This window comes from Caenibius sp. WL (assembly GCF_019803445.1).
Lineage (GTDB): Bacteria > Pseudomonadota > Alphaproteobacteria > Sphingomonadales > Sphingomonadaceae > Caenibius.
Window position 1 is genome coordinate 945,808 of the sequence record NZ_CP081844.1, and the last position, 57,158, is coordinate 1,002,965.

Genomic DNA, 57,158 nt, shown 5'->3' on the forward strand with positions numbered 1-57,158 from the left:
TCGGCGGCCTCGGCCTCGGCTATCTCGAACATGTGATCGCGCAGGAGGAAATCGCCCGGGCTTCGGCCTCCATCGGCCTCTCCTACGGTGCGCATTCCAATCTGTGCGTCAACCAGATCCGCCGCTGGGGCACGCCGGAGCAGAAAATGCAGTATCTGCCGGGGCTGATCGCGGGCGCGCAGGTCGGCAGCTTGGCGATGTCCGAAACCGGGGCCGGATCGGACGTGGTCTCGATGAAATTGCGGGCGGACAAGGTTGCGGGCGGATACCGCCTCAACGGCACCAAATTCTGGATCACCAATGCGCCTTATGCCGATACGCTGGTGGTTTATGCCAAGACCGCGCCGGACGCCGGGGCAGAGGGCATTACCGCATTTCTGATTGAAAAGCGCTTCACCGGGTTTTCCATTGGTCAGAAGATCGCGAAGATGGGCATGCGCGGTTCGCCCACCGCGGAACTGGTGTTCGACGATTGTTTCGTGCCGGATGAAAACATTCTCGGTCCACTCGGCGGCGGCGTGAAAGTTCTGATGAGCGGGCTGGACTACGAACGCGTGGTGCTTTCCGGCATCCAGACGGGTATCATGCAGGCCTGTCTGGATGCCGTTTTGCCCTATGTGCGTGAGCGTAGGCAATTCGGCGCGGCTATCGGCACATTCCAGCTCATGCAGGCGAAAGTGGCGGATATGGCCGTCGCGCTCAATTCCGCCCGCGCCTATGTCTATGCCGTAGCCCGCGCCTGCGATGCGGGGAAAGTCACCCGCTCTGACGCGGCGGGCGCGATCCTTCTGGCCAGCGAAAACGCGGTGAAAGTCGCGCTGGAAGCGGTGCAGGCGCTGGGCGGGGCCGGTTACACGAAGGAATGGCCGGTCGAACGCTATCTGCGCGATGCCAAGCTGCTCGATATCGGGGCGGGAACCAACGAAATCCGCCGAATGCTGATCGGCCGCGAACTGATCGGGGCCTGAGTATGAGCGCGCCTGTCCTGTCCACCAATCTCAATCCTGACAGCCCCGAAGCGCAAGCCCGTGCCGCCCACAACCGCGCCTTGGCTGAGGAACTGCGTACACGTGTGGCCGCAGCGGGGCTGGGCGGCAACGAACGGGCGCGGGCAAGGCATGTGGCGCGCGGCAAACTGCTCCCCCGCGAACGGGTGGAGCGGTTGCTCGACCCCGGATCACCGTTTCTGGAGATCGGCCAGCTTGCCGCCAACGGAATGTACGATGGCGAAGTGCCGGGTGCCGGAATCATTACTGGCCTGGGCCAGGTTTCCGGCCGCCGCTGCATGATTTTCGCCAACGATGCCACGGTGAAAGGCGGCACCTATTTCCCGATGACGGTGAAGAAGCATCTGCGCGCGCAGGAAATCGCGCAGGAAAACCGCTTGCCCTGCATCTATCTCGTCGACAGCGGCGGGGCGAACCTGCCCAATCAGGCAGAAGTCTTTCCCGACCGCGATCATTTCGGCCGGTTCTTCTACAATCAGGCAAACATGTCGGCGCGCGGCATTCCGCAGATCGCCAGTGTCATGGGCAGTTGCACCGCAGGCGGCGCCTATGTGCCCGCGATGTCGGACGAGACGGTGATCGTGAAGGAACAGGGCACGATTTTCCTGGCCGGGCCGCCGCTGGTGCAGGCGGCGACCGGCGAAGTGATTTCGGCGGAGGATCTGGGCGGGGGCGATCTCCATGCGCGCAAGTCCGGCGTGGCCGATCATCTGGCCGATAACGACGAGCATGCGCTGACTCTCGTCCGCGATATCGTCAGCCATCTCGGCGCGCCGGGGGATGCGGGCATTGCCCGCCGCGAACCGCGCCCGCCCAAGTACGATCCGCAAGACCTCTACGCGATTATCCCAAAGGATGTTCGCGCGCCCTACGATGTGCACGAAGTCATCGCCCGGTTTGTCGATGGCAGCGAGTTCCACGAATTCAAGCCGCTTTACGGCAACACGCTGGTGTGCGGTTTCGCGCATATCTGGGGCATTCCCGTGGCGATACTGGCCAACAACGGGGTGCTGTTTTCGGAAAGCGCGCTGAAAGGGGGGCATTTTATCGAACTGGCGTGCCAGCGCCGGGCTCCGCTGCTGTTCCTGCAGAATATTTCCGGTTTCATGGTCGGCGGCAAATACGAAGCCGAAGGGATCGCCAAGCACGGGGCCAAGCTGGTGACGGCGGTGGCGACGGCAACTGTGCCCAAAGTCACTGTGATTATCGGTGGCTCGTTCGGCGCGGGCAATTACGGGATGAGTGGCCGGGCCTATCAGCCGCGTTTCCTGTTCACCTGGCCCAATGCGCGCATTTCGGTGATGGGGGGCGAACAGGCGGCAGCGGTCCTCGCCGCCGTCCACCGCGATGCCGCAACCTGGACGCCGGAAGAAGCGGAAAACTTCAAGGCGGACATCCGCCAGAAGTACGAGGATGAAGGCAATCCCTACTACGCCACCGCGCGGCTGTGGGATGATGGGGTGATCGATCCGGCCCAGACGCGCGATGTGCTGGGTCTGGCGCTGGAAGCCTGCCTTGAAACGCCGATTCCCGAACGCCCCGCGTTCGGCGTGTTCCGGATGTGATGGCGATGATCCGTTCGCTTCTCATTGCCAATCGCGGCGAAATCGCTTGCCGCATCATCCGCACCGCCCGGCGCATGGGCATTCGCACCATTGCCGTCTATTCCGATGCGGATGCCGATGCGCTCCATGTCCGTTCGGCCGATGAGGCGGCATATATCGGCGCGTCACCGGTAAGCGAATCCTATCTCGCGGGCGCAAAGATCCTTGCTGCGGCAAAACGGGCCGGGGCGGAAGCGGTCCATCCCGGTTATGGCTTTCTCTCGGAAAACGCGGGCTTCGCTCAGGCTGTGCTCGACGCCGGTTTGATCTGGGTCGGCCCCAAACCTGCGGCGATCACTGCGATGGGGCTGAAGGATGCGGCCAAGCGGCTGATGCAGGATGCCGGGGTGCCGATCACGCCCGGCTACTTCGGCACAAATCAGGAGCCCGGCTTTCTCGCGAACGAAGCGGCGAAGCTGGGTTATCCGGTGCTGATAAAGGCGGTTGCCGGCGGCGGCGGCAAGGGCATGCGGTTGGTGGAACGGCCGGACGATTTCGCCGATGCGCTTGGCTCCTGCCAGCGGGAGGCGCTGGCCGCATTCGGCAATGCCGATGTGCTGATCGAGAAATACATCCTCTCGCCGCGCCACATCGAAGTGCAGATATTCGGCGATAGCCACGGCAATGTCGTCCACTTGTTCGAGCGCGATTGTTCGCTTCAGCGCCGCCATCAGAAAGTGATCGAGGAAGCCCCCGCACCGGGCATGGATGCGGCCACGCGCGAGGCGGTCTGTGCCGCGGCCGTGCGGGCGGCGAAAGCGGTGGGCTATCAGGATGCGGGGACGATCGAATTCATTGCCGACGGATCGGAAGGTCTGCGGTCCGATCGTATCTGGTTCATGGAAATGAACACCCGGCTTCAGGTCGAACACCCGGTGACGGAAGCCATCACTGGGCAGGATCTGGTGGAATGGCAGCTTCGCGTCGCCAGCGGCGAGCCTCTGCCGAAAGCGCTGGGCGATCTGACGATTGACGGCTGGGCGATGGAAGCGCGCCTCTATGCCGAAGATCCGGTCAAGGGCTTCCTGCCCAGCACCGGGCGGATCGATGTCCTGCGCTTCGGTTCCGCCGAAGGCGGGCGGATCGACACTGGTGTGGCCGAGAAGGCGACAGTCTCACCCTTCTACGATCCGATGATCGCCAAGGTCATCGCCCACGGCGCCACGCGGGAGCAGGCGAGGGTGCGGCTCAGCGCAATGCTGGAGGATACCGCCGTCTGGCCGGTCAGGACCAACGCGGCGTTTCTGGTGAATGCCCTGGCCCATCCCGATTTTGTTGCCGGGCAGATGGATACGGGTCTGATCGGCCGGGACGGTGATAGGCTGGCCCAGCCCCCGATTCCATCTGGCGCGGTGCTGGCCGATGCGGCGGCGAACCTTGTGGCCCGGAGCCTGGCTCCGGGCTTCCGCCTTAATGCGCAGCCGTGCCGTAGCGGGCGTTTCCTGCTGGACAACGAGGCGGTCGAGATCGCGTTGACCGTCGATGGCTTGGCTCATCCGCAGGACTTCACGCTTGTTGCCGAGAAAGGGCAGGTCTGGCTGTTGCAGCCGTGGCGTATGGACAGTGCGCATGGCGCGGCAGTGGGGGACGGAGCGATTCTCGCGCCGATGCCAGGCAGAGTGATCGCGGTCGATGTCCGCCAGGGGCAGGACGTGTCCAAGGGGCAGAAGCTGCTGACGCTGGAAGCGATGAAGATGGAACACACTTTGACTGCGCCGTTCGATGGTGTCGTAACCCAGCTCGAAGTTGCGGCGGGGGCGCAGGTGCAGGTGGAAACCTTGCTGGCGCGGATCGAAGAGAAGGAACGCTGAGATGGCCGGACGCTATTTCGACGAATGGACAGTGGGGGATACGATCACCCATCAGCCCAGCCGTACGGTCACCGAAACGGACAATCTGCTGTTTTCGGCGATGACTCACAACACCCAACCGCTCCACCTCGATGCCGAAGCGGCCAAGGCCAGCGAGTTCGGCCAGATTCTGGTCAATTCGACATTCACTTTCAGCCTCGCGGTCGGCCTGTCGATTGCCGACACCACGGTGGGCACGCTCGTCGCCAATCTCGGTTTCGACAAGGTGGTGACACCCAGGCCGACCTTTATCGGCGACACGCTGACCTGCACGACTACGGTCGTGGATATGCGCCAATCGCAGTCGCGGCCGGGGCAGGGAATTGTCGTGTTCCAGCATCAATTGACCAATCAGCGGGGCGAAGTGGCGCTTTCGATGCTGCGGACGGTGCTGTTGAAGCAGCGCCCGGCATGAGATTGCGGTCGCTGCTGTTCGTGCCGGGGGATCGCCCGGACCGGTTCGAAAAAGCCGCAGTCAGCGGCGCGGACGCGCTGATTGTCGATCTTGAGGATTCCGTCGCCCCCGAAGCGAAGCCCGCCGCGCGCCAAGCTGTCGCAGACTGGCTCAAGGCTCGGCCCGAAATCCCGGTGTTCGTCCGGATCAACCCGCTCGACAGCACGTTCGTGCGTGGCGATCTCGATGCGATCCTGCCGCATCGCCCCTATGGGATCGTTCTGCCCAAGGCGGAAGGGGCGGCGGATATCGCGCGGCTGGATACGCTGATGAGTGGGGCGGCCCTGCCGATCCTGCCGATCGCCACGGAAACCCCGGCCGCCGTGTTCGAGCTGGGCAGCTTTCGTGCTGTCGGCCCACGTCTTGCCGGGCTGACCTGGGGGGCGGAGGATTTGCCGGCCGCCATCGGCGCATCGTGCGCGCGGGAAGACGATGGCGGTTACACCGATCCTTACCGGATGGTCCGTTCGCTCGCGCTTTTTGCCGCGCATGCGGCGGGCGTACCGGCGATCGAAACGGTCTATCCGGATATTCGGGACGAAGCGGGGCTGGCCGCCTATGCCGCGCGCGGCAGGCGCGATGGTTTCGCGGGGATGATGGCGCTTCATCCGGCACAGGTGCCGATCATCAACGCGGGCTTCGCGCCCACGCCCGAGGAAATCGCCCATGCCCGGGCCGTGGTGGAGGCGTTTGCGGCCAATCCCGACGCGGGTGTGCTCCAAGTGGATGGCCGGATGGTCGACCGGCCGCATCTGGAAAGCGCCAGGGATATACTGGCAAGACAGACCTAAGATCAGGTGTTCGCAACCGCCTGCAATCCTGCCGGATCGCGCAGCAACAACCCACCATAGCGGATTTCGAGCAAGCCTTCGCGCGCAAAGGCGGCGAGGTGGGCATTCACCGTCTTGCGGGTCAGGCCGGTCATCTCGCCCAGCATCTGCTGGGACAACCGCAGCAGCGGCGTGGGGGCCCCGTTCATTCCGGCTGCGGCGACCAGCCGGGCCGCGATCTTCTGCCGGGGCGGGAGCGTGATCGCCTCGACCATCATCTGCATTGCCCGGCGTAAGTTGGCATAGGCGGAATTGGCGATCACGCGCCACACTTCCGGATAGCGTTCGGCCACCCGTTCCAGCATCGTTTCCGGGATATGCAGCAGCAGCGCCGGTTCCACACAGATTGCGGTGGCCAGCCGCGGGCCGCCGCTGAACCGGGTCGCATGGCCAAGCACCGCCCCTGTCCCGGCCTGGCCGATCATCACATCCCGGTCGCCGGGCGCGGTGCAATAAGTATGGAACAGCCCGTCCACCACGAGGAACAGCCCGCGTTGTTCGTCGCCTTCGCCCTGCGCCCATTCGCCCGCTTTCAACCGGGCAAGGCGGCCATGCGCGAGCAGGACCTCGGCCAGCGCGGGATCGAAGCCCTTGAGCCAGTCCGCATCGCGAAGCACTTGCAGGGCAAAAGCGTGAGCATCTCTTTTCATGTCTAGAATGTAACCAAAGTTACAATCATCCGCAAAGGGTTGGGATAAATTGCGCTGCACAGACAATCGGAGAGAGGAATAGGCGATGAGTGAAGGTCTTGGTGGCGACACCGCTCTTGCAACACGGCTGGATGCAGGATCGGCACGGGCCAACGGTCCGCTCGGCCTCGACCGGGAGGACGCCAGCCTCGACTGGCCCCGGCTTGCCCCGCTGATCCATCGGGAAGGCCGTTATCCCGTGCTGCCCCGCCTGACGCCGCGCCAGGAACTCGCACTGCTGTGCCGGACACTGTTCCGCGAAGGCTACAACGATCATATCGCGGGCCACATCACCTATCGCCAGCCCGATGGCACGCTGCTGGTCAATCCGTGGGAACTGGCCTGGGATGAAGTGACCGCCAGCGATATGGTCCGGCTCGATCACGATGGCCGGGTGCTCGAAGGCGACTGGAACATCACACCCGCGATCAACGTCCATCTCGACTTGCATCAGACGCGCGACGATATCGCGGTGGCGATCCACAACCATCCCGAATGGGGCTCGGTTTGGGCAGGCGCCCAGCGGATACCGCCGATCTATGATCAGACGTCCGCGATGGTCGATGGCGACCCGATCCTGTACGACGAATATCGGGGCACGGTGGAAGATCGCGCGGCAGGGCGCAGCGCGGTTGCGCGGCTGAGCGAAAGCAAGTGGGCTCTGCTGGCCAATCATGGCGTGCTCGTGGTCGCGCGGGATATTCGCCAGGCGCACCTGCGGGCAATCACGCTGGAATGGCGCTGCCGGCTCGCATGGCGGATCGAGGCGCTGGGCGGGGGTGTGCCAGTCGCGCCCGAAACGGCATACGGTATCGGCTCGCGCGCTGACAGCAGCGGGTTTCCGTTCATGTGGGAAGCGATGGCCCGCCGTGAAATCCGCCGTGACCCCGGCGTTCTGGATTGAGGAGCACACTTATGGAAAGCGAACGTCCCGCAGCCGCCACCCGCAATCGCATCACTCTGTTCCGCGCGGGCGAAGGAATCCCGCTCGATCACGAAACAATGCCATTTGCCGGGATGGACACGGAAACCATGGCCGGCCTTGCCCGCGTCATGGCGTCCGGCCCCAGGGCGGCCGATGGTTCGCACACCACGATCCTGTTCCAGTCGGGCGGCGAGCAGGGCGTCAGCCTCAGCCATGCGTGGTTCAAGAGTGGATTCATCTCCCCGCGCCACAGCCACAATGCGGATTGCATCTATTACATTCTGGCGGGGGAAGCGCATTTCGGCGCGGCCTGTCTTGCCAAAGGCGACGGTATCTTCGTTCCCGCCGATCATGGCTATGTCCTGACGGCGGGCGAGGAAGGGTGTGAACTGCTGGAATTCCGCAATGCGGCGCAGTTCAACATTCATTTCAAAGGCAACGACGATGCCCATTGGGAGAAGATCGCCCGGTCCTATGCCGACCATATGCCCGGCTGGGAAAGCGAAGTGCCGCCCTCGCGGCAATAGCTGCCTTAGTGGACGGAATCCGTCAGATGGCGCAGCTTTTCCGGGTTGCGCATAACATAGATCGCGCGGATCAGTCCGTCCTCGATCAGTAGGGCCGTGGTCTGCAGCATTCCGTCCGCTTCCCGGGTGACGAAGCCCGGCAGGCCGTTGACGAAAGCATAGCGTAGCAGTTGCGATGGGCCATGGCGCAGCCGCGCGATGGCCGCGTGAGCCCGCATGACTTCGCTTGCCCCCGCCATGATCCGGCCTGCGGCGGGGCGCTTGCCGCCGCCATCGGAATGAAACCGCACATCTTCGGCCAGCAGCGTGCCGAGATTGCCGAGCCCTTCGCCGCGCGAAGCTTCGAAGAACGCCGCGGCGATTTCCAACCCATGCTGCCGGTCGACGGTGTAGCGGGGCCGGTCCGTTCGCACATGCGCCCGCGCCCGGCTGGCGAGCTGGCGGCAGGCCGCGGCATCGCGGCCGATCGCAGCGGCGATATCCTCAAAGCTTTCACCGAAGACATCGTGGAGGATGAATGCAGCCCGCTCCAGCGGAGAAAGCCGTTCGAGCGCCAGCATCAGGGGCAAAGTCACGTCTTCCGCCGGTTCTTCCTCCACCACGGGTTCGGGCAGCCACGGGCCGCTGTAGCTTTCCCGCCGCACGCGTGCCGATTTCAGATGATCGAGGCACAGACGGGTGACGATCCGGCGCAGGAAAGCGGCGGGCACACGCACCGCCGCCCGGTCGCTCTCCGCCCATCGGAGGTACGCTTCCTGCACCACATCCTCCGCATCGCTCAACGAACCGAGCATGCGGTAGGCAACCCGGATCAGGTCCGGCCGGTGCGTGTTGAATGTGGCGGCGGTATCGATCATTTCCATCCCAGTTCCGGGGCATAGAGATTGAAGCCGACCGCCAACCGGTTCCAGCCGTTGATGACGTTGATCATCATAGTCAACTGTAGCTGTTCCTCCTTGCTGAACTGGGCATCCAGCGCTGCGTAGACGGCATCGGGTGCCCGCCTGGTGGCGATCTCTGTCAGATGTTCGGTCCAGGCCAGCGCCGCCCGCTCGCGATCACTATAGCACGGCGCTTCATGCCATGCGGCCAGCAGATGGAGCCGTTGTTCGGTCTCACCCAGCTTGCGGGCTTCGGCCGTGTGCATGTTGAGGCAATTGGCGCAACCGTTGATCTGTGAGGCGCGGATCTTGACCAGTTCGAGCAGCGATTTTTCCAGGCCGCACTCGCCGACTTGCGTTGCGAAGGCATACCAAGCTTTGAAAATGGCGGGTGACACGGTGTAGATATCGGCACGGGGTGTCATGGCAATAGTCCTTTCCTGTGGCGTGATGCCGACATGACGAGACAGCACAGGTTCGTGTGACATGGGGCGGGAACTTTTTTCCGAAGAGGCGGATGGAAACGGCGCGCCGTTTCCGCCGGAGTGAAGAAAACCGGCAACCAAAGTGTCGGTCACGCATTCCTTCAGCAACAGGGGCCATCGACCTGAGGAGAGAGAACGATGCCTCGCGGAGACAAATCGAGCTATACCGACAAGCAGAAGCGCATGGCCGAACATATCGAGGAAGGCTATGAAGATCGGGGTGTAAGCCACAAGGAAGCCGAACGCCGCGCCTGGGCGACCGTGAACAAGGAAACGGGCGGCGGCAAGAAGTCTGGTTCCGGCCGGGGAAAAGCGGAGAGCCACGCATCTGCGCGCAAAGGCGGGCGCAAGGGCGGCGCGAGCCAGACGCATGCCCAACGCTCCGCCGCGGCGAAGAAGGGGTGGGAAACCCGGCGCAAGCGCGGCAGCGCCTGATCGCTTGCTTGGATAAGGGCGCTTGTCGGGAACCCTGCCTCGGCTCGATCCTGCTTGATGGCCGCCCGCGCGCACTGTTGCCGTGGCCAGGTGTGCCAATCGGCGTGGAATTCGCCTTACCGGACTGGCGGCAAGGGGCTAAGCAGGGCAAAAGCAGCCGGAACCGGCCACGCCGGAATCCATCATAGGGGGATACGCGAATCCATGGACCTTCCCGAGGATATCTTCACTGAACCTGAAAACGTCGATCCCGATGCACTGGCCAATCTTGGCCCGCTGCGCCGCTTGGCCGGAATATGGGAGGGGAAAAGAGGCGTCGATCTCAATCCCAAGGCGGACGGTCCGGAACGGCGCGAATTCTACGAGCGGATCGAGATGCAGCCGATCGATCCGCAAACCAATGGCCCGCAATTGTTTTACGGCTTGCGCTACCACACGCATATCAATACGCTGGAGGAAGATATCACCTTCCACGATCAGGTCGGCTACTGGCTGTGGGAACCGGCCACCGGGCTGATTATCCAGACGTTGACGATTCCGCGTGGGCAGACGGCGATGGCCGCGGGCCATGCAAAACCGGACGATACCCGGCTGGTGCTGGAGGCGCAGCGCGGCCAGACCGAATATGGCATCTGTTCGACGGCGTTTCTCGAACAGGCTTTCCGCACCGATTCCTATAAGATCGAAGTGGAATTCCATGCCGATGGATCGTGGAGCTATGTCAGCGACACCACCCTGGTGGTGAAGGGGCAGGCGGAACCTTTCCTCCACCGTGACCGCAACACACTGGTTAAAGTGGGCGAGCCCGACATGAACCCCTGGCTGCGGATCGTTCGGACGCAGGGGAGCAAGGCCCCAGCCTGATATCGGGCATTGGCTGTGTGCCCATGCCGACCTTGCATTTCCCCGAACGGTATTTTACCGTTCGGGGAAATGCAAGGCAGCACACTAAGCGGGTTGTCGGCCATGGGCGAGATTGGTCTGATCTGACGGCGGCGCGCCTGCCGCGTTGCGATGGGCGCAGCTTTCGTCACTCGCATGGTAGGCTGCGCTTGCCCAAAGGATGGAGGCATTGGATGAATGATATTCCGTATCTGCTGCGCGGGGTAACGCCGGTAACGACCGAAAGCAGCGTCCTCGTCAGTTCGTCCAAGTACCTCAATCACCCGCGCATGCGGGACTGGATGTCGACCATTACGCTGAAGCGGAACGGGCCGGATCGCCCGGCGCAGGCGGAAATGTACGAGATTATTGCTATCCTCGATGAGATTCAGGACATGGATTATATCGAGGATCTCTTCGCCAAGGAACGCAAGGGCAATCCCGAACTCGACCGCTGGTTCAGTGAAGGGTTCATGTCCACTTACGGCGCGGACGATTTCAAGGATTACGCGGAAGGGACGCTGGGCTACATCTTCTATCGCGATGTGATTGCGAAGAATTTCGATCTGGTGATCTACGAGCAGGCCAAGCCTGAAACGCAGTACGCCTTTTTCCGCTATCGTTCGGGCCAGACGCACGATCTCGAACACATTATGACCGGCGGCGATTTCAATTATATGGGCGAACTGGTGCCCGCATGGGCGCGCATCACCACCCATTTCAAGCATTTCAGCCCCGAACTGGCGGGCGAGCTTTCCGTTCTCTCGATGTTCGTCAACTTGCGCTACACCGTGCGCACGATGCTGCATTATCCGCATGTCTGGCCGGTATGCCAGAACGCGGTGGAACGCGGTATGCGGGTCGGACGGGAATCGGGCCCGTTCTTCATGGCCCGTTATGAGGACGCTTTTGATCTGCCTCTGGAAGAAGCGCGGGCGAAGCTCGGCTATGTCGGCGCGGAATATGTCGATACCAGCGTGCCCTCCGCATCTTGGGCCGAACGGAGCTGATGGCCGGTGAACGCACGGGTTTGATAGCAAGGCCGGGCGATATGGGCGAAGACACGGTGAATCGATGTTGGCGGGTTGCATCACCCATGGGGCCGATCCCCGCGCCGGAAAATTTCGAACTGGTGACTTTGCCCATGCCGGAACCGGGCGAAGGGCAGGTCCTGATGCGGACGCATTATATCAGCATCGCCCCCGGAGTACGGCCGCTGTTGCCTTATGCGGGCGCGGAGCCCGATGTGGCGAACGATGGGTCCGCCGGGCGGGTGGATGCATCCGCCGACGCCCTGCCCGATCCCACCCGGATCAAAGTGGGTGAACGCATGCGCGCCGGAATTGTCCCGTCGATGTCGCCTTTTGCTGGGGGAACGGTGGGGCAGGTGATCGCATCCCGCCATCCCGGTTTCGCACCCGGCGATTATATCTTCGGGGGGCGGTACTGGCAGGATTATGAAGTGGTCGATGGCGATGCCTCGCTTCGGCTTGATCTGGCCGAACTTCCGATAGAAGCCGACCTTGCCGTCGTCGGGCGTTCGGCTTTCACCGGCTGGGTCGGCTATCGCCACTACTGCGCGGCGCGCAAGGGCGAAGTGATGGTGGTCTCGGCCGTTGCCGGGGCGGTCGGCATGCTGGTGGTGCAGATGGCCAAGGCCGATGGGCTGACAGTGATCGGCATTGCCAGCGGTGCGGAGAAATGCCGCTTCGTGACCGGCGAACTAGGGGCGGATGCCTGCATCGACCGCACGCAGGGCAATATCGGCGAAGCGCTTGACCGACTGGTCCCTGCCGGGATCGACATCTATTTCGACAATGTGGGCGGGGCAATCCAGCGCCAGGTGTTCGACCGCCTGAAGCCGTTCGGGCGGCTGCTCATCTGCGGGATGGCGGCGGAATATGGCGGTATGGAGCATAGCAGTCTGCCGACCGGCCTCATCCTCGCCAAGCGGCTGCGTATACAGGGCTTCGTGGTGCTGGACCATGATGACGAATATCCCCGGTTCCGCGCCGATATCGCAGCGATGTGGCGGGCCGGGCAACTGGTCTATCGGCAGGAAATCTACGAAGGGCTGGAACAGGCGCCGCAAGCCCTCGCAGCCTGCCTCACCGGCCGGAATTCCGGTGGGAAGATATTGGTGCGGGTTTGCGGGTGAGTTGGTGCCTGCTCATTTTTGCTGCATCTATGTTGCGCACAAAAATCGCGTGGGGGAGTGTCGCGGGATGAGCGTTGCCAATATCGATCATGTTGCCATCACCACCGGTGATCTCGATGCCTTCCTGCGATTCTACGCCCGCGTGCTGGGCGCGGTGGTTGAAGACGCGTTCGAGATCGATGGGCAGCGTTCGGTGGTTCAGCTGCGTGTCGGCGGGGCGATGCTCAATATCCATCGTCAGGGGCATAGCTTCCCGCTGGTCGCGCGGATGCCGACGCCCGGAGCAGTCGATATCTGTTTCCGCTGGGGTGCTTCGATTGCGGATGCCGTTGCGATGCTGGCGCGCGAAGAAGTACCCATTATCGAAGGCCCGGCCAAGCGCGTGTGTTCTGACGGCACGGTGGGTCAATCGGTCTATTTCAACGATTGCGATGGTAATCTGGTAGAACTCCTGTCCACGGTACAGGAAGAGCAATAGCCCCTGCTGCTTCTGTCGCCGCCGTTCCCTGCTGCACAGTAATAACTCCGCCGCCAATGCGTGAGCGGCGCGACGCCTAAACAGGCCGCCTCAGAATTGCCCTTGCTGTAAGGCTGCTGGCGATCTGGCTTCATGATTTTCCGAGGTTCCGGAATTGCCCGCCACGTGTTTGACCGCCGTGGGGAAGATGTGCTGGATGCCGATCCATATAATGAAGCGCAGATTGATGATGGGAAGTATTGGTGAAAATAACATTCGAAAGATTTTCGTAATTTTCACGTAATATACATTATAATTACGATTAAATGATAGATTTCAAGAGTCATATCCCATCGCGATTTGTAGTTATTTTGGTCATCTCTTCCGGAAGATGGGAGTGGGGAGGGGTATATGATGCTGCATAGGAAAATTGCTCTGTTGCTGTCCGGTGGTGCGGTGGTGCTGGCCGGCCCGGTTTGCGCGCAGACTGTAACGGCTGCGGAGAGCGTGGGGGTGGGCGATATCATCGTCACCGCGCGTAAGAAGGCGGAAAGCCTGCAGAATGTGCCGCTGTCGATCACAGGCATTGGGGCGGAGGAGATCGCCGACCGCGATATCAGTTCGATTGGCAGCATCGATACGCTGGCCCCATCTGTCTTTGTCGAAGCGGCCGCTGGCCCGACGACGAGCGGGGTCGTGGCGAATATCCGCGGAATCGGCGGCTCCGATTCCACCGGTGTGTCCGACTATCCGATCGCGATGTATATCGACGGTGTGTTGATGTCGCGGCCCAACGCGCTGCTGTTCGATATGGTCGATCTGGAACGGATCGAAGTGCTGCGCGGCCCGCAGGGGACACTGTTCGGCCGCAACACCACCGGCGGCGCAATCAACATCTTCACCAAGGGGCCTTCCGATACGTTCGGCGTGCAGGAAAAGTTGACTTACGGGACGGACAATCTCTTCAAGAGCCGGACCACGCTCGACACAGGGCAATGGGGGGATAGCGGGATCAGCGCCAAGCTGGCTTATTCGCACGAACAGCAGGATGGTTACGTCAAGAACAGGCTGAAGGACCACACGGCCGATCCCGGCGCGCGCAACAGCGAATCCGGCTTTCTCGCGATCCATGGCGATGTCAGCCCGGGCTTCACGATCGATATCCGCGCCGATGTGACCTCGGCCCGCAATGCGCCGATGATGCAGCAGCTTTCCGTGATCGCTCCGTTGCAATACAAATATTTCGGGCAGTCCGCGTCGCTCGGCGGCGCGCCGCTGATCGTCGAGGACAAATATCGCGAACACGTGACCGTGGCCAGTCAGCCACGCGGCAAGCAGACGATCTGGGGCACGTCGCTGACGATGCAGTACGAAGTGAGCCCCGCGCTGACGCTCAAATCGATCACCGGCTATCGCCGGTTCAAGGAAAGTCAGGCGGTTAACAACGGCGGGCAGGGCGAGTTGCGGGGCAGGCTGATCGACGGTTCGATCGGCCGGGTCTATATGTTCGATTATCCCGATCCCGCCCGCGCGCGCGATCGTCAGTTCTCGCAGGAATTCCAGGCGACCGGGACGCTTTCCGATTTCGATTATGTCGTCGGGCTCTACTACTTTGACCAGAAATACCGCAGCGCCACGACCCAGCGCTTCACTTATGTAGTGCCGTTCTCGGACACCGATGTGCGCGGTTCGAATCTGGTCAATTTCCGCAATTACCAGGCCCGGTCCAAATCCTATGCGGCGTTCACGCAGGTTTCGTGGAAGCCTGCGGCGGTCGACGGGCTCGAAGTTACCGGCGGGCTGCGCTACACGCATGACAAGAAGGAACTGGCGCAGGCCAATTACTACAACGGTGCGCCGCTTGCTCCGGGCCTTGGCAAGAGAAGCTGGAACAATCTGAGCTGGCTGGGCTCTGTCACTTACCGTTTCTCGCCCGAAGTGCTGGCCTATGCCCGCGTTTCCACCGCCTATCGTGCCGGGGGGTTCGATGCGGGCGGTTCGGGCAGGCCCAGCGGATATGATCCCGAAAAGGTCATTTCCTACGAAGTGGGGCTCAAGACCGACTTGCTCGACCGGCGGTTGCGGATCAACTTGTCCGGCTACATCACCGATTACAAGGACCTCCAGATCAGCCAGTTCACCGCCGGGAGCAATGGCGGCGGCACGCGGACAGTCAACGCGGGCAAAGTCACTTTCACCGGCTTCGAAGCAGAAGTGACAGCCATGTTGACTGATTTTCTCACTCTCGACGGATCGGTGGGCTACGTGCATCCGAACTACAAGACCTACCTCTATCGCGATCCCAAGACCGATCAGTTGATCAACGTCGCGGACGAGGTGCATCTGGCGCACGTTTCGAAGAAAACCGCCCGGATCGGCGCCGTGTGGGATATTGCAAAGTGGAACGATACGGGGCTCTCGCTCCGGCTGGACTATTCCTACAAGAGCAGCGCGCCCACGTTTCCGCTGGATCGGGTGAGCCCCTTCAATCCCTATATCCGGCGGACCGCGCAAAACGAATTGAGCGCGCGGTTGACGCTGAAAGATGTCCCGGTGGGTGATAAGCTGAATCTGACCTTTCAGGCCTTTGGCGACAATCTGCTGAATGAAAAGCGTGCGATCAGCGCGGTCGATTTCGGTTCGCTCGGCTTCGCCACCCGCACCTGGGGGCCGACGCGCCAACTGGGGCTGACGGTTATCGCATCCTATTGAAGTGGGTGAAGGGGCGCGTCTGCAAGGCGTGCCCTTTTTCCGGGTGCGGCAAGCGTGTTGGGAAGCCGATGATCGAAGGGCGCAAGATACTGGTGACGGGCCCGGCCGGGCAGATCGCTTTTCCGCTGGCGCGAGAACTGGCGCGCTGCAACGAGGTGTGGGGTGTCGCCCGGTTCAGCGATGAGGCCCGGCGCCGTGAATGCGAGGACGCCGGCATCAGAACGCTGCGTGTCGATCTTGCCGATCCGGACTTTTCGGAACTGCCGCGTGATTTCACCCATTTGCTGCATCTTGCGGCCACGATCAGCGGCGATGATTACGATCGGGCGATACGGGTGAATGCCGAGGGTACGGGCTTGCTGCTCTCGCACTGCCGCGCGGTGGAAGCGGCCTTGGTGATGTCCACAGTGTCGGTTTACAAACCGCATTCGGACCCTTGGCATCCCTTCCGTGAAGACGACCCGTTGGGTGATATCCTGTTGCCGGCGATGCCCACCTATTCGATCGCCAAGATTGCTCAGGAAGCGGTTGCCCGCTTTTGTGCGCGAGAGTTCAATATTCCCGTTACGATTGCGCGCATGGGGGCATCCTATGGTCCGCGGGGCGGCCTGCCGGTTCTTGTGGCGCGTGCGGTGGCGGGGAACAGGCCGGTCGTGACGCGCTGGGATCCGTGCCCTTATAATGTGATCCATGACGATGATATGCTGGCCCATGTCGGGCCTCTTCTCGATGCGGCGAGTGTCCCGGCGACAATCGTGAACTGGGCAGGGGACGAGATGATCAGCGTGCAGGATATCGCGGCATATGCGGGTGAATTGCTCGGTATCGCCCCAGCAATCGAGGTACGGCCAGTGCCGGGCGCTTCGCTTGGCTCGGGCGTGCACAACGGCAAGCGCCTTGCGATCACCGGCCCTTGCAAGGTGGACTGGCGGGATGGTATCAGGCGCTCGCTCGCTGCGAACTATCCCGGTCGCATATCGCCATCAGCAGGAATTTCTTGAGAGTGGCGGCAAAAATTTTCAACAAATTTGGAAAAAAACTTCAAAATATCGATTGATCCTGCTCTGGCGTGTGTTGGCGAAGGTTGCTACCGCAAGCCACTGAGGTGTTTTCGACGAATGGCCCAACAATCTCCCCCTATCGCACGCGCCGTTGCGGTTCTGAATTTTCTGGGTGGCCACACGGGTCAGGCCTTCACTCTGACCGAAATTTCCAAGGCTTTGCGGATCAGCAGTGCGACCTGCCACAACCTGCTCGGAGCGCTGACGGAATCGGGCTATGTCTATCGGACGGCGGCGAAAACCTATGTTCTCGGTCCGGCGGTATGCAGGCTGGCGGAAGGCGCTCTGGCACCCGAGTTGCTGATGCAGGTCGTCCGGCCGGAAATGCGCCAACTGGCCGATGAATTCGATGTCGTCTGTTCGGTATTCTTCCTCGATGGGGAGAAAGTTATCGTGCGCGAGCGGGCCGTGGCACTCTCGCATGTCGCGTGGAGCGCGCCGGGAAAACCGGTCCTGTCGTTGACCGCGCCGCTCGGAAACCTGTTTCTCGCCTGGGATGAAGCGCAGGTGGACGATTGGTTGAACGGCGCAAATCCGGCGCTGGGCGCGGAAGCCAGGGTTGTCCTGCGCAAGTCACTGGAATTTGTGCGCCAGCATCGATACGCCTTTGGCGTTCGCAAAGTGCCGCTCGATGGTTCGGAACGGGCGCTGGAATTGCAGGCGCAGGTCGGCAAGACAGACTATGCGCTGACCGAGATCGATCCTGCCGCCGACTACAATCTCGCCTATGTCGCCGCGCCGGTGTTTCGGCAGCCTGATCAGGTGGCTTTCGGGTTGAGTCTGGTGGGCTTCGACAAGCCTTTGAAAGGGGCTGCGGTTGCGGCGATGGGGGCGAAGCTGCGCACGGTCTGTGATCGTCTGGGCGATTTTCTCGCAGGCCGTGCATTTCCAATGCCCTGAGGCGGGGCGCGTGGGCACAGATTTCCGACCAGGCAAACATCCACTGCGCTGACGAAACGGCTCCGGAGCGCGGACGCACACACCCCGCATCGTGTCCGCCATCGGGATAAGCGGACGGCGATCCGCGAATCCTTCCCATTCTCCGCATGGGTTCCTCTCGCTGTTGAACGGCGTGCTCTTGCTGCTGTCGGGGGCGATCCGGCGGGCCATTTTTCCGTCCTTCCGGAGTTTTGACCTCAAATGGATAATCATTTTTCTATTATTGGAAAAAAACTTGACTCAATCAGGCCTGCACTCATTCTTCCCCTATACCGGCTAGCCAGAATTCGCCCCGATCTTGCCTGACAGGACGGGGCACGCCGGACACAAAATGGGAGAAGCAGGTGGTGGAGTACGATCTCATCGTACGGAATGGTCTTGTGGTGGATGGTACCGGCCTGCCGCGCAGGCGGGTGGATGTCGGTGTAAAGGACGGTAAAGTTGCCGCGCTGGCCCATCTGGATGATTGCATCGCCAAGGAGGAAATCGAAGCCGCAGGCATGATCGTGGCGCCCGGCATCGTCGATCCGCACACCCATTATGATCCGCAGATCACGTTCGATCCCTATGCGACAATGTCGTGCTTCCACGGGGTGACTACGGTTCTGGCGGGCAATTGCGGTTTTTCCGCCGCGCCGGTGCGGCATGACGATACCGAGTTTCTGACGGATATCTTCGCCAGCGTGGAAGACATGAATCCCATCGCCCTGAGCGGTGTGCCGTGGGACAAGTTTGAGACCTTCCCGCAATATCTCGATGCGCTGAAAGGCAATCTGGGCGTCAACTTCGCCTGTTATGTCGGCCATTCGAACGTTCGCCGCTGGGTCATGGGCGAGGACAGCTACGAGCGTGAGGCAACCGAAGCTGAAATAGCCGAAATGCAGCGGATCGTGGCGGAAGCGATGGAAGCAGGGGCTTCCGGCCTGTCATCATCGGCCGCACCGACGCATCTGGATATCAAAGGGAGGCCGGTGCCTTCGCGCAAGGCGGCGAAGGAGGAGCTGATTGCGCTGGCGGCGACCGCCGGGCGCGTTCGCCCAGGCTCGCTTTGCTATCTTCCGGCCAGCGTGATCAGCGGGATTACCGATGACGATCTGCATCTCCTGCTGGAACTGGGGCAGGCGGGCGGCGTGCCGGTCGTGATTCAGGGGCTGGGAGGGCGCAGCAAGGTCGATGTACCGACGGCGGGCTGGGCCGAGGCGGAAAGGTTTCTCAATCGTGCGAACGAGGAAGGGGTGCCGATCTATTCGCTGTTGATGACGCGCCCGTTCGACCGGACGGTGGAAATCGGGCCGAACAACGTCCACTATCGCGCCTGCTTCGCTTTTCACGAACTGCTCAACCTGCCGGAAGACGATCGCCGAGCCGCGCTGCAGGACCCGGAATGGCGCGACCGTGTTCGCCATGCGGTGGAAAACTGCAATCGCGATCCGGACAAAGGCACTACGCTGCCGCCGCCGCAGTGGCCGAATGTCTATGTCGATCACGTCAATCACGCACGGAACAAGTGGGCGGAAGGCCAGTCGATCCAGCGGATCGCGGAGGAACGCGGCATTGCGCCGATGGATGCGATCCTCGATCTCGCGCTGGACGAGGATTTCGCCGCGAAGTTCCGCTGGCGCACCGAAACGGCGGATTGGACCGAGGCGGTCAATGTCGCGCAAGTCCATCCGAACATGATCGTGGGCGTGTCCGATGGGGGCGCGCATCTGCATAAGGATGATGGGGCGGACTGGAGCTCGTTCTTCCTGCGCACCTGGGTGCTCGACCGCAAGCGCTGGACGCTGGAAGAGGGCATCCGCCAGATTACCCAGGTTCCCGCCGCCATGCTCGGCTTCGGCGATCGCGGCACGCTCAAAGTCGGCGGCTGGGCGGATATCATGATTTTCGATCCGGAGACCATCGGCCCTTGGCGCAAGGAATTCGTTCGTGATCTGCCGGGCAATATCGGCCGGTGGAAAGCGCTCGGCAACGGGATCAAGGCCACCATCGTCAACGGCGTGCCGATCGTCCGCGATGGCCAACTGACCGGCGCCTTGCCCGGCCAGATCGTTTCCCCCGGCGCTGCCTGACCTGCCGCGAAAGGATATTTCATGATCGAAGTAACAAAGCTGACAGGCACCATCGGTGCGGAAATCCACGGTGTCGACCTGTCGCAGGAACTGCCGGAAGAAAGCGTGCGCACGATTCTTGATGCGTTGCACGCCAACTGCGTTGTCTTCTTTCGTAACCAGAAAGTGCTGTCCGACGAGGAGCACATGCGGGCCGGGCGCTATTTCGGCACGCTCGATATCTCCGAAATCCAGCCGAAACCCGGCGCTAATCACGAAGTGCTGGTGATGGATACGGATTCCGCCAAAGGGCGGGGCGCGGAGTATTGGCATCGCGACCGGACCTATCTGGAAGCGCCGCCGATGGGATCGCTCCTGCAATGCGTGAAGCGGCCCGAAGTGGGTGGCGACACCTGCTGGGCCAGTTCGGTGGCGGCATACGAAGCGCTGTCGAAGCCAATCCGCGATCTGATCGACGGGCTTTCCGCGCTCCATTCGATCCGGCCGCTGGCGGCGCGCAGCCGCGATGTGCAGAACGCCGTGGGCGACAAACTGGAAAGCTGGCCCACCGCCGTGCATCCGCTGGTCGAAGTGCATCCGGTCAGCGGACGCCGCGCGTTGAACGTCAATGCCAACTGGACGACCGAGATTATCGGCCTTTCGCAGGAAGAAGGGCGGATGCTGCTGGCTTTCCTGCTGGAGCATGTGAAGCGGCCGGAATTCCAGGTCCGGTTTCGCTGGAACGAAGGCGACGTGGCTTTCTGGGACAACCGCACTGCGCTGCACTGCGCGATCGCGGATTACGACACGAGACGGATCATGAAGCGCGTGGCTCTGGTGGGCCACCCGCCTCGGGGGCCGCGCATGCCGGATTGAGGGCGGTGCGCGCACATACCCCGCCCGGTGGCCGCTTCTCCCATCATCCAGCGGCCACCGGGATCGGATAGCGAAATGGAAGAGCGGAGGAGAGAGGACAATGGCGCGAGAGAACACGCAGTATCCGCTGCCGGGCATCAACGAGAAGGCCCGCTTCACCGAGCTGAAGGATCACAAATGGCAGATTGTGCGCCGGCAGAGCATCGCCGGGCGCGAAGTGGAAGCGCGCGAGAAGTGGATGGAATGGAACCCGCGCTACATGTCGCTCTACGCCGAATGGGGCCCAGGCATGATGATCCGCGCCCATGGCCACAACAGCGATCACATCGTGTTCGTGCTGGACGGGGAAATGACCTGCGGCGATCGCGTTTGTGGGCCGGGGACGCATATCGCACTGGACCATGGCGACACGTTCGGCCCTTTCATTGCCGGGCCTGACGGCTGCAAATCCTACATGATCATGATGGGCGATCCTGGATCGTTTCCCGCCGATCCGGAAGGGTTCGAAGCCTTGAGACGCGAACGGGGGGTGGAGCAGTTGCCCGATGTGCCGCTCGATCTGCCCGAATGGTTCACCGATCCGCGCAACGCCGTGACACAGGACGGATCGTAGGAGGGCATTGAAACAACCTTGCCCCGGCCCCGGAGAGTGCGGCCGGGGCATGCTTCGCAGGTGCGATGTTTCGTAATAATTTCAATTAAATCAATTATATAAAATAATGGGAGAATGCGATGTTGGGCAAGAGGAACGCGTTGTGCTGCACGGCGGTATCGGCGCTGACGCTGAGCTTGTTGGCCGCGAACGCGGCGCAGGCACAGGAGACAGGGCCGGATGGGCAGGCGCAGGCCAACAGTGGCATCAGCGGCAGTGGGATCGCGGATATCATCGTCACCGCCAACCGGCGCGAGGAAAGCGCGCAGACGGTGCCGGTAGCGATCACCGCAGTAACCGGGGAGCAGATACGTGAGCTGGGCATCGGCACGGGCGCCGATCTTACCGGTAAGGTCCCCTCGGTTTTCGTGTCTTCTGCCGGGACCACGCGCAATGTCGAAGTGATCGTCATTCGCGGCCAGGGGCAGACCTATCTCGCCCCGGTCGGCGTGGTGAACTATTTCAATGACGTGCCCCTGATCCAGGGCGGCATCACCGCTATCCAGGGCGCTCCGGGGATGTTTTTCGATCTGGAATCGATGCAGGTCCTGCGCGGACCGCAGGGCACGCTGTTCGGGCGCAACACAACGGGTGGGGCGGTGCTGCTTGGCCCGAAAAAGCCGACCAACGAATTCGATGGTTATGTGCAGGCGCAGATCGGAAACTACAAGGATCGCGAATTCGAAGGGGCGGTCAATCTGCCGCTGGTGGACGACAAGCTGGCGATCCGCGCCTCGTTCAAGAAGATGGATCGCGACGGCTATACCAAGGATGTCGGCCCACAAGCCTACAGCAAGGCGGGCGGATATCAGATCAACACGATCTGCGGCATGCCGCCGGAAGGTACGCTGGGCCGCTGTTCGCCGAGCGCCGGCTTCGCGGGCAAGGATTATGACGACCGTCATTACTGGCATGCCCGGATCGGTGTGCTGTTCAAGCCGACCGACGGAATCGAGAATTACCTTGTCGGATATTACGGCAAGTCGCACGATAACGGTTCGGGCTTCGTGCTTGACGGCCTGCGTGCCGATGCGCTGAACAACAACATGGATTTCAGCGTCGGCACGCTGGTCGGGGCGGCGACGTACAATCTCAACTATCCCGGAACACCGGTCAGTCTCACATCGGATCTGGCCCGCTATATCCAGACGGGCAACAGTCTTTCCCGGCAAGTGCTGGAACGGCAGCGCGCGCTGGGCGCACGCAGGACCGCGATGAACCATGATACATTCGAGCGGACCAAGGCATGGGGCCTGGTCAACACGCTCAATATCGATCTGTCCGATACGCTGCGCTTCAAGAGCATCACCGGCTATCAACGGCTGAAGCAGAATTTCAACTGGGAACTGGACGGTTCGATCCTGCCGTTGTTGTCGAACAGCCCGCCGTTCACCACTGCTGGCGCCAGCGCGCAGGCACCCGACTGGCTGGTGGGCCAGCCCGGCGATCCGGTGAATGTGACGAACCAGAGCCTGTTCAGCCAGGAACTGCAAGTGCAGGGCTCGGCGCTCGACAAGAAGCTCGAATACGTCATCGGCGGGTTCTACAGCCGCCAGAAGCCGGAAGGGTTGCAGGCCACCGGTTCGTTCAATTCCGGCACTGTTTCGGCCGGGCGGTTCTATTTCATCAAGACCACGGCAAAGGCGATTTTCGCACAGGCAACATTGGATTTCGGGGCTTTCGGGCCTGCGCTGGATGGGTTGCGCCTCACTGGCGGCATCCGCCGGACCTGGGACGATCTCACCGGTTCGCGGTTCGCGGACGATTATGTCGTGGCTCCGGTGGTGGAAGGCGACAAGCTGAAGTCCGCCGCGACCACCTGGACGGTCGGCCTCGACTATCAGGCAAGCCGCAGTTTGCTGCTCTATGGCAAAGTCACGCGCGGCTACAAGGCCGGGGCTTTCAACTACACCAGTCCTGACCCGCTACAGATGACGGCCAAGCCTGAATATGTCACCAGCTATGAAGCGGGCTTCAAATCCGATTTCGATCTCGGCGCCATGCCGGTTCGGCTCAACGCCAACATCTTCCACGTCGATTACAGCGATATCCAGAAATCGGCCGCGCTCAACGTACCCAATGGGTGTGACCAGCCGACCAGGCCGGCGCGCTGCGCGGTGGTGGGCAACACCACCGGGCTGGATCAGGGCGCGGTCGTGTTCAATGCCGAAAAAGCGGTGATGGACGGGCTCGAACTGGAACTGGTCATGCAACCGGTCGAAGGGTTACGGCTGACCGGCGGTTATTCCTATATCAAGGCGAAGTACAAGAAGTTCAATCAGGCGCTCAGCGGCACATCGTTGCAGAACCGGGTGGATACCTGCGATGGCGAGAAGGCGCTGACCTACGGCGTACCGCAGACGTTCGATTTCTCCTGCATTCCCTACAATCTCACGCCGAAGAACCTGCTCAATCTCGGCGCGCGCTATGAAGTGCCGCTATCGGGCGATGCGGGATCGCTGGTGTTCGGCGCGAACTATAGCTGGGTCGACCGGATCTACACGTCCGCCACGCGGACGGAGAAGGATGATCCCAACGCCTGGATACCGTCCTATGGCAAGCTCGACCTGTCGTTCGAATGGAACGGAGTCATGGGATCGAATTTCGATCTGCGGGTGTTCGGCACCAACGTGACCAACAAGCTCTACCGCGTGCATCGCTATCCGGGGCTCTACACGGCGACGGGTTTCACGACGTCGCTCTACGGCGAACCGCGCATGTATGGCGCTTCGCTGCGCTATCGCTTCGGCGCGAGCGCGGACTGACGAAGGCGAGCGAGGGGGCGGGGGCCCTTTTCGCCAAACCATGGCTAAGTGGGCTGGAGCGGGAACGACATGTTGGCCAAGAATGAAATCGCGCACGATGCCGGGATGGCGGTGAATGATCCGGCTCCGCCTGTTCGGGGGATAATGCTGATCACGCCTGCGCGGCGGCGGATAATGCTGGTGCTGTTGTGCGTGATCTATACGCTCAATTATCTCGATCGGCAGATCGTCGTGATCCTGCAGGAGCCGATCAAGAGCGAATTTCGCTTGCAGGACTGGCAACTCGGCTTGCTGACCGGCGGGGCCTTCGGGCTGTTCTACACGCTGATGGGGGTGCCGATCGCGCATTGGGTCGATCGTGGAGGCAACCGGGTGCGGCTGCTCGCCGGGATGCTGGCCGTATGGAGCGCCCTGACCGCGCTGTGCGGATTGGCGCGCAGCTACGGCTCCTTCTTTCTCGCGCGCATGGGGGTCGGCCTGGCGGAAGCGGGGTTTGCCCCGGCTTCGCAGGCGCTGATTTCCGATCTCTATTCCCGCGATGAGCGCCCGCGGGCCATGGGCCTGTTTTCCATCGGCGTGCCGATTGGGGTCATGGCGGGCATGGCGATCGGCGGGATCGTGGCGCATCAGACCGATTGGCGGGTCGCCCTGTTCGTGGCCGGATTTCCGGGTCTGATCGTGGCAATGCTGTTCGCAACATTCGCGCGCGAACCGGCGCGGGGTGCGAGCGAGGCAGAACGGGCGGTGCAGGAACAGGCTGCACCCCCGGTTTCGCTGTGGCGGGCGACAAGGATACTGGGGCGGCGTGCAGCCTTCGTTCACGTGATCGCGGGCACAGCGGTGACCGCGCTGGTCGAAATGGCCATGACCTCATGGATGCCGTCTTTCCTGATCCGGGCGCACGGCTTCTCCCTTTCGCAGGTTGGGGTTGGTTTCGGGTTGATTGCCGGGATCGGTGGGATCATCGGCACGATGGCGGGTGGCTGGCAGGGCAGCTATCTCGGGCGAAAGGGAATGCATCGCATGCTGTGGGTGCCGATTGCAGGCCTGCTGCTGTGCATCCCGCTATACCTCGCCGTGCTCTACATTCCCGATGGCCGGACCGCGCTGGCCTTGCTGATCCTGCCAACGATACTCGGCGCGTTCTGGACCGCGCCTGCCATTGCCTTGACCCAGAACCTCGCCCCGGTGGCCATGCGGGCGCGGGCGGCCGCGCTGCGTATCGTTGCCGCCAATCTGGTGGGCATGGCGCTCGGTCCGTTGCTGACCGGGGCGCTCAGCGATTGGTTCGCGACCGACGCCGGGAGCAATGCCATTGGTTTGCGCAATGCCCTGGCGGTGATGACGCTGCTGTTTATCTGGGCAGCGCTACACTGGGTTCTGGCGGTGCGGGCGCTGCGCCGCGAATTGCGGGAAGAAGCCGCTGATTGAACGGAAAGGAGCGGGGGAACGGTTCGTTGCGCCCCGCCGATCCTATTGAAGCTGCAACCCGCTGCGGCGCAAACTATCGCTGTGGCGGCAGATGACGGCCTGCATCGCCGACAGCATCCGGCGCACATCACCATCGCTGTGGAACAATGGATCGCCGACCACGCCCACCGCATGCGATGCCACACCATGGGGCAGGGGCAGCGGAATAGCGATGGAATCCACCGGTGCTTCCGCGCTCCGCCGGCACAAGGCGTAGCCCTGTATCCGGGTGCGGGCCACGCGGTCGATCAGGTTCTTCATCAGAGTGGGGCCCTTGGGCCCCAGGCCCAGGCGCTGGGCCCGGGTGGCAAGCTGGATGATCGCCACATTGGATTGCTGGGCCAGCATCGCGGCGGCGAAATTGGTGCCGGGGCGCCAGCTGTTCCGTTCGAACCACACCATTTCGTTGCGATAGCCCGGTTCGCTGTCAGGATGGGTCCAGCATCCGTGGATTTCTGCCACGCTTTCCAGCCAGCAGTCGTTCTGATGCGTGAGGAAGATGGTTGCGCCAGTTTCTTCCTGCATTTCATGCATCATCGCGGCGATATGGCCGCCGCCGAAGAAATCCTGCTCGATAGAATAAGCGCTCGCCACCAGCTTGTAGGACGGGGCGTAAAGCTTGGTGGCCTGACTATAGCTGAGATAACCGGCGGCCGCGAGCGTACGCAGAATCTCGTCAGCGCTGGAATTCGGGATGCCGAGCGCTTCGCTGATTTCGATCGTGCGCGCGGGGCGGCGCTGCCGCATGAAATACTCGATAACCTCAAGCGTGCGCACGCAGGATTTGACTTTGCTGCGGCTGACGAACTGGCCCTCGGTCCGCGACGACTGGGAACCCATGTCTTTCTCCATCTCCCAATGTTCGGCAAAGCGGCCCGGTCTGCGCCGGGCTCTGTCCGCTTGGCTTCGATCCTATCGCCCGGCTGATCGAACCGCAAGGGCAAGTGGCGCTGATTGGCTGCGAAAACGGTCCGCGCATCGCACCGGTTTCATGCGTCCTGCGTTTCGAACAGCGCTTTCACGTGCTGAAGGCTCACTTTGAGCGAAGGGGTGCGGGGCAGGGCATCGACAATGCGAATCTGCGCCGGAACGTGGGTGGGCGGCAACGTCTCGCGCAGCCATGCGGTCAGCGCCGCCGCGTCGACAGGTTGCGCCTGCGCGCGCAGTTCCACCGCGGCGACGGGAACCGCGCCCAAGCGCGCATCGGCCAGTCCCACGACCGAGGCATCGGCCACTGCCGGATGCTGGCGGAGCACGTCCACCACGCGTTCCGGCAGGATCTTGAACCCGCCGCGCACGATCGCTCCGTCGTTCCGGCCGCGATGGAACAGGAACCCGTCCTCGTCCAACATGACCAGATCGGTTGTCCGTACCCAGTCAGGGCGAACGGCGGGGCAGTGCACTTCCATCAGCCCTTCGCTTCCGGTGGGGACGGGATCACCCGTTTCCGGATCGACCGCGCGCACTGATACACCGGGCATGGGCAAGCCCGCGCTGCCACGCTTGGATGTGCCGAATTCGGCCCGCATCTGCGGCGTCCAGCGCACGATCGTGCCGCAGAACTCGGTTGCGCCCAGACCCCACAGGATCGGGATACCGTACCGTTCCTCGAACCGGTCCTGCAGATCGGGATCGAGATAGGCCGAACCGCCCGAAACGGACCGTACGCTTGCCATGTCCTCCGGGGCGACAGCGGCATCCATGATCATGGCGATGGCGGTGGGATTGAGGCCCAGTGTTGAAGGCCGGTGGCGGCGCAGGGCATCGACCAGCGCATCCACTGTGAAACGTTCCATGAGCACCAGCGGAGTGCCATGCACTGCGGCAGCGGTCAGCAGGCAGACCCCGCCCACCCCGCCTAGCGGCCAGATATTGATCTGCACTTCCGGCGCCGCGCCGGCTTCGCCGCCAGGGGCGCTCAGCACTGCCCGTTCGAGCAGACGCAGCGGCATGGCGATCCGCTTGGGCGTGCCGGTGGTGCCGCTCGACAACACTTCGATCGTGCCCTGATCGCTGCTTTCGGCGGGGCTCGATGCTCCGGTGCTGCGTTCCAGCCCCGGCACGGGGCGTGGGCCGGCCAGCAGGCTACCCAGGGCAATTCCGGCCATGCCTTGCGCAGCCACGGTTTCCTCGAATGCGGGCCAGTCTTCCGTGTCGGCCAGGATCGCGCCCGCGCCCAGACCGGTCAGATGTTCCGCCATCGCCGCGCGTGGAAGAAAGGGATAAATGAAACTGATCGAGCGGCGATGGGCCAGAAGGCCGACCACTGCCGCCGCATGGGCGATCCGGTTGCGGATGACGATGCCGACGCGGGCCTCTGGCGGGCAGCCCGCCGCGTCCAGCGCGGCCGCCACCGCGTCGCCGTAGCGCGCTATCTCGCCCCAGCTTGCCCACTGGCTGGCATATTCTATCCCGCGCTCGTTCGCCCGGTCGCGCAGCGTTGCGCGCAGTTGATCGATGACATCCCGCTCCACGCTCAATCCCGCCTGCCTTCCAGGAGCCCCTTGAGGTTCAACGACATGATACGCTCTTTCGCGGCCATGTCGAACGTGGTCAGTTCGTCGAGGAAATCGAGCGGATGGGCTGCCCCTTCGGGATGCGGGAAATCGCTGCCGAAAAGGATGCGGTTGACCTGCATGTGCCGGCCCAGTTCCTCGAAATTGTCCTCCACGAAAGGTGCGACGAAGATATTGCGGTGAAACGTCTCCACCGGGTCCGCTTTGAATTTCTGCGGCATCTGGCCATAGACATGGCGCAGCGTATCGATCAGTGGGGCCACCCATTTGGCGCCGTTTTCCACGCTGGCCACCCGCACATCGGGAAAGCGGTCGAACACCCCGCCGCAGATGATCGCTGCGATCGTGTCGGCGATGGCGCGTTCGATGATCCGCAGGCAATTGACGAAAGGATCGGATTCGAACGGCAGCCATTCGGCCCCGCCGGTCCACATGGTGATGAGATTGTCGTAATCCGAGTTCGAAGCGTGGATCGAGACGAAAATCCCGGCTTCGTTGATGCGGGCCCAGAACGGATCGAAATCGGGCAGGCCCATGGAGCGTCCGCCGCGATAGCCCGGCACCGGGGAGGGGCGGATGCACACAGTGCGCGCGCCTTCCTTGATCAGCCAGTCGACTTCGGCGAGCGCCCGATCCATGTCCGCTAGCGAAACCACCGGCACGGCGAAAATCCGGCCTTCGCGGGCGAAGCCCCATTCTTCCGCCGTCCACTGGTTGAGCGCGTGCAGCGCATCGTGCAGGAAGTCGTGATTGTAGGACATGCGGTTCTCGATTACCGAAAACAGCGTGGGGAACATCAGCGCAGCGTGGATTTCGTGCTCGTCCAGCACCGCCAGCCGTTCCTGCCCGTAACGCCATGCCGGTGGAGGCACCACCGGCGCGCCGGTCAACTGGCGCAGGCTCAACCCTTCGGGATTGTCCGCCTTGTAGTACTTCACGTGCGTGCCGGGTGCAGCCACGCGTTCGAAAGTCGGATTGGGAATGTAATCCGAAATCTGCCCATTGATGGCCAGCCGTTTGCGTCCATCGATTTCCACGAAGCGGAAATCCTTGTGCCATTTCTTGGGCAGATGGCGAAACAGAGCGTCTTCCGGCTCGTAGAAGTGGTTGTCCGCATCATAGACGGGGAAAGGAAGTTTCGTACTCATATCGTCACCAAAGCATCGGCCGTGCAAGGCCAGTTTCATACCATGCCTTTCCCACCTGTGCGGGCCGTTCCGCAATCTGACTCCCGGCCTTTCCGGATAGGTGGAACGCACGGGGCAAACAGGCGCTCATCGGCCGAGGAAACGAGGCTCGCGCCGTTCCAGGAACGCCTTGGCCGCTTCTCCCGCATCGTGGGACAGCAGGCTGATCGTGGCGTTGGCGTTGGCTTCTGCGGCCATACTTTCTTCAAAGCCGATATCTGCGGCGGCGTTGAGATTGCGCTTCATCGCGGCAAAGGCGCTGGTCGGGCCGTTCGCCAGCCGCGAGGCCAGCGCATTGCAGGCCTCGTCCAGCGCATCGTCTTCCACCAGTTTCGCGATCAGGCCGATGGCCAGCGCGCGCTCGGCACCCACCGGCTCGTCCAGCAGGAACAGTTCGCGCGCCCGCGCCGCGCCGAGCAATTGGGTGAGGAGGTAGCTGCCGCCAGGATCGCCGCAGCGGCCCGCGCTGGCGAAAGCCAGCTTGAAGCGCGCGCTGCGCGAAGCGATGCGCAGGTCGCAGGCGGCTGCCATCACGATGCCGCTGCCGGCCACCGGCCCTCGGATGCAAGCCAGTGTGGGCTTGGGCATGCGGCGTAGAAGCACCGGAATTTCGCCATGGAGGGAAAGAATCGCTGCCGCCTCGTCGGGGCGCATCGGCGCGTCACGCTCTTCCTTGCCGCTGTCCAACAGATCGTGCCCGGCGCAAAACCCCCGCCCGGCCCCGGCCAGCACGACGCAGCGCACGGCGGGATCGGTGGACCAGCGCCGCAACGTGGCGCCGATCTCCTCCAGCATCGCCATGGTCAGCGCGTTGAGCCGGTCCGGCCGGTTGAGCGTCAGCCGGGCGATGCCGCCGTCTATCCGCGTCAGGATGCTCATGCCTTGCCTTTCACCGCTTCCATGCCTGAAACGATGAACTGGCCAGTCTGCGCATAGGCCGAGGCATGGCCGAGCTGGTGAATATCGAAGCAGCTTTGCAGCGCCGCCTGCTGGCCCATGACATCGAGCGTCTGGTTGACTGCCCGCTTGGCCATGGCCAGCGCATGAGGATGCATGCGTGCGATTTCTTCGGCCAGCGCGCGGCTTTCCTTGTCGAGATCGGCGCGGGGCACCACGCGGTTGACCATGCCGCGCCGTTCCGCTTCCGCCGCATCGATAGGGCGGGCGGTGAACAGCATTTCCTTCGCCTTGCGCGCGCCCAGTTCCCAGGTGTGCCCGTGATATTCGACGCCGCCGATGCCCATCAGGACCACCGGATCGGAAAAGCGCGCGTCGTCCGCCGCCACGATCAGGTCGCAAGGCCAGGCTAACAGCAGTCCGCCTGCAATGCAGGCCCCTTGAACCGCCGCGATGGAAGGCTTGGAAATATCGCGCCAGCGGCGCGAATAGCCGAGGTAATACTTTGCTTCCCATTCATGAATGCCCAGCAGGCCGCGTTCCGGAATGGTGCCTGCGATCCGGCGAAACGATCCTTCGCGGATCGCTTCGGGGCTGACATCGTGCCCGGCGGAGAAATGTGGCCCTTCGGCGCGCAACAGGATGACACGCACCGCCTCGTCCTCTGCCGCCCGCTCCCAGGCGGCGTTCAACTGTTCGAGGAAAAGCTGGTTCTGGGCATTGCGCTGCTCGGGCCGGTTCAGCGTGATCGTGGCGATTCCGGCCTCGGCGGAATAGAGGATGTATTCAGCCATGATGATCTCCTTTGCTTGTCGCGATGGCGCAACGTGCGGATCGGGAAGAGCCCCAACCTGTGCCGTTCCAGATAGTCGGAAGCGGGTGGGGGCGGTTGACGCGGAGGGGTGTCCATGGGCGGGGGACGGCCTGTGTCAGGACTGCCCGGCGGCGTTCTCCCGTGTTTCGCGTTGCAGGTGACGCGCGGCAAGGAACAGGTGCAGCGCGCCCCAGGCGAGCGTGAAAGTGACGCAGATCAACGCATCGCGCAAGCCGGTCGCGGCGTCCCCACGCAGTGCGGCAAAACTGTCGCTCAGGATGCCGAGTACCAGAGGCCCCATCGACACGCCGACGAGATTGGCGAAAACGACGTATATGGCGCTGGCGCGTGCGCGCATCGCGACCGGGGCGAGCCCTTGCGACAGAGCGATGGACGGGGCGGTCCACAGCCCGCCGAAGATCAGCGGCACGATCATGAGCAGGAGCATGGCCTGCCCGCTGCCCGCCATCAGCGCGAGGCATTGCAGCGGAATCATCGCCAGCGTACCGGCGACCGGTATCCACAGCATCCCTTGGGGTTTCTGACCGCCGAAGCGGGTAGCCTGCCAGCCGCCCGCGACCGTTCCCGCCATGCCGCACAGCCCGCTTAACAGGCCGAGGCTCAACCCGGCTTCCGCCAGATTCATGCCGTGCCCCCGGATCAGATAGCTGGGCAGCCACGCCATGACCCCGGCCTGCGCGAAGGAACAGACCGACGCGCCGAGCAGGACATGAACGAAGGCGCGGCGCCGGGCGAGAATGCGTAAGGCTTCGGCAAAACCGACCGGGCTGGCCGCCGCGGGCGGAGTGTCATCCATGCCGCCGCGCAAAGGCTCACGCGTGAGCATCGGCAGCAGAAAAGCGGCGATCAAACCTGGGGCACCAGCAACGAACAGCGCGGTACGCCAGTCCGTCAGCTGCGCGACGATGCCGCCGAGCGAGAGCCCAGCCATGATGCCCACAGGCACGCCGATGGCGAACAGGCCCATCGCCTGCGGCCGTTCGCGGGGCGGGTACATGTCGGACAGCAGCGAATGCGCGGCCGGGGTAAAGCCCGCTTCGGCCAGACCCACCCCCATGCGGGCGAGGAAGAACTGGCCGAAATTGCGGGTGATGCCGCACAGGATGGTCATCACGCTCCACCCGGCGGTCAGCACGGCGATCAGGCGCACGCGATTGATCCCACGATCGATCCACTGCGCGATCGGGATGCCGAGCGACGTGTAGAACAGGCCGAAAGCTCCGCCCGTGACCAGCCCGAGCTGCCAGTCGGCCAGTCCGAAATCGGCCTTGATCGGTTCTTGCAGAATCACGACGATCTGGCGGTCGAGGTAATTGAGCGTGTAGATCACGGCGAGCAGGAACAGCATCAGCTTGCGCCGGGCGAGCACTTGCCCGGCACCACCGGTGGCGGCTGGTGGAATGGGTGGCGCGCCCGTCATGGCGAAAGCGGGCGTATGCTGCTCCTGGGACATATTTCTCCGTTTCCGCGCGTGCGCCAGATTTTCGCCAAGGAGCGGCAGAGCGCGGGTCCGATCAACGGATCAGCGGGATTTTCCGGCCATCCGGAAACCGGCCCCACTTCTGCCTCCGCATGGGCGGAAAACGCCATGCCCCGCTATCATGGTGGCGCGGCCCGGATGTAGGGACGGGTATGGCGAAGTCCGCGGGCTTGGTATCTGTTCGCGCATGATCTTGGGAGGAGATGAGAATGACGGTGTCGATGTTCGGCCTGGAAGGCAAGAAAGCGCTCATCGTTGGCGGCGGTCGTGGCATGGGGGAATCCAGCGCGCTGCTGCTGGCCGAAGCCGGGTGCGATATCGCGGTATTGGACAACGAGGCGGACCGGGCGGAGCATGTGGCCGATGCGGTGCGGGCGGTGGGCCGCAAGGGGATCGCGATCACGGCGGATATCCTTCAGGATGAGGCCGTGCGCAGCGCGGTGCGAGAGGCAGAGCAGGCGCTTGGCGGGCTGGATATCCTCGTCACCATCGTCGGGCAGGCACTGTTCAAGCCGTTGCTCGATGTCAGCCCGGAGGAATGGGATTCCGAACAGAACCGCAATCTGCGCTATTTCTTCACCACGGCGCAGGCGGCCGCCCAATCGATGATTGCGCGCGGCGTGGCCGGTTCGCTGGTCTGCGTGGGCTCGGTCGATGGCCTGCAGGGTGCGCCCTATCATGCGGCTTATGGCGCTGCGAAAGCGGGGCTCATGCATCTGGTCAAATCGATGGCGGCCGAATGGGGGCGCCAGAATCTGCGTGTCAACGCGGTGGTGCCGGGCAGCATCACCACCCCCCGTTTGCCGGAAACGCCGGAATCGCGCGCTGTGATGGAAGAAAGCGTGATTCCGATCGGGCGGGCGGGCACGACGCGCGAGGTGGCCGGGGCGGTGCTGTTCCTGGCTTCGGAACTGTCGACTTATGTGACGGGCCATGCCCTGCTGGTGGACGGCGGATGGATGGCGGCCAATCTGTTCGATCCGCGCGTCATGGCGACCAAGAAAAGCAAGGGCTGAGACCTGCTTGTGGAACGGGCGGCCCGGCCGCCCGTATGATTGGCCTTGGCCGCTTATTCCAACTGATCGGTATAGGTATCGGTGCCGAAAACGGTGGCACGAAAGGGGGAAGCGAAGGACACCGAGCCGAGCCCTGCGCTATCCAAGGCGTGGGCGAACGGGAGATAGCGGTCTTCCCAAATCGTCTGTGGAGCCTCGACGGTAAAGCTCAGGAACAGCACGTGATTGCCTTCGCTGGCCGGTACGTCCGCCGGGCGGGTCGGGTCGAGCGGCATGGGAGAACCCATCATCGCGACATCGCCGGGGCACTCCTGCGCACGGAGCCACGCGGCGACATCCGCCTTGCTCTTGCCCGGTGCCAGATCGACGAGGAATGCGGCCACCCCGCCATAAGGACGGTCGAGCGCCAGCTCGATCGGCATGGTGCTGCCGGGTGCATTGTATTCTTCGTTGAAGCGATAGAAGCCGGTGTGGATATGATCGCGTTCCTGGAACATCCGGCCCTGTGCGTGAAGGTCTTTGACCTGCCGCACCGCCCAACGATCCCAATCGGCGTGATGCCCGTCAAGAATCCAGTAAAGCGCGAGGTAGGAGCCTTGCTCTACCGGGCGCGAACCGTTGCCGATCCGTTTGCCCTTGTCTTCCCGCGTCGCAACGAAGCGGTTGCCCGCCAGCGTCCATTCCCCGATCATGCAGCCGCTGTAGAAATGATCGCGTTCGTACCAGCGATTGTAGGCAACTTCGTATCCCGGCCGCGGCTCGACCATGGTGAAAAGGAGCGAGCCCAGGCGAATGGGCCGCTGATCGCGGGGCAGATCGGGGGTGTCATAGCGTTGTTCGCAGTTTTTCATGGGATTCCTCTCTTTCCGGCAGGGCCCGATGCATACGGTCAGCGCGGGCCCGATATGTCCTGTTTCTGCGCGGGTTGGGCGGCATGTGCGCGGTAGACGGCATGGCCGATATCGCTCATGATATCCTCGTGGTGCGGTTGCCAGCCCAGTTCGCGCCGCGTGCGCGGGCTGCGCGAACGGCTGCAAGTGGCCATGCCGATCAGCGTGGCGAACTTGCCCCAGCGTTCTACCGCGTCGGCAAAATCGATGCTGCGTGCAGGCACGCCCATGTCCCGGGCGACCGCTTCGGCCAGCGTGCGGTTATTCACTTCCCCCGCCACGGCATGGTAGAGCGCGCCCGCCGTGCCCCGTTCCAGCGCGAGGCGATAGACTTGGGCCAGATCGTCAACATGGACGTTGGAATAGAGATTGAGGCCAGGGCCGAGATAGCCGACTTCGCCCAGCGTTCCGGCATCGCGGTAGAAATGGCGCAGATGGCCGCAGCCGCCGTGGCCCCAGATCATGGGTGGCCGGACCACCATGGCCCGCACCGTGCCCGACCAGCCCGCCGTGCGCACCAACGTTTCGGTGATCAGCCGCTCTCCGATATATTTTGAAGGGACGAAGGCATCGTCTTCGGCGAAGGTATCCTCGCTCCAGCGGCCATCGGTGCGTTGGGATAGCAGACCGGTTCCGCTGGTGAAGATCAGCGTGCGGCCTGTGCCTTTCAGCGCGGCGGTGAGAGCGGAAAGGCAGGCGAACTCTTCCTCCAGTGGAAGCTGGGCAGCGTAGATCACCGCATCATGTTCGCGGGCCAAGGCAAGAACACCATCTCTATCGGCAAGATCGCCACGCAGCGGCTGCCCGCCAGCTTCTGCGACGATCGCATCCTTGCCCGCCGACCGGCTGAGGCCGCTGACTGCAAGGCCCGCATCGCTCAGACAGCGGGTGATACGTGCGCCGAGATAGCCTGTCGCTCCGATGACCAGTACGCGCATGTCGCCTCCCTCTTCATCGCAGCAAAGCGGGGTGAGGCATGCGTTTCAATGCCGCGCCATGCTTTTTCCGGATTGCTGGAAGGGCGCGGGGCGTTTGAGATCAGATCAGGGGCGCATGGTCACGCCGCCGTTGACCGATAGCGTCTGACCGGTGATCCATTCCCCGTCGCGCGACATCAGCATGGCGACCATGGCTGCGATATCGCGGCTTTCCCCGGCCCGGAAGCTTCGCGTGCCTTCCACCGCCATCGCACGCTGCGCATCATCCATCCGGCTTTGCAATTGCGGAGTCAGGACGAGCCCGGGCAGGATTGCATTGGCGCGCACGCCTTCACGGCCCCAGCGGCTGGCGACATGGCGCATCAGCGCGTTGATCGCGGATTTGGTCATGGCATAAGTGACACGCTGCGGCTCGCCGACATGCGCCGCATCGGAACTGGTATAGACGATAGCTCCCCGGTTCGCGATGATCTGCGGCAGGGCATAACGGGTTACAAGCACGGCACCGCGCATGTTGACCGCCACCGTGCGGTCGAAAATGCCCATATCGATGTCGAGAACGTTGCTGTCTTCCTGCAGCGCGTGCATGTCCGCCGCATTGGCGAACAGGTGATCGATCCGGTCATACGTAGCGATTGCGGCGTCCACCAATGCCTGCACCGAAGCCTCATCCGATTGGTCATAGCGCACGGCGGTGCAATCGCCGCCAGCTTGGCGGATTGCCTCGGCGGCTTCCTCGGCCGCGGAAAGGACAATATCGCCCAGGACGACCCGGCATCCCTCCGCAGCAAGCCGTCGGGCCGCCTCGTCCCCGATGCCGCCGCCACCGGCGATCAGCACGACTTTCCCGGTCAGGCCCCGGTCGGGCACGGCGCCGGTCATCGCGGCATCCCCAGTTCGTATTGGGCGATGATCGATTTGTGCACTTCGCTGGTGCCGCCATAAATCGTTTGGCCGATGGATTGCCTGTGCATGCTTTCGATCTCCGTGAGGGCCGGGGTGAGATGAGCGAGCGAGGCGGGGGCGGTGAGAGCCACCAGATCCGCTGCATCGCGCATATAGCTTTCGGTCGCAAACAGCTTGGCCATCGGGCCCGTCGCCCGGCCCAGTGTGCCATCCGCCCCGGCCTGCGTCGCGCGGCGGCAGAGCAGGTCCGCGATTTCAAGATGTGTGCGGGTTTCGGCAAGGCGGACACGCACATCGGGGCGATCGATCGGTCGTTCGCCGTCTGGGCCGGGTGCTATGGCCCATTCTTCCGCCGCTTCCATCAGGCTGTGATGGTGGATGTGATAGCCTTCGCCGCCATGTTCGATTTCCATCGCGGCCGCCATCACTGCCAGGCCGCCGTTGACTTCGCCTAGCCGGTAGCGGTCGGGCACCCGCACTTCGTCGTAGAAAGTGATATTGGTCCGTTCGTCCTGCAAAGTGTGGACCGGCTGGACCGAAACGCCGGGCAGATCCATCGGCACGAAGAAGATCGTCAGCCCCGCATGTTTGGGCGCGTCGGGATCGGTGCGGGCCAGCAGCAGGACATAATCGGACAGATGCGCCCCGGTGGTGAACATCTTCTGCCCGCTGATGATCCATCCGCTGCCGTCCCGATCGCGGACCGCGCGGGTACGTGCGGCATACATGTCCGATCCCGATTCCGGTTCCGTAAACCCGAGGCAGGACAGGGCGCTGCCATCGGCGAGGCGGGGCAGCACTTCGGCCTGCAATTCCGATGTGCCGAACTTCATCACCATGCGCGCGCCCATGTTGGTGCAGCCGATCGGCACGCGGGTCCACCGGAACTGTTCGAAAACCCGGCCCAGCGCGGTGATTTCCATCGCACTGCGTTCTTCCCCGCCCCATTGGCGTGGCCAGTCCGGATAGGCGAAGCCGGCGGCGGCGAGCTGGCGATGAAAAGTGGGATCGTGCCCTTCGGTGGAATGGTGGGCATGGGCGCGCAGGTTCGGTGTCATCGCTTCCTCGAAGAAACGCCGCACCTCGTCCGCATAGGCTTCTGCCGCCTCACCCATGCCCATTTCAATGCCAGTGGCACCCGCTTCGGGCAAGGGAATCCGTTGTCCTGCCCACAGCCGTTCCCCCACTTGCGCCAGCCGCAGTGCCGGATCGCCGTCGGCCAGCGCCATGCGGTTGATCGCGAGGAAATAGAGATGGATGTCGTATTCGGTCGACAGGCCATAGCCGCCGAAGGTGCGCAGCGCGCGGGTGACGGCAATGCGGGCGCTGCGGGCTGTCCACCAGTCGGCCATGGCGACAAGGGCCGCGGAATTGCCGCGCCCCTTCGCGATGGCGCAGATGGCGTTCCACACCAGCAGCCGCCCGCCTTCGCAATCGGTGATCGCTTCGGCGAGGGGGTGGGCAATGCCCTGGAAGCTGCCGATCGGCTTGCCGAACTGCTTGCGTTCGGACGCATAGGCCGCGGCCAGTTCTATGGCCCGGGCGGCAGCGCCAACCAGCCACGCGGCGCGCAGAATGGTGCATTCGGCACGTGCAGCGGCATAGGCCGTGGTTGCCGCTTCACCTTCCGCCAACAGGTGGCGGCTTCCATCCGTGCCAATAGCCAGCACTCCGCCAGCTTCGTTCACGATCTGCATCGCACCTGCAACGGGGGCGAAAGCAATCGGTGTGGCACTGCTTTCTGCCAGCAGGGCCAGGGCCTTCGCCCCGCCGAGCAGGGCGAGAAGGCGGCAGGCGGCAATCCCGTCCGCCAGCGGCACCGGGGCAACGCCGCGCCCGGCCGCTTCACAGACCAGTGCCGCATCGAACAGCCCCGCATCCAGCCCACCTGCCGTTTCCGGCACGCGCATCTGGACGAAACCCATTTCGGCAGTTTCGCGCCACAGGTCCGCATCGGCCACGTGACTTGCTGCGCGTGCCCGAGCCACCACGGTGTCGTTGTCGAAGAAACGCAGCGCCGTTGCAGACATCAGCGCCTGCTGCTCGTTCAGGTCCAGCTTCATTGTGTGTCCATCTTGCAGCCGGACATGTTCCGGCCCCTGTCGCTTCTGCTTGGCCTTTATGACCCGGGGTCTGTCAATTTGCAGGCCCCGCTTTCCGATTATCCGGAACGGTGTGTATCGTGCGGGCCGCGATGGGCAGGTGTGTGCTTTCCGAAAGGGCGGAACAGGGGCAGTCAGGCTACCGGCCTGCGCCAAAATTCGACATTGCAACAACGCAAACAAGTTCTGGGAACGATGCATGGCGACAATAGAGGCAGTGGATACGGCGTTCATCCGGCGCGCGGTGGAACTGGCGGATCTGAATGCGGTGCGCGTGGCGCTCTATCAGATGACGGACGACCCAGCCTTGGCGGCCTTGCCCCCGGCCGCGCAGATGGACGAAGCGCAGAAGGCCGGGCTGATCGACCGGGCCGTTGCCTGGCTGGCGGACAACGCATCGGGCCAGATGCCCGCGGAGCCGGAACCGGCTCGTCTGCGCGAACTGATGACACTCGCCACCGGGCGGCCGATGACGGACGACGAGTTCGAGGCGCGCCGCGATCTCGCGGCATTCCGCCGTTACCCCTTTGCGGTGGAATGGGAAGGGAAGCATCCCCCTGTGCCGGAAGGCTTCAGCGTGGCGATTATCGGCAGCGGCTTTTCCGGCATCGCAGCCGCCGTACAGTGCGAGATACTGGGCATTCCCTACACCGTTTACGACCGGCAGCCGGAAGCGGGCGGCACCTGGTCGATCAATCGCTATCCCGAAATCCGAGTCGATACTCCGTCGATCACTTACGAATTCAGCTTCGAGAAGCGGTATCCGTGGGATGAACATTTCGGCCGGGGGGAGGCGGTTCGCGGCTATCTGAACCACGTCTCCCGCAAATACGGGGCACAGGCCCACACGCGGTTCGGCCATGATCTGATATCTGGCACGTTCGATGCCTTGCGCAACCGCTGGACGCTGCGGTTCGATACGCCCGAGGGCGAGCGGACCGCCCACGCGACAATCGTCATCACCGCAAGTGGGACATTCGCCAATCCCCGGATTCCCGATTTTCCCGGCAAGGACGATTTCAGGGGGCTGATCGTCCATCCCTCACGCTGGCCCGAAGGGCTGGACCTGCAGGGCAAGCGGATCGCGATTATCGGCAACGGGTCCACGGGGGTGCAGATGCTGCGCGCGCTGGCGCGCGATGCGGCGCAGGTCCACGTCTTCCAGCGCACGCCGCAATGGATCAGCCCGCGTGAGAAATATGGCGCGCCGATGGAGCGGGAAGTAAGCTGGCTGGTCGACAACCTGCCGGGCTACTGGAACTGGTGGCGCTATATGGCCACGGCTGCGCTGTTCGATATCCATGCGCTGCAAGTGCCGGATGCCGCGTGGCAGGCCAGTGGCGGCAAAGTGAATCCCGCCAATGATGCGCTGCGCGACACGCTGACCCAGTATATCCATCAGCAGACCGGTGGCCGCGCCGATCTGATCGAGCGGCTGGTGCCGGATTACGCGCCGTTTTCCCGCCGTCCGGTGGTGGATAACGGCTGGTATCAGGCGCTGACGCGGGACAACGTCGAACTGGTGTGCGATTCCATCGAGCGGCTGGTGCCGGAAGGGATCGTGACGGAGGATGGCCATGTGCGGGAAGTGGACATCATCATCGCCGCCACCGGCTTCGAAGTCGCGAAATACCTCTGGCCCGCGCGTTACACCGGTGCCGGCGCGCGCGATCTGCACGATACTTGGGAAGCGGGCGATGGCCCGCGCGCCTATCTCGGCATGATGGTGCCCGATTTCCCCAATCTGTTCATGCTTTATGGTCCCAATTCGCAGCCGCTGTCGGGCGGGACGGGGCTGCCGCAATGGTACATGGTCTGGGCTGCCTATGCCGGGCGCTGCATGATGCGGATGATCGAACAGGGTGCCGACCGGGTGGAAGTGAAGCGCGAAGCGTTCGAACGCTACAATCGCGCGTTGGACGAGGAAGCGTCGAATCTCCTGCAACTGACTCCGGAAGGGGGCGTGGATCGCAATTACTACGTCAATGCCAAGCATGGCCGCTTGCAGGTGAACGCGCCGTGGCAGAGCCCAGATTTCCACCGCATGTGCACGGTGGTCGAATGGGACGACCTGATCCTGTCACGAAGCGCGGATGCATAGCGGGCAGGACAGCACACAAAAGCAAGCGGGAGAGATTTGAATGCGCGCATTGATCCATGAAGGCGAAGGCAGGATTCGCTACACCGAGAGCCTGTCGGTGCGCGAGCCTGAGAAGGATGAAGTGCTGGTTCGCATCGTCGCTAGCGGCATCTGCCACAGCGATATCAGTGTGATGAACGGCACGATCGAATGGCCCGCCCCGGCGGTGCTGGGGCACGAAGGCGCCGGGGTGATCGAGCAAGTGGGCGCCGGGGTCACCGGTCTTGCGCCCGGCGATCATGTGGTGCTGCATACCCTGGCCTATTGCGGCCATTGTGCGCACTGCGACACGGGCAAGCCGACGCATTGCCGCTCCACGCTGGGCAATCGATCGCAACCGTTCACGCAGGACGGCGCGGCGGTCTCCAATTTTGCGGCCACGTCGACCTTTGCCGAATACACCGTCGTCAAGCAGCAGCAGGTGGTGAAAGTCGATCCGGCCATTCCGCTGGACGTGGCCTGTGTGGTCGGCTGCGGTGTGTTGACCGGGGTCGGCTCTGTCCTTCACCGCGCGAATGTGGCGGCGGGCGATACGGCGGCTGTCTTCGGCGTGGGCGGGATCGGCCTCAATGTCATTCAGGGCTTGCGGCTTGCCGGGGCCGCGCGGATCGTGGCGGTGGACCTGCTGGCTTCGCGCGAGGATCTGGCCCGCGCGTTCGGCGCGACCGATTTCGTCGATGCCACACAGCACGATGCGCCAGCACGGATCAAGGAACTGTTGCCCGATCCCCTGCCATGGGCGGCGGGGGTCGACTGGGCGTTCGAATGTTCCGGCAGCCCGGTGGCGCTGGGCAATGCCACGGCGTCGCTTGGGTGGGGTGGCAATTGCGTGATCGTCGGCACCCCCAAGGCGACTGCCACGCTCGAACTGCCGATCATGCCGATGAGCATGGTCGATCGGGGCATCATGGGCGTCCGCTATGGCACCTCGCAGCCGCACCGGGATATTGCGGTCTATCTCGACCTCTACCGCACCGGCCAGTTGAAGCTGGAGGAGCTTGTGACCAGGCGTTATGCGCTCGATCAGTATGAAGAAGCGTTCCACGATCTGGAAAGCGGCAAGCTCGCGCGCGGCGTGTTCGTGTTCTGAGCGGGGACGGCATGATGGATGAGGAGCGCAAGCCCCATTGGGCCCTGCCGCCGCTGCGTGCGGGGCACGCTGCCGATGCCACGCTGTTGCAACGGCGTGCCGCCGTCGAAGCAATGCCGCAGGGGGAAGGTATTCAGCCGGACGATAGGGTGATCGGTGGCGTCCGTTGCCTTGTGGTTGGCCCGGATACGGCAGATCATTTGGCGGGGGGTACTTTGCTCTACTTCCACGGCGGCGGGTATCGCCTGGGATCGCCATCGGCGTGGTTGGACTATGCGCGGCGTCTGGCTAACGTGGCGGGGCTGCGCATCGTGCTGCCCTTCTACCGCCTCGCCCCCGAACATCCTTTTCCGGCGGCGTTGTATGATGCCGTGGCGGTCTATCGTGCGCTGCGAGAGGAAGGCCCGGTCCTGGTGGGCGGGGATTCGGCAGGGGGCGGGCTTGCGGCTGCGCTTTGCCTCGCGGCTGCCCGTGCGGAGCAGCCGGTGGCCGGCGCCATCCTGATCTCGCCGATGCTCGACATGATGGCCCGTGACCGGACTTATGACGACAACGCGGCGCGGGATGCGCTCTTTTCCCGGGCGGCGGTTCGGGATGCGGCGGCGCTCTATCTGCAAGGGCATGCGGTGGACGACCCGCTGGTATCGCCGCTGTGCGCGGATCCGGCCATGTTCCCACCGATGCTGCTGCTGGTTGGAGGGGTGGAAGTGCTGCTGGGTGAAGCGTTGGCTTTTGCCCAGGCTCTGGCGCTGGCGGATCGCCCCGTCACGCTGCATGTCGCAGGGGGTATGGGGCACGTCTGGCCGATGATGGCTCCCGCCACGCCTGAAGCGGCCGAGGCATTCGCTGCTATCGCCGCATGGTGCCGGGGGTGCCACGGAGATTGACGGGATAGAGCGAATGCACCCGCTGAATACGGGCGCGGCGCGGCATTTTGCGCAAGGCGTTAGGCAGTCGGATGCATCCTGCTCCCGTTCAGGAAGTTACTTCGGCAGAGTTCCATATTCCATCGGCGGGCCGAACTTCGAAAACAGGTGGCTGTGTAGCTCGACCGGTTCCTTGCGATATTCGACCTTTTCAAAAGCCCTGACATAGCCGCTGTGGAGGATTTTCCATTCGCCGTCACGGCGGATGTAGCGGTCCTGATAGAAAGCCGCCCCCTGCGTTTCGCGGTTGGTCGCCATGTTCACCGCCCAGTCGATCATGTACCAGCGGCCTTCGGCGTTATCTTCGTCATGGACCGTGATTTCGGGCATCAGCGCCAGGTGCATTCCGACATACTGGTTATTCTGCATCTGGCTGAGCAGGCCGACGATCTCTTCCCGATCAGCCGCTTCATAGAGGTAGCTGCCGCCTTCGTAGCGGATCGTTGCCTCGGGGACGAAGCAGGCGCGCAACCCGTCGCTGTCGCCGCTGTCGAGCATCCGCATGTAGCGATGCTTGAGCATCTTGATCCGTTCGATATCTTCCAGCCGCAAGGTCATGCCTGTCTCCCATGCTTTGAGGTGTGCTTCTGACCAAAGCGCCGCCCGACATCAAGGGCTTGGGCGTTCGCATCGTCGGACTTGATGACCAGCCGCTACAATCATGCTGTCCTATGGGGCGTTGTCCGCAGTGGGAAACGGGTTGTTGCGCCACGTTTGCCAAAACAAGGAAGGAGGGGAAACAATATTGCATTCCCAGTACAAAGATCTTGCGACGCGGATGGCAGGACAACGCATGTTACACGTCTTCACTCGACTTGGGATCGCATGATTGCGGATATCGACCGCCGCCGCAGGCCATGGAAAGAACCCGATCGGACATGGCAAGATGTGTCTCTTGGGCAACAAGATTGTGCTGAATCAAAAAAAGAGAAACTTTATCATAGTCGCTGAGTTGTGGCTGTGTCAGAAAGTTCAACGCGGGTAAGAAGGGAGAGTAAGTATGCGTAAGCTTCTTCTCGCCGCAGTAGCAACTGCGGCATTGTCCACTCCAGCACTGGCACGAGATAATCAGCCATATGTCGGAATCGAAGGCGGCGTCGTTTTCGGGCAAAAGACCGATATCGATCTCAATGTCTTCAACGAGCGTACCAATATCCGGTACGACGACGGTCTGAGCATCAAATACAAGAAGCCCGGATGGGAAGTCGATGGCATCGTCGGCTATGACTTCGGCATAGTCAGGGCCGAGGCTGAAGTCGGCTACAAGCGGCTCAAGGCCAAAAGCATCAGCTTCAGCCCCGCATTTGCCGCCGATCACAATCTGCCGGACACCGGGCCGTACGATCTCGACGGCTTCGGCAGCAACAAGGCAAGTGTTCTGTCCGGAATGGTGAACATGCTGTTCGACCTCGGGGATGAGAACGGCCTCAGCTACTATGCGGGCGGCGGTCTGGGCCGGGCCCGGGTCAAGATGCTCGGTGGCAAGGACAGCGCCTGGGCATGGCAGCTTATCGCCGGCGTGCGTTATGCGCTGAACCAGAATGTCGATATCGGCCTCAAGTATCGCTACTTCAACACCGGCCGTCTCCGGTTTAGCGATAGCGAGTTCGACACGGATAGCCAGGTCGGTACGGTCGGCTTCGAAGGGCGCGGCAAGCTGCGCACGCATAGCGTTCTTGCCACTTTGACCTACAATTTCGGTGCACCGGCTGCAGAGCCCGCACCGCCGCCACCCCCGCCGCCTCCGCCGCCCCCGCCTCCGCCGCCTGCTACGCAGACGTGCCCGGATGGGACGGTCGTGCGTGTGGATCAGGGGTGCCCCCCGCCGCCTCCGCCGCCTCCGCCGGCGCCTGAGCGCGGGTAAGCAATCCGGCCGGATAGGGCCAAGGGGAACGAAGGGCGGGGCCTTGTGGCCTCGCCCTTTTTTCATGAGTAACCAATGCTGGCGCCTGAATCCGCCAACGCGCGGCGAACTGGCGTTCAGTTCGCCGAAGTGCGGTCGTATGAGGCCGATCCGGCGTTGGCCTGGGCGACGCCGTGCGTATCCCGGCCATAGATATCGGTCGTATAGACGATCTTTCCGTCCACAGGTTGTGCCGTCAGATAGGTGAGATAGATCGGGATGCCCTTGGGCAATTGGACGAACTGTTCCGGTTCTGCGGAAGGCGCAACCGGCTCACGCCCCAGCAACCAGCGCCCGAACCGCTGCGCATCCTCAAGCCGGACGCACCCGTTGCTCAGGTCCCGCCGGGCCTTGGCGAACAGCGCTTTCGAAGGCGTGTCGTGAAGATAGATGTCTTCCCCGTTCGCGAACGAGAACTTGAGCTTGCCCATGGAATTCTGCGGGCCGGGAAGTTGACGCACGCGAATGGTCTTCTGGCCTGCCGCAACCGCTTTCCAGTCGATCTGATCGGATGGAACGACAGTGGCGTTTTCCGACCAGTCGGACATCACCTGATAGCCCCGGCTCTTGAGATAGCCGGTCCCCATCTTGAGGACATTCTGCGCAATCGTCTTGCGCACCAGATGCTCGGGCACGTTCCAGTAGGGGTTGAACGTGGCGTAATAGATCACGCTGGAGATCATCGGGGTCGGAAACTGTTCCATGCCGACGATGACTTTCATCGAATCCACCGGCCGCCCGTTTTCGAACATCTGCAACCGCTGCGTCGCCGTGTTGACCAGCGCGAACTGTTCGGTGGCGGGGAGCGAGCGCAGGCGTTCCAGATTCACCACGATCCGCGGGTCAGGCGCGGCGTTAGGTGTGGATTGCATATCGCGCCATGCAATATCGCGTAGTTCCGCATAGACCGGGTTGATCGCCGACACTTCCGCCAGGTGTTGCTCAAGCGAGGATGCATGGGCAGCGGTGGTGAGGATCTGGTCGATATCGGCGGGTTTGGGCGCCAATGTGGGATAGCCGTAGATCACATCGCGCGGCGGGCGGCGGATCGCTTCGACATAAGCCACCCAGGCGGCAGACAGAATGCGTTCAGCCGCGGCCTTGTCCGCTGCACTGCCGGTCGAGGCGGCTTGCGCGGCCTGTTCGACCTGGCGGGCGAGAGCCGGGCCATTGGCGAGCCCGTCCAGCGGCGCACGGCGCAGGATAGCGGCGAGATCGGTTGCCGGGCGGGCGCCGTTCTGGAACCACTGGGGCCCCTGCCAGCGCTTGTAGAAGGCCAGGATCGCGGCTTCCCGGGGCATAGCAGCCACAGCCGCCTGCAACGCCTCGCTGGGTTGGGGCGTGGCTGGCTTTTCCCGCGCCAGCGCGGGGGAAACTGCCAATAGCATCGCCGCAGGACCGAAAGCGGCGAGAAAGGATATTGGGCGACTGAGCACGCGCTCATCTCCTCACTATCGTTGCACCGCGTCCTCCAACGAACCGATGCTGCAAGATATTAGCCCAAGGTTGGGTGCTGTCAAAGCAATGGCAAGGGGAAAGGTGTGTTTTCGGCTGCCCATCCCGTTGCGATCTTTATGCCTTTAAGGGCTCTGGCGCCGGGGCCGCCAGCACATCGACATCGGACAGCTTGAGAATCTCTTCGGCTACGCTCCCCAAAAAGAATTTCTCTATTCCCGAGCGCCCCCGTGTCCCGACGATAAGCAGGTCCGGCCGGGCTTCGCGGACTTCGCGGCGGATGGTTTCGGAGATCGACAGTTCCACCGGGGCGATGATCTGGGCCACCGGGCGAAGCGCGGTGGACTTCAGGAAGCCATGCATCGCATCCGCCGCTTCCGCTTTTGCGGCCAGTTCGTAATCCTCGATCTCGTCACCGCTCATGAGCGAACGCTGCATCATGCTTTTCTCGGGCGTGTCGAGCACGTGCAGGACCGTGACATCGGCAGTGTCGAGCAGGCCGAGGTGCTGGGCGACCTGCGTCGCAGCCACCGAACAGGCGGAAAAATCGGTGGCGATCAGAATCCGCTGATAGGGGCCGGCGGGCACGCCGTTGGCCATGATCACCGGCACCGCGCTTTCGCGGATGGTGCGTTCGGCTGTGGTGCCGACAAAGATGTCCTTGAGCAGATCACGCCGGTGAGGTCCGAGCACGATAAGGCCGGGCGCGATCTCCCGCGCCGTATCGATCAGCGCGCGAAACGGATCGCCCTGCGCCAGGCGATAGGAACAGGATATTCCGTCGCTTGCCGTAATCGTTTCCGCCAGTTCGGTCAGAAGTTCGGTGCTCACCGTACGCTGCATGGAGAGGAGTCGATCGGGCAGATCGTCGTCCAGAGCATGGAACAGCACCAGTTCGGCTGCGATCTGGCGTGCGGTGAGAATGGCCCGCCGCAAGGCACGGTCGGAACGAGGGGAAAAATCGGTGGCGACCAGAATCTTGCTCATCAATCGTTCTCCCCTTTGGCTTCAACATTCCAGTTCGGTGCCTGAACTCGGAATTAATAACCATATAGGATGATAGTGCCTTTGTCCGGTGCATTTCAGGCGAATGTGCCTTTGCAGGGTGTGTCGCAATTGCATCGGCCACGCGGCCATGGACAAAAGTTTTTTGCCTGAGGCGTTGCCAATCATAAAAAAAGTCAACCATATGGGCAAACACCGGCGAATGCCTTCCCGACCTCACCACTGACGAGCGCGATAACGAATGACGGATGGAACACTGCTGCTGATTGCCCTTTTGCTGCCCTATATGGGGAGCTTGGCAGCAGCGTTCCTTCCATCGCGCTCGCGCACGCTGGCGGCATTGCTGGCTGGTTCGCAGGCAATGCTCGGCCTCGCTATCGTGATATGGCTCTATCACGGGCTGCCCGGCGGCGATGTGGTGCGCTACCAGATCGAATGGCTGCCCAGTCTCGGTGTCAACCTGACGTTGCGGCTCGATGGATTGGCCTGGTTGTTCGCCGTTCTGGTTTTCGGGATCGGGTTCCTGGTGGTGCTCTATGCCCGCTATTACATGTCGCCCGACGATCCGGTTCCCCGCTTTTTCTCGTTCCTGCAGGCGTTCATGGGTTCGATGCTGGGCGTGGTGATTTCGGGCAATCTGATCCAACTCGCGTTCTTCTGGGAACTGACCAGCATCTTCTCGTTCCTGCTAATCGGTTACTGGCACCACAACCAGAGCGCACGCGACGGTGCGCAGATGGCGCTGCTGGCCACGGCTGCCGGGGGGGTGTGCCTGTTGCTGGGTTTTCTGCTCATCGGCCGGATCGCGGGCAGTTACGATCTCGACCGGGTGCTCGCCTCGGGCGAGCTGATCCAGCAGAGCGAGCTTTATCTGCCCGCGCTGATCCTGATCCTTATCGGTGCTTTCACCAAAAGCGCGCAGTTCCCGTTCCATTTTTGGTTACCGCACGCGATGGCCGCCCCCACACCGGTTTCAGCCTATCTCCATTCGGCCACCATGGTGAAAGCAGGGGTGTTCGTGCTGATCCGGCTGTGGCCTGTCATGGCGGGGACCGAGGCATGGTATTTCCTCGTTGCGACAACGGGGCTGGCGACTTTGCTGCTGGGGGCGTGGTCGGCGATCTTCCAGCAAGATCTCAAAGGCTTGCTGGCCTATTCGACAATCAGCCATCTGGGGCTGATCACGCTGCTGCTGGGCCTCGGCAGTCCGTTGGCCGCGGTTGCGGCGATTTTCCACACAGTCAATCACGCCACGTTCAAGGCATCGCTGTTCATGGCTGCGGGGATCATCGATCATGAAGCCGGAACGCGAGACTTGCGCCAGTTGAGCGGGCTTTACCGCTACATGCCGATCACCGCGACACTGGCGATGGTGGCTGCCGCGGCGATGGCGGGCGTGCCGCTGCTCAACGGTTTCCTGTCGAAGGAAATGTTCCTGGCCGAAGCATTGGCCGCGCACAGCGGGACAATCATCGATCAGTTGCTCCCGGTTCTGGCGACTGTCGCCAGCGCCTTCAGCGTGCTTTATTCGCTGCGCTTCATCCATCAGACCTTTTTTGGCCCGCCGCCGGTCAATCTGCCGCATCAGCCCGCCGAAGCGCCGCCGTGGATGCGCCGCCCCATAGAAGTGCTGGTCATCGCCTGTCTGGTGATCGGCATCCTGCCCGCGATCACGATCGGGCCGTTCCTCGCCACGGCCGTTTCCTCGGTTCTGGGCGATCGTACGCCGCACTACAGCCTTGCACTCTGGCATGGTTTCAATGCTCCGCTCATCATGAGCGTGATCGCCTTGAGCGCCGGGGTTATCCTCTATCTGCTGTTTCGCAAACCGCTCAACAATGCCCGCCGTTCGCCGGTGATCGGCCGGCTTCGGGCGCGGCGGGCTTTCGATACGATTCTCAACGCGATCTTTACCGGCGCGCAGGTGCTGGAAAATCTGCTGGCCACGCGCAGGCTGCAAGTGCAGCTTCGCCTGCTGATCGGTATCGCGTTGATCGCCGGGTTGTTGCCGTTTCTCCAGCATGGGTATCGGCTGGGCGCGGTGCCGGTTACGCTGGTGGACCCGATTTTCGGGTTCATCTGGCTGATCGGCGGAGTTTGCGCCATCGGGGCGGCCTGGCAGGCCAAATTCCACCGGCTCGCGGCGCTGATCCTGCTGGGCGGTGCTGGCCTTGCCACCTGCATCAGCTTCATCTGGCTTTCTGCACCCGATCTCGGCCTCACGCAATTGCTGGTCGAACTCGTCACCACCGTGCTCCTGCTGCTCAGTCTACGGTGGCTGCCGCAGCGCTTGCCCGACATCTGGGCTGGAGGCCGGACCCCGTTCATCGTCCGTTTGCGGCGCGGGGGCGATCTTGCTGTCGCTCTGCTGGCCGGGGCGGGTATGGCGGCGATCACTTATGCCGTGCTGACGCGCCCTCTGCCGGACAGCATTTCGCGCTTCTTCATGGAAAAGGCGTACAGCGAAGCGGGCGGCACCAATGTGGTGAATGTCCTGCTGGTCGATTTCCGCGGGTTTGATACTTTCGGCGAAATCACCGTGCTGAGCATTGTCGGGATCACGATTTTCTCGTTGCTGCGGCGTTTCCGCCCAGCACCCGAAAGCATCGTCATGCCGGAACAGCAACGCGTCCAGAATGCTTATGACGAGCGGCAGGAAGGCCGTTCCCTCGGCGATACGTTGTCCGATTATCTGACGATTCCGCGCCTTGCGATGATCTGGCTGTTTCCGGTTATCGTCGTTCTTGCGCTCTTCCTGCTGTTGCGCGGGCATGATCTGCCTGGCGGCGGCTTTGCCGGGGGGATCGTGATGTCGATTGGCGTGATCCTGCAATATATGGCGCTGGGGACCCGCAAGACGGAAGCCCGGCTGGTGATCGTTCCTTTCCGCTGGATCGGGATCGGCTTGCTGCTGGCGGCGGGAACCGGCATCGGCGCCTGGGTTTTCGGCTATCCTTTCCTGACTTCCTATTTCCAGTACGGGCATGTGCCGGTGATCGGGAAATTCCCTATCGCCAGCGCCCTGCTGTTCGACATCGGCGTGTTTGCCGTGGTCGTCGGGGTGACGGTCCTGGTGCTGATCGCTCTCGCCCACCAATCGGTCCGCAAGCCGCGCACTGTGGCGGAGGAGCAGGACTGATGGAAATCGTTCTTGCCCTCGCCATCGGCACGCTTGTCGCCTCCGGCATCTGGTTGCTGTTCCGCCCGCGTACCTTTCAGGTCATCATCGGGCTGTCGCTGCTGTCCTATGCGGTCAATCTGTTCATTCTTGCCACGGGGCGGATGAAAACCGATGCTCCGCCGATCGTCCCCCAGGGGGAAGCGGTGAACCCGGCGCTCTACGCCGATCCGCTGCCGCAGGCGCTGGTGCTGACCGCAATCGTCATTTCCTTTGCCACCACGGCGCTGTTGCTGGTGGTACTGCTGGTTTCGCGCGGGCTGACCGGAACCGACCACGTCGATGGCGAGGAAGACGGGGACCAATCCAATAACAGGAAGGGCGGCCAATGACCGATTGGACGCAACATCTCGTCATCACCCCCATTCTGCTGCCGCTGCTGGTCAGCGCGGGGATGCTGATGTTCAACGAACGGCGGCGGGCCCTGCGGCGCGTTTTCAGCCTGTTCACCGCCTTGGCCTTGATCGCCAATGCGATCGCGCTGATCCATCTGACCGGCAGCAAGGGCGGATTGGCGCTGACTTACAGCGCAGGCAACTGGCCGGTGCCGTTCGGTATCGTTCTGGTGGCGGACCGATTGACCGCGCTGCTCCTGCTGCTCACCAGTATCCTCGGGTTTGCGGCGCTGATCTATTCCGTGGCGCGATGGGACAAGGCGGGCCAACGCTTCCACACCCTGTTCCTGCTGATGCTGATGGGGGTCAACGGCGCGTTTCTGACCGGAGACCTGTTCAATCTTTTCGTCTTTTTCGAAGTGATGCTGGCGGCGTCCTATGGCCTTGCGCTGCATGGGGTGGGGCGCGCCCGCACCCGCGCGGGGCTGCATTATATCGCGATCAACGTGGCGACTTCGCTGCTGTTCCTGATCGGGGTCAGCCTGCTCTATGGCGTGACAGGCACGCTCAATATGGCCGATCTCGCGGTGCGCATTCCTGCCGTGCCGGCCTCGGACATCATGCTGCTGAAAGCGGGCGCCGCGCTGCTGGGGGTGGCGTTCCTGGTCAAGGCGGGCATGTGGCCGCTCAACTTCTGGCTGCCCGCCACTTATGCGGCCGCCGCGCCGCCGGTTGCGGCAATGTTCGCGATCCTCAGCAAGGTCGGCATTTATGTGATCCTGCGCCTGTCCAGCCTGATGTTCGGCGATGATTCCGGCCGCGCGGGGCATTTTGCGGATGACTGGCTGCTGATCGGGGGGATCGCGACCATCATCTACGGTACGCTCGGTGTGCTATCCGCTCGCCGTCTGGCGCCGTTCGCCGGATATTACCTGATCATTTCCTCGGGCACTCTGCTGGCCGCCATTGGCACCGCCAATACCGCCGTCCTTGCCGGTGCCCTGTTCTACCTCGTCAGTTCCACGCTGGCGATCGCGGCGTTCTATCTGCTCGTCGAACCGATCGAGCGCGGCCATGAGGAAGAGGATGAACTGGTAGTCGAGGCCGTGTTCGAAGACGAACTGGCCGAAGCGCTTGACGAAGAGGAGAACGAGATCGGCGTGGTCATCCCGGCCACTATCGCCATCCTCGGCGGAGGTTTCGCCTTCTGTGCGCTGCTGCTGGCCGGTCTGCCGCCGTTGTCGGGCTTCATCGCCAAGTTTTCCATCATCGATGGGCTGCTGCGTGGCGGGCAGGCGATACTGCCCGTGCACTGGGTCTACATTGCCGCGATCATCGTGTCCGGTCTTGGGGTGCTCATGGCGGCAACGCGTGCGGGCATCGAACTGATCTGGGAACCGAGCGATCGGGCGATGCCCAATCTCAGAGTGGTCGAAGCCGCCCCGATCGCACTGTTGCTGGCGATCTGCCTCGGCCTTGTGATCATGGCCGGGCCGGTGATGCGCTTCATGGAACAGAGCGCGGCGGCGCTGGAACAAAGAGAACTGTACACCCGCGCCGTGCTGCATCCCTCGGGAGGGGCCGGGCGGTGAAGCGTTTCCTGTCCTATCCGCTCATGGGGCTGGCCCTGTTGGGGTTCTGGCTGTTGCTGAACCAGTCGCTCGCACCGGGGCATATCCTGCTGGGCGCGCTGATCGCGGTGGTCGCGCTGAGCGGGCTATCGGCATTGCAGCCCGAACCGGTCCGTATCCGCTTTTCGTGGACCATGGTCCGGTTGGCGGGCATGGTCCTGGCGGATATCTTCCGCTCCAATCTCGCCGTGGGGAAGATCATCCTTGCACGTGGCAAGCGGGATGTGCAGGCGGGTTTCCTCGAACTGCCACTGGACATGACCAACCGCTATGGCCTGGCGGTGTTGGGCATCGTCATCACGGCGACGCCCGGAACGCTCTGGATGCAGTATGATCCGGCCCGAAATGTGCTTTTGCTCCATGTGCTGGATCTGGTCGACGAAGAGCACTGGATCCGCCTTATCAAGTCCCGTTACGAGCGCCTGCTGATGGAAATCTTCCGATGACGATACTCGCACTGGCATGGGCCATCACCATGGCGCAGGTCCTGCTGGGACTGGCGATGTCGTTCGCCGTGTGGCGGATGTTGCGCGGACCGCGTGCGCAGGATCGTGTGCTCGGTCTCGATACACTGTATGTCAACGCAATGCTGTTGCTGGTCCTCTACGGCATCCAGACCGGGCGGACGCTCTATTTCGAAGCGGCGCTGGTCATCGGCCTGCTGGGCTTCACCAGCACCGTGGCCCTGTCCAAATTCCTCATGCGGGGGGAAGTCATCGAATGATCCAGGCCCCTGATCTGCCGTTTTGGGCTGCCTTGCTGGTCGGCTTTCTGGTCCTGGCCGGGGCGATGATCGCGCTGGTCGGATCGTTCGGGCTGCTGCGCCTCGGCAATTTCTATCAGCGGGTCCATGCCCCCACGCTCGGTGCGACGCTGGGGGCAGGGGCGATCCTGATCGCGTCGATGATCTGCTTTTCCGTACTGGAATCGCGGCCGGTGATCCACGAAGTGCTGATTGCGGTATTCCTCACGATCACCACACCCATCGGCCTGATGCTGCTGGGGCGGGCGGCGCTCTACCGGGATCGCCGCGCCGGGCGTGACGATATACCGGAAGGATAATCTGCAGGCGGGATAGTTGCTTCGGACCGGGCGTTAACCCGCAGCCACGGCGGCGAGCCCGGCATCGAGCCCCGCGATAAGGTCCTCTTCGGCTTCCAGCCCGATGGACAGGCGCAGGAGTCCGTCACCGATCCCGGCCACCGTGCGGGCTTCTTCGCCCATGTCGGCATGCGTCATCGTGGCCGGATGGGCGATCAGGCTTTCCACGCCGCCCAGCGATTCCGCCAGTGTCAGCACCCGTACCCCGGCGACGAAGCGGCGCACCGCTTCGCTCCCGCCCTGCAGGTCGAAGCTGAGCATGGCGCCGAAGCCGCTTTGCTGACGCGCGGCGATAGCGTGGCCGGGATGCGATTCGAGGCCGGGATAATGCACCCGGGCGACGGCGGGGTGCCGTTCCAGATGCCGGGCGATGGCCATCGCGTTCGCCTGGGCGCGCTCCATCCGTACGAACAGCGTGCGCAGGCCGCGCAAGGTCAGCCAGGCATCGAAAGGCGCCCCCGCGCTGCCAACGATATTCGCCCATTGGCGCAGATCGTCGGCGCGGGCCGGATCGGCGGCGATCACCGCCCCGCCAATCACATCCGAATGGCCGTTGATGTACTTGGTGGTCGAATGGACCACGTAATCGGCCCCGAGCGCGATCGGCCGTTGCAGCGCGGGGGAAAGGAATGTGTTGTCCACCGCGACTTCCGCACCGACGGCGTGCGCCTTTTCCGTCAGCAGCGCGACATCGACGATCCGCATCAGTGGGTTGCTGGGGGTTTCGATCAGCACGAGAGCGGGCACATCGTCCAGCGCAGCGTCGAACGCGGCGATATCGCCCTGATCGACGAAGCGCAGCGTAAACTGCCCCAGGGCTGCGCGGGCTTTCAGCAACCGCATGGTGCCGCCGTAGCAATCGTGGGGCGCAAGCACGAGATCGTCCGGCCGCAGGCGCCCGGCCAGCAGGTCCAGTGCCGCCATGCCGCTGGAGGTGACGACAGCTCCGCAGCCGCCTTCCAGTTGCGCCAGCGCATCGGCCAGCAGGTCGCGCGTGGGATTGCCCGCGCGGCCATAATCGTATCGGCGCGGCTGTTCGTACCCGGCGAATTCGTATGTGCTCGACAGAAACAGCGGCGGGGCGACCGCGCCGAACGCGGGATCGGTGGCGACCCCGTGCGCGGCGGCGATGGTTTCGGGTTTTCCCGGCAGGCCCTTGTCCCGGTCAGTCATTGAAGAAACGTCCTTCCGTTACTTCGCGCACAATCCCTGCGCGGATCGTGAAATCGCCGAAATGCTCGCCCGGTTGCCGTTCGCGCGCGAAACGGCCGATCGCATCGGCCAGCACTTCCAGAATGACCGGCTCGCCGACATTTTCCCGGATCATGCGATTGAGCCGTTCCCCATGGAAGCCACCGCCGAGGTAGAGATTATACTTGCCCGGCGCCCGCCCGGTAAGCCCGATTTCGGCAATATAGGGGCGCGAACAGCCGTTGGGGCAGCCGCTCATCCGCACCGTGATCGGTTCGTCCGCCAGCCCATGTTCGGCCAGCAAGGCCTCGATCTTGTCGATCAGGCTGGGCAGATACCGTTCGCTTTCCGCCATCGCGAGACCGCAGGTGGGCAAGGCAACGCAGGCGATGGCATTGCGGCGAAGCGTAGTGGCGCTTTCCCCTTCCAGCCCGTGTTCGGCCAGCAGCGCATCGATGGCTGCGCGATCTTCCGCTTTCACCCCGGCGATGATGAGATTCTGGTTAGGGGTGATGCGGAATAGGCCGCGATGGATGCGGGCCACATCGCGGAAGGCATCGAGCAACTTCAAAGTGAGCCGCCCGCTCTGAATAAAGACAGTCCGATGATGGCGGCCATCGGGCGTTTCGTTCCAGCCATAACTGTCGCCGTTGCTGGTGAAAGCGAAAGGCCGCGCTTCTTCGAACGGTGCGCCCATGACCCGTTCGATCTCGGCTTTGATCCAGTCGAGCCCCTTGTCGTCGACAGTGTATTTGAAGCGGGCGCGCTGGCGATCCTTGCGGTCGCCGTAATCGCGCTGCACCGTCATCACCGCGTCGGAGCAGGCGATCACCTTGTCGGCCGGCACGAACCCGATCACGCTGGCAAGGCGCGGATAGGTTTCCGGGGCCTGATCGGTACGGCCCATGCCGCCGCCGATGGCGACATTGAAGCCTTCCAGCCCATCCGGCCCGCCGATGGCGATGAAGCCCAGATCCTGCGCATAGACATCGATATCGTTGGATGGCGGCAGCGTGAAGCCGATCTTGAATTTGCGCGGCAGATAGGTGCGGCCGTAGAACGGTTCTTCCGGTTCGGAAGAGGCCACGCGTTCGTCGCCATACCAGATTTCGTGATAGGCGCGGGTCTTGGGAATGACGTGATCGCTCACCCGCTTGGCCATCGCTGCCACTTCGGCATGGAAGCGCGAGCTTTGCGGATCGACAGTGCACATCACGCCGCGGCTGTCGTCCCCGCAGGCGGCGATAGTGTCGAGCAGCGTTTCATGCAGACCCTGGATGATCGGGCGCAGGCTGTCTTTCAGCACCCAATGGAACTGGAACGTTTGCCGCGTGGTGATCCGCAGCGTTTCCCCACCATGGGCCCGGGCCAGCTCGTCGAGCTTGAGCCATTGCGCGGGGGTGCAGACCCCACCGGGCAGGCGAACCCGGATCATGAACTGATAGGCCGGCTCCAGCTTCTGGCGGCGGCGTTCGTCGCGCACATCCCGGTCATCCTGCTGGTAGATGCCATGGAATTTCATCAGCTTGACATCGTCAGCGCTCGGCATAGCGCCGGTGATCCGGTCGAGCAGGCCGGTGGCGATGGTGCCGCGCAGATAATCGCTGGTATCCTTCATCCGTTCATCGGCGCTCAACCGGTCGAGCGGCTGGGACAGGTCGTGGCTGCGGTCGATAGAGGTGGTGGTCATGATCGGGTCTCAGTAAACGTCACGCTGGTAGCGGTGGTCGGCCTGGAGCGAGCGGACATAGTCTTCCGCCGCCTCGCGCCCGGTATGGGCCTGGCTGGCCACGATATCGATCAGCGCCGCGTGGACATCCGGGGCGAGATTGGCTGCATCGCCACAGACATAGACATGCGCGCCTTCTTCCAGCCACGCGAAAAGGTCCGCGGCTTGTTCTTTCATGCGATGCTGAACATAGGTCTTTTCCGCGCGGTCGCGGGAGAAGGCGACATCCATCCGGCTGAGCGTGCCGTCTTTGAGCCAGCCCTGCCATTCCGTCTGATACAGGAAATCAGTGCGGAAATTGCGTTCGCCGAAGAACAGCCAGCTCTTGCCTTCCGTCCCTGCCGCCTCGCGCTGTTGCAGGAAAGCGCGGTAAGGCGCCACCCCCGTTCCGGCGCCGATCATGATGATCGGCGCATCGTTACCGGGCAGGCGGAAATGCGGATTGCTCTGAATATAGACCGGCAGCACGGTATCGGGGGCGGCGCGATCGGCCAGCAGGCCGGACGCGACCCCGGTGCGCGGTTCGTCATGCAGCCGGTAACGCACCGGCGCGACTGTCAGATGCGCTTCATCCGGGGCGGAAGCGAGGCTGGATGCCAGCGAATAGAGGCGCGGCTGCAACGGGCGCAGAGCGGAGACGAACCCTTGCGCCTGCACCCCGCCCACCGGGAACCGGCGAACGATATCGACGATATGGTGCGTGCGCAGGAAAACCGATCGTTCGCCCGAACGATCCTCCTGCTGCAATTGCTGCAGGGCGGACGCTTCTGACAGCATAGCCCAGTAATCGAGAAAACGCGGTGTCGCGGCAGTGATCTCGTAGCGATGAGTCAGCGCCTCACCGAGCGTGAATCTCTGCCCCTTGAGCTCGATTGCGCTCTCGGCGGCCAACCCCAATGCATCGAGCAGCGCGGTGACGACCGCAGGATCGTTCGGCGCGGCAATCCCCAGGGCATCCCCCGGCTCGTACGTCAGCCCCGATCCGGACAGCGAAAAT

General features: G+C 62.9%; 51 protein-coding genes (2 of these 51 only partly in view). 32 read left to right on the forward strand and 19 right to left on the reverse strand.

All coding sequences use genetic code 11. From position 1 onward, the window contains the following. The 5 genes in view from K5X80_RS04515 to K5X80_RS04535 are tightly spaced (at most 5 nt apart) and all read left to right on the forward strand, a layout consistent with a single transcriptional unit that may run on beyond the window. On the forward strand, positions 1–968 hold the 3' portion of the coding sequence (locus K5X80_RS04515; RefSeq protein WP_222559655.1) for an acyl-CoA dehydrogenase family protein. The gene continues 184 nt to the left of window position 1, outside the view; 968 of the gene's 1,152 nt are visible here — the last part of the coding sequence; the start codon falls outside the window, past its left edge; the stop codon is at positions 966–968. 2 nt (positions 969–970) lie between these two features. Then, positions 971–2,572, forward strand: a complete 1,602-nt coding sequence (locus tag K5X80_RS04520; RefSeq protein WP_222559656.1) for a carboxyl transferase domain-containing protein — start codon at positions 971–973, stop codon at positions 2,570–2,572. A 5-nt stretch (positions 2,573–2,577) separates the two neighbouring features. Then, a complete protein-coding gene (locus tag K5X80_RS04525) occupies positions 2,578–4,422 on the forward strand; it encodes an acetyl/propionyl/methylcrotonyl-CoA carboxylase subunit alpha (protein ID WP_222559657.1) in 1,845 nt (614 codons plus the stop codon). A gap of 1 nt (position 4,423) precedes the next feature. Next, on the forward strand, positions 4,424–4,876 hold the full coding sequence (locus K5X80_RS04530) for a MaoC family dehydratase (RefSeq protein WP_222559658.1): 453 nt from the start codon (positions 4,424–4,426) through the stop codon (positions 4,874–4,876). After that, entirely contained in the window at positions 4,873–5,706 is an 834-nt protein-coding gene (locus K5X80_RS04535) for an HpcH/HpaI aldolase/citrate lyase family protein (RefSeq protein ID WP_222559659.1), read from the forward strand. The genes K5X80_RS04530 and K5X80_RS04535 overlap by 4 nt, the downstream gene beginning before the upstream one ends. Positions 5,707–5,708: 2 nt before the next feature. Here the strand turns inward: K5X80_RS04535 and K5X80_RS04540 are convergent, their stop codons facing one another. Beyond that, entirely contained in the window at positions 5,709–6,395 is a 687-nt protein-coding gene (locus K5X80_RS04540; RefSeq protein ID WP_222559660.1) for a Crp/Fnr family transcriptional regulator, read from the reverse strand. 85 nt (positions 6,396–6,480) lie between these two features. Here K5X80_RS04540 and K5X80_RS04545 point away from each other — a divergent pair, with 85 nt between their 5' ends. Then, on the forward strand, positions 6,481–7,338 hold the full coding sequence (locus tag K5X80_RS04545; RefSeq protein ID WP_222559661.1) for a class II aldolase/adducin family protein: 858 nt from the start codon (positions 6,481–6,483) through the stop codon (positions 7,336–7,338). 11 nt (positions 7,339–7,349) lie between these two features. Then, positions 7,350–7,886, forward strand: coding sequence for a cupin domain-containing protein (locus K5X80_RS04550; RefSeq protein WP_222559662.1), 537 nt, complete (start codon positions 7,350–7,352; stop codon positions 7,884–7,886). 5 nt (positions 7,887–7,891) lie between these two features. Here K5X80_RS04550 and K5X80_RS04555 read toward each other — a convergent pair whose 3' ends face one another. Both K5X80_RS04555 and K5X80_RS04560 read right to left on the reverse strand, forming a co-directional pair. Next, positions 7,892–8,743, reverse strand: a complete 852-nt coding sequence (locus K5X80_RS04555) for a sigma-70 family RNA polymerase sigma factor (RefSeq protein WP_283249279.1) — start codon at positions 8,741–8,743, stop codon at positions 7,892–7,894. Then, the gene (locus tag K5X80_RS04560; protein WP_222559664.1) at positions 8,740–9,192 is read right to left on the reverse strand and encodes a carboxymuconolactone decarboxylase family protein; all 453 of its coding nucleotides are present in this window, start codon (positions 9,190–9,192) and stop codon (positions 8,740–8,742) included. Before K5X80_RS04560 ends, K5X80_RS04555 begins: the two co-directional genes overlap by 4 nt. A gap of 198 nt (positions 9,193–9,390) precedes the next feature. Here K5X80_RS04560 and K5X80_RS04565 point away from each other — a divergent pair, with 198 nt between their 5' ends. The 13 genes from K5X80_RS04565 (at position 9,391) to K5X80_RS04625 (ending at position 25,671) form a co-directional block, all read left to right on the forward strand. After that, positions 9,391–9,687: a plasmid stabilization protein gene (locus K5X80_RS04565; RefSeq protein WP_222559665.1), complete on the forward strand. Its 297-nt coding sequence runs from the start codon at positions 9,391–9,393 to the stop codon at positions 9,685–9,687. A 204-nt stretch (positions 9,688–9,891) separates the two neighbouring features. Further along, positions 9,892–10,551 carry an FABP family protein gene (locus tag K5X80_RS04570; protein WP_222559666.1) on the forward strand — a complete coding sequence of 220 codons (660 nt, stop codon included), beginning with the start codon at positions 9,892–9,894 and terminating at the stop codon, positions 10,549–10,551. 212 nt (positions 10,552–10,763) lie between these two features. Further along, positions 10,764–11,579 carry a Coq4 family protein gene (locus K5X80_RS04575; RefSeq protein ID WP_222559667.1) on the forward strand — a complete coding sequence of 272 codons (816 nt, stop codon included), beginning with the start codon at positions 10,764–10,766 and terminating at the stop codon, positions 11,577–11,579. A gap of 86 nt (positions 11,580–11,665) precedes the next feature. Then, positions 11,666–12,727: an MDR family NADP-dependent oxidoreductase gene (locus K5X80_RS04580; protein ID WP_222559668.1), complete on the forward strand. Its 1,062-nt coding sequence runs from the start codon at positions 11,666–11,668 to the stop codon at positions 12,725–12,727. A 67-nt stretch (positions 12,728–12,794) separates the two neighbouring features. After that, a complete protein-coding gene (locus tag K5X80_RS04585) occupies positions 12,795–13,205 on the forward strand; it encodes a VOC family protein (RefSeq protein WP_222559669.1) in 411 nt (136 codons plus the stop codon). A 393-nt stretch (positions 13,206–13,598) separates the two neighbouring features. Then, complete coding sequence (locus K5X80_RS04590; RefSeq protein ID WP_222559670.1) at positions 13,599–15,896, forward strand: TonB-dependent receptor; 2,298 nt, start codon at positions 13,599–13,601, stop codon at positions 15,894–15,896. Between the two features lie 68 nt (positions 15,897–15,964). Beyond that, positions 15,965–16,897 carry an NAD-dependent epimerase/dehydratase family protein gene (locus K5X80_RS04595; protein ID WP_222559671.1) on the forward strand — a complete coding sequence of 311 codons (933 nt, stop codon included), beginning with the start codon at positions 15,965–15,967 and terminating at the stop codon, positions 16,895–16,897. A 117-nt stretch (positions 16,898–17,014) separates the two neighbouring features. Further along, positions 17,015–17,857 carry an IclR family transcriptional regulator gene (locus K5X80_RS04600; RefSeq protein WP_222559672.1) on the forward strand — a complete coding sequence of 281 codons (843 nt, stop codon included), beginning with the start codon at positions 17,015–17,017 and terminating at the stop codon, positions 17,855–17,857. Positions 17,858–18,243: 386 nt separating this feature from the next. Further along, positions 18,244–19,968, forward strand: a complete 1,725-nt coding sequence (locus K5X80_RS04605) for an N-acyl-D-amino-acid deacylase family protein (RefSeq protein ID WP_222559673.1) — start codon at positions 18,244–18,246, stop codon at positions 19,966–19,968. Positions 19,969–19,989: 21 nt separating this feature from the next. After that, on the forward strand, positions 19,990–20,823 hold the full coding sequence (locus tag K5X80_RS04610; protein ID WP_222559674.1) for a TauD/TfdA dioxygenase family protein: 834 nt from the start codon (positions 19,990–19,992) through the stop codon (positions 20,821–20,823). A 100-nt stretch (positions 20,824–20,923) separates the two neighbouring features. Continuing rightward, the gene (locus K5X80_RS04615) at positions 20,924–21,436 is read left to right on the forward strand and encodes a hypothetical protein (RefSeq protein ID WP_222559675.1); all 513 of its coding nucleotides are present in this window, start codon (positions 20,924–20,926) and stop codon (positions 21,434–21,436) included. Between the two features lie 119 nt (positions 21,437–21,555). After that, a complete protein-coding gene (locus tag K5X80_RS04620; protein ID WP_222559676.1) occupies positions 21,556–24,240 on the forward strand; it encodes a TonB-dependent receptor in 2,685 nt (894 codons plus the stop codon). A 69-nt stretch (positions 24,241–24,309) separates the two neighbouring features. Next, positions 24,310–25,671 (forward strand): spinster family MFS transporter, encoded by a 1,362-nt coding sequence (locus tag K5X80_RS04625; RefSeq protein ID WP_222559677.1) that lies wholly within the window; start codon positions 24,310–24,312, stop codon positions 25,669–25,671. Between the two features lie 42 nt (positions 25,672–25,713). Here K5X80_RS04625 and K5X80_RS04630 read toward each other — a convergent pair whose 3' ends face one another. The 6 genes from K5X80_RS04630 to K5X80_RS04655 all read right to left on the reverse strand — a co-directional run bounded on the left by K5X80_RS04630 (position 25,714) and on the right by K5X80_RS04655 (position 32,598). Further along, positions 25,714–26,550: a helix-turn-helix domain-containing protein gene (locus K5X80_RS04630; protein ID WP_222559678.1), complete on the reverse strand. Its 837-nt coding sequence runs from the start codon at positions 26,548–26,550 to the stop codon at positions 25,714–25,716. A 149-nt stretch (positions 26,551–26,699) separates the two neighbouring features. Beyond that, positions 26,700–28,184: an ANL family adenylate-forming protein gene (locus K5X80_RS04635; RefSeq protein ID WP_222559679.1), complete on the reverse strand. Its 1,485-nt coding sequence runs from the start codon at positions 28,182–28,184 to the stop codon at positions 26,700–26,702. A 2-nt stretch (positions 28,185–28,186) separates the two neighbouring features. After that, positions 28,187–29,374, reverse strand: a complete 1,188-nt coding sequence (locus tag K5X80_RS04640; RefSeq protein ID WP_222559680.1) for an amidohydrolase family protein — start codon at positions 29,372–29,374, stop codon at positions 28,187–28,189. A 126-nt stretch (positions 29,375–29,500) separates the two neighbouring features. Continuing rightward, entirely contained in the window at positions 29,501–30,292 is a 792-nt protein-coding gene (locus K5X80_RS04645) for an enoyl-CoA hydratase/isomerase family protein (RefSeq protein WP_222559681.1), read from the reverse strand. Beyond that, complete coding sequence (locus K5X80_RS04650; RefSeq protein ID WP_222559682.1) at positions 30,289–31,104, reverse strand: enoyl-CoA hydratase; 816 nt, start codon at positions 31,102–31,104, stop codon at positions 30,289–30,291. Before K5X80_RS04650 ends, K5X80_RS04645 begins: the two co-directional genes overlap by 4 nt. Positions 31,105–31,239: 135 nt before the next feature. Further along, complete coding sequence (locus K5X80_RS04655) at positions 31,240–32,598, reverse strand: spinster family MFS transporter (RefSeq protein WP_222559683.1); 1,359 nt, start codon at positions 32,596–32,598, stop codon at positions 31,240–31,242. 18 nt (positions 32,599–32,616) lie between these two features. On the opposite strand from K5X80_RS04655, the gene K5X80_RS04660 reads away from it, so the two are divergent. Both K5X80_RS04660 and K5X80_RS04665 read left to right on the forward strand, forming a co-directional pair. Next, complete coding sequence (locus K5X80_RS04660; RefSeq protein ID WP_222559684.1) at positions 32,617–32,769, forward strand: hypothetical protein; 153 nt, start codon at positions 32,617–32,619, stop codon at positions 32,767–32,769. Positions 32,770–32,834: 65 nt separating this feature from the next. Next, a complete protein-coding gene (locus tag K5X80_RS04665; RefSeq protein WP_222559685.1) occupies positions 32,835–33,641 on the forward strand; it encodes an SDR family NAD(P)-dependent oxidoreductase in 807 nt (268 codons plus the stop codon). Positions 33,642–33,694: 53 nt separating this feature from the next. On the opposite strand, the gene K5X80_RS04670 is transcribed toward K5X80_RS04665, so the two are convergent. The 4 genes from K5X80_RS04670 to K5X80_RS04685 all read right to left on the reverse strand — a co-directional run bounded on the left by K5X80_RS04670 (position 33,695) and on the right by K5X80_RS04685 (position 38,438). Then, complete coding sequence (locus K5X80_RS04670) at positions 33,695–34,492, reverse strand: hypothetical protein (RefSeq protein ID WP_222559686.1); 798 nt, start codon at positions 34,490–34,492, stop codon at positions 33,695–33,697. A gap of 38 nt (positions 34,493–34,530) precedes the next feature. Further along, entirely contained in the window at positions 34,531–35,469 is a 939-nt protein-coding gene (locus tag K5X80_RS04675) for an NAD-dependent epimerase/dehydratase family protein (RefSeq protein ID WP_222559687.1), read from the reverse strand. Between the two features lie 105 nt (positions 35,470–35,574). Next, positions 35,575–36,351 (reverse strand): SDR family NAD(P)-dependent oxidoreductase, encoded by a 777-nt coding sequence (locus tag K5X80_RS04680; protein ID WP_222559688.1) that lies wholly within the window; start codon positions 36,349–36,351, stop codon positions 35,575–35,577. Further along, positions 36,348–38,438, reverse strand: coding sequence for an acyl-CoA dehydrogenase family protein (locus K5X80_RS04685; protein ID WP_222559689.1), 2,091 nt, complete (start codon positions 38,436–38,438; stop codon positions 36,348–36,350). Before K5X80_RS04685 ends, K5X80_RS04680 begins: the two co-directional genes overlap by 4 nt. 238 nt (positions 38,439–38,676) lie before the next feature. Between K5X80_RS04685 and K5X80_RS04690 the strand changes: the two genes are divergently transcribed. Genes K5X80_RS04690 through K5X80_RS04700 form a run of 3 tightly spaced genes read left to right on the forward strand, consistent with a single transcriptional unit; the run spans position 38,677 to position 42,594 of the window. Further along, positions 38,677–40,578 (forward strand): flavin-containing monooxygenase, encoded by a 1,902-nt coding sequence (locus K5X80_RS04690; RefSeq protein WP_222559690.1) that lies wholly within the window; start codon positions 38,677–38,679, stop codon positions 40,576–40,578. 40 nt (positions 40,579–40,618) lie between these two features. Next, the gene (locus K5X80_RS04695) at positions 40,619–41,707 is read left to right on the forward strand and encodes a Zn-dependent alcohol dehydrogenase (protein ID WP_222559691.1); all 1,089 of its coding nucleotides are present in this window, start codon (positions 40,619–40,621) and stop codon (positions 41,705–41,707) included. Positions 41,708–41,718: 11 nt separating this feature from the next. Continuing rightward, positions 41,719–42,594 (forward strand): alpha/beta hydrolase fold domain-containing protein, encoded by an 876-nt coding sequence (locus K5X80_RS04700; protein WP_222559692.1) that lies wholly within the window; start codon positions 41,719–41,721, stop codon positions 42,592–42,594. 96 nt (positions 42,595–42,690) lie between these two features. On the opposite strand, the gene K5X80_RS04705 is transcribed toward K5X80_RS04700, so the two are convergent. Beyond that, positions 42,691–43,191, reverse strand: a complete 501-nt coding sequence (locus K5X80_RS04705) for a nuclear transport factor 2 family protein (protein ID WP_222559693.1) — start codon at positions 43,189–43,191, stop codon at positions 42,691–42,693. 442 nt (positions 43,192–43,633) lie between these two features. Here K5X80_RS04705 and K5X80_RS04710 point away from each other — a divergent pair, with 442 nt between their 5' ends. Then, positions 43,634–44,497: an outer membrane protein gene (locus K5X80_RS04710; RefSeq protein ID WP_222559694.1), complete on the forward strand. Its 864-nt coding sequence runs from the start codon at positions 43,634–43,636 to the stop codon at positions 44,495–44,497. Between the two features lie 116 nt (positions 44,498–44,613). Here the strand turns inward: K5X80_RS04710 and K5X80_RS04715 are convergent, their stop codons facing one another. Both K5X80_RS04715 and K5X80_RS04720 read right to left on the reverse strand, forming a co-directional pair. Then, a complete protein-coding gene (locus K5X80_RS04715) occupies positions 44,614–45,972 on the reverse strand; it encodes a L,D-transpeptidase family protein (RefSeq protein WP_222559695.1) in 1,359 nt (452 codons plus the stop codon). Positions 45,973–46,108: 136 nt separating this feature from the next. Next, positions 46,109–46,978, reverse strand: coding sequence for a universal stress protein (locus K5X80_RS04720; RefSeq protein WP_222559696.1), 870 nt, complete (start codon positions 46,976–46,978; stop codon positions 46,109–46,111). A 259-nt stretch (positions 46,979–47,237) separates the two neighbouring features. Here K5X80_RS04720 and K5X80_RS04725 point away from each other — a divergent pair, with 259 nt between their 5' ends. The 6 genes from K5X80_RS04725 to mnhG are packed head-to-tail and all read left to right on the forward strand — an operon-like array spanning position 47,238 to position 53,202. Next, complete coding sequence (locus K5X80_RS04725) at positions 47,238–50,135, forward strand: monovalent cation/H+ antiporter subunit A (RefSeq protein WP_222559697.1); 2,898 nt, start codon at positions 47,238–47,240, stop codon at positions 50,133–50,135. Then, entirely contained in the window at positions 50,135–50,506 is a 372-nt protein-coding gene (locus K5X80_RS04730; RefSeq protein ID WP_222559698.1) for a Na+/H+ antiporter subunit C, read from the forward strand. The genes K5X80_RS04725 and K5X80_RS04730 overlap by 1 nt, the downstream gene beginning before the upstream one ends. Next, complete coding sequence (locus K5X80_RS04735; protein ID WP_222559699.1) at positions 50,503–52,101, forward strand: monovalent cation/H+ antiporter subunit D; 1,599 nt, start codon at positions 50,503–50,505, stop codon at positions 52,099–52,101. The genes K5X80_RS04730 and K5X80_RS04735 overlap by 4 nt, the downstream gene beginning before the upstream one ends. Then, positions 52,098–52,586 carry a Na+/H+ antiporter subunit E gene (locus K5X80_RS04740; protein ID WP_222559700.1) on the forward strand — a complete coding sequence of 163 codons (489 nt, stop codon included), beginning with the start codon at positions 52,098–52,100 and terminating at the stop codon, positions 52,584–52,586. Before K5X80_RS04735 ends, K5X80_RS04740 begins: the two co-directional genes overlap by 4 nt. Beyond that, positions 52,583–52,864: a K+/H+ antiporter subunit F gene (locus tag K5X80_RS04745; RefSeq protein ID WP_222559701.1), complete on the forward strand. Its 282-nt coding sequence runs from the start codon at positions 52,583–52,585 to the stop codon at positions 52,862–52,864. The genes K5X80_RS04740 and K5X80_RS04745 overlap by 4 nt, the downstream gene beginning before the upstream one ends. Next, on the forward strand, positions 52,861–53,202 hold the full coding sequence (gene mnhG, locus K5X80_RS04750) for a monovalent cation/H(+) antiporter subunit G (protein ID WP_222559702.1): 342 nt from the start codon (positions 52,861–52,863) through the stop codon (positions 53,200–53,202). Before K5X80_RS04745 ends, mnhG begins: the two co-directional genes overlap by 4 nt. A 33-nt stretch (positions 53,203–53,235) precedes the next feature. On the opposite strand, the gene metB is transcribed toward mnhG, so the two are convergent. The 3 genes in view from metB to K5X80_RS04765 are tightly spaced (at most 9 nt apart) and all read right to left on the reverse strand, a layout consistent with a single transcriptional unit that may run on beyond the window. Next, the gene (gene metB / locus K5X80_RS04755; RefSeq protein ID WP_222559703.1) at positions 53,236–54,414 is read right to left on the reverse strand and encodes a cystathionine gamma-synthase; all 1,179 of its coding nucleotides are present in this window, start codon (positions 54,412–54,414) and stop codon (positions 53,236–53,238) included. Then, positions 54,407–56,122 (reverse strand): NADPH-dependent assimilatory sulfite reductase hemoprotein subunit, encoded by a 1,716-nt coding sequence (locus K5X80_RS04760; RefSeq protein ID WP_222559704.1) that lies wholly within the window; start codon positions 56,120–56,122, stop codon positions 54,407–54,409. The genes metB and K5X80_RS04760 overlap by 8 nt, the downstream gene beginning before the upstream one ends. Positions 56,123–56,131: 9 nt before the next feature. Beyond that, positions 56,132–57,158: the 3' portion of an assimilatory sulfite reductase (NADPH) flavoprotein subunit gene (locus K5X80_RS04765; protein ID WP_222559705.1), read on the reverse strand. 779 nt of this gene lie beyond the right edge of the window; the window shows 1,027 of its 1,806 coding nt (coding positions 780–1,806); its start codon lies off the right edge, out of view; its stop codon occupies positions 56,132–56,134.

Excerpts from the sequence above, each read along its gene's own strand:
- K5X80_RS04520 (WP_222559656.1), top strand. The coding sequence starts at position 971 with ATGAGCGCGCCTGTCCTGTCCACCAATCTCAATCCTGACAGCCCCGAA.
- K5X80_RS04525 (WP_222559657.1), top strand. The coding sequence starts at position 2,578 with ATGATCCGTTCGCTTCTCATTGCCAATCGCGGCGAAATCGCTTGCCGC.
- K5X80_RS04530 (WP_222559658.1), top strand. The coding sequence starts at position 4,424 with ATGGCCGGACGCTATTTCGACGAATGGACAGTGGGGGATACGATCACC.
- K5X80_RS04535 (WP_222559659.1), top strand. The coding sequence starts at position 4,873 with ATGAGATTGCGGTCGCTGCTGTTCGTGCCGGGGGATCGCCCGGACCGG.
- K5X80_RS04540 (WP_222559660.1), bottom strand. The coding sequence starts at position 6,395 with ATGAAAAGAGATGCTCACGCTTTTGCCCTGCAAGTGCTTCGCGATGCG.
- K5X80_RS04545 (WP_222559661.1), top strand. The coding sequence starts at position 6,481 with ATGAGTGAAGGTCTTGGTGGCGACACCGCTCTTGCAACACGGCTGGAT.
- K5X80_RS04550 (WP_222559662.1), top strand. The coding sequence starts at position 7,350 with ATGGAAAGCGAACGTCCCGCAGCCGCCACCCGCAATCGCATCACTCTG.
- K5X80_RS04555 (WP_283249279.1), bottom strand. The coding sequence starts at position 8,743 with ATGATCGATACCGCCGCCACATTCAACACGCACCGGCCGGACCTGATC.
- K5X80_RS04560 (WP_222559664.1), bottom strand. The coding sequence starts at position 9,192 with ATGACACCCCGTGCCGATATCTACACCGTGTCACCCGCCATTTTCAAA.
- K5X80_RS04565 (WP_222559665.1), top strand. The coding sequence starts at position 9,391 with ATGCCTCGCGGAGACAAATCGAGCTATACCGACAAGCAGAAGCGCATG.
- K5X80_RS04570 (WP_222559666.1), top strand. The coding sequence starts at position 9,892 with ATGGACCTTCCCGAGGATATCTTCACTGAACCTGAAAACGTCGATCCC.
- K5X80_RS04575 (WP_222559667.1), top strand. The coding sequence starts at position 10,764 with ATGAATGATATTCCGTATCTGCTGCGCGGGGTAACGCCGGTAACGACC.
- K5X80_RS04580 (WP_222559668.1), top strand. The coding sequence starts at position 11,666 with ATGGGGCCGATCCCCGCGCCGGAAAATTTCGAACTGGTGACTTTGCCC.
- K5X80_RS04585 (WP_222559669.1), top strand. The coding sequence starts at position 12,795 with ATGAGCGTTGCCAATATCGATCATGTTGCCATCACCACCGGTGATCTC.
- K5X80_RS04590 (WP_222559670.1), top strand. The coding sequence starts at position 13,599 with ATGCTGCATAGGAAAATTGCTCTGTTGCTGTCCGGTGGTGCGGTGGTG.
- K5X80_RS04595 (WP_222559671.1), top strand. The coding sequence starts at position 15,965 with ATGATCGAAGGGCGCAAGATACTGGTGACGGGCCCGGCCGGGCAGATC.
- K5X80_RS04600 (WP_222559672.1), top strand. The coding sequence starts at position 17,015 with ATGGCCCAACAATCTCCCCCTATCGCACGCGCCGTTGCGGTTCTGAAT.
- K5X80_RS04610 (WP_222559674.1), top strand. The coding sequence starts at position 19,990 with ATGATCGAAGTAACAAAGCTGACAGGCACCATCGGTGCGGAAATCCAC.
- K5X80_RS04615 (WP_222559675.1), top strand. The coding sequence starts at position 20,924 with ATGGCGCGAGAGAACACGCAGTATCCGCTGCCGGGCATCAACGAGAAG.
- K5X80_RS04620 (WP_222559676.1), top strand. The coding sequence starts at position 21,556 with ATGTTGGGCAAGAGGAACGCGTTGTGCTGCACGGCGGTATCGGCGCTG.
- K5X80_RS04625 (WP_222559677.1), top strand. The coding sequence starts at position 24,310 with ATGTTGGCCAAGAATGAAATCGCGCACGATGCCGGGATGGCGGTGAAT.
- K5X80_RS04630 (WP_222559678.1), bottom strand. The coding sequence starts at position 26,550 with ATGGGTTCCCAGTCGTCGCGGACCGAGGGCCAGTTCGTCAGCCGCAGC.
- K5X80_RS04640 (WP_222559680.1), bottom strand. The coding sequence starts at position 29,374 with ATGAGTACGAAACTTCCTTTCCCCGTCTATGATGCGGACAACCACTTC.
- K5X80_RS04645 (WP_222559681.1), bottom strand. The coding sequence starts at position 30,292 with ATGAGCATCCTGACGCGGATAGACGGCGGCATCGCCCGGCTGACGCTC.
- K5X80_RS04650 (WP_222559682.1), bottom strand. The coding sequence starts at position 31,104 with ATGGCTGAATACATCCTCTATTCCGCCGAGGCCGGAATCGCCACGATC.
- K5X80_RS04655 (WP_222559683.1), bottom strand. The coding sequence starts at position 32,598 with ATGTCCCAGGAGCAGCATACGCCCGCTTTCGCCATGACGGGCGCGCCA.
- K5X80_RS04665 (WP_222559685.1), top strand. The coding sequence starts at position 32,835 with ATGACGGTGTCGATGTTCGGCCTGGAAGGCAAGAAAGCGCTCATCGTT.
- K5X80_RS04670 (WP_222559686.1), bottom strand. The coding sequence starts at position 34,492 with ATGAAAAACTGCGAACAACGCTATGACACCCCCGATCTGCCCCGCGAT.
- K5X80_RS04675 (WP_222559687.1), bottom strand. The coding sequence starts at position 35,469 with ATGCGCGTACTGGTCATCGGAGCGACAGGCTATCTCGGCGCACGTATC.
- K5X80_RS04680 (WP_222559688.1), bottom strand. The coding sequence starts at position 36,351 with ATGACCGGCGCCGTGCCCGACCGGGGCCTGACCGGGAAAGTCGTGCTG.
- K5X80_RS04685 (WP_222559689.1), bottom strand. The coding sequence starts at position 38,438 with ATGAAGCTGGACCTGAACGAGCAGCAGGCGCTGATGTCTGCAACGGCG.
- K5X80_RS04690 (WP_222559690.1), top strand. The coding sequence starts at position 38,677 with ATGGCGACAATAGAGGCAGTGGATACGGCGTTCATCCGGCGCGCGGTG.
- K5X80_RS04695 (WP_222559691.1), top strand. The coding sequence starts at position 40,619 with ATGCGCGCATTGATCCATGAAGGCGAAGGCAGGATTCGCTACACCGAG.
- K5X80_RS04700 (WP_222559692.1), top strand. The coding sequence starts at position 41,719 with ATGATGGATGAGGAGCGCAAGCCCCATTGGGCCCTGCCGCCGCTGCGT.
- K5X80_RS04705 (WP_222559693.1), bottom strand. The coding sequence starts at position 43,191 with ATGACCTTGCGGCTGGAAGATATCGAACGGATCAAGATGCTCAAGCAT.
- K5X80_RS04710 (WP_222559694.1), top strand. The coding sequence starts at position 43,634 with ATGCGTAAGCTTCTTCTCGCCGCAGTAGCAACTGCGGCATTGTCCACT.
- K5X80_RS04720 (WP_222559696.1), bottom strand. The coding sequence starts at position 46,978 with ATGAGCAAGATTCTGGTCGCCACCGATTTTTCCCCTCGTTCCGACCGT.
- K5X80_RS04725 (WP_222559697.1), top strand. The coding sequence starts at position 47,238 with ATGACGGATGGAACACTGCTGCTGATTGCCCTTTTGCTGCCCTATATG.
- K5X80_RS04730 (WP_222559698.1), top strand. The coding sequence starts at position 50,135 with ATGGAAATCGTTCTTGCCCTCGCCATCGGCACGCTTGTCGCCTCCGGC.
- K5X80_RS04735 (WP_222559699.1), top strand. The coding sequence starts at position 50,503 with ATGACCGATTGGACGCAACATCTCGTCATCACCCCCATTCTGCTGCCG.
- K5X80_RS04745 (WP_222559701.1), top strand. The coding sequence starts at position 52,583 with ATGACGATACTCGCACTGGCATGGGCCATCACCATGGCGCAGGTCCTG.
- mnhG (WP_222559702.1), top strand. The coding sequence starts at position 52,861 with ATGATCCAGGCCCCTGATCTGCCGTTTTGGGCTGCCTTGCTGGTCGGC.
- metB (WP_222559703.1), bottom strand. The coding sequence starts at position 54,414 with ATGACTGACCGGGACAAGGGCCTGCCGGGAAAACCCGAAACCATCGCC.
- K5X80_RS04760 (WP_222559704.1), bottom strand. The coding sequence starts at position 56,122 with ATGACCACCACCTCTATCGACCGCAGCCACGACCTGTCCCAGCCGCTC.